The following is a 40,507-nucleotide window of genomic DNA, read 5'->3' on the forward strand; positions in this document are numbered from 1 at the left end:
CGCAGCGTTTGGAAGCCTCCAGGTCTTTAAACAGGCAGTCGCGCGGCTTAACGTTTTCGCCTGACGCGCAGCCGCCGGGTCGCGGTGGGGATAATGGGCTCCCATGGAACTACTCGCCCAGCTCATTGATTTCATCCTCCACGTCGACAAGCACCTCGAGCTGTTTGTTCAGGCCTACGGCATGTGGGTCTATGCCCTGCTGTTTGCAATTATTTTTGTAGAAACCGGTCTGGTGGTGATGCCGCTTCTGCCCGGTGACTCGCTGTTGTTTGTAGTGGGTGCCATGTGTGGCGCGGGGCTGCTGAGCTTTCCGCTGGCGGCGGGCCTGATGCTGGTGGCCGCGGTGCTGGGCGACCAATGCAACTACTCGGTCGGGCGGTACTTCGGGCCCCGCGTCTTTCAGTGGGAAAACAGCCGCTTCTTTAACAAGGCGGCGTTTGATCGAGCCCACGCGTTTTACGAGACCTACGGCGGTTTCACCATCATTGCCGCGCGGTTTATGCCGTTCTTGCGCACCTTCGTGCCCTTTGTGGGCGGCGTGGCACACATGAACCGCGCCAGATTCACCCTGTACAACGTGGTGGGCGGCTGCCTGTGGGTGCTGGGGGTGTGCGCAGCGGGCTACTTTCTGGGCAGCTTCCCCTGGGTGAAGGCGAATCTGGACAAGATCATCTGGGCCATGATTCTGGTGCCGGGCCTGGTGGTCGTGGCCGGGGCACTGCGCGCTCGGGGCGCAAAGCCCGCATAAGCCGCGTGGGGCCGCCGCCTAGCTGGTGGTGCGCTTGCGGGCCAGCGGAGGGTTCTTGGCGAAGTACGCCTGAATGCCGCGCATCAGCGCATCGGCCAGCTTGTTCTGGTAGTCGTCGCTATTGAGGCGCGCCTCTTCAACCGGGTTGCTGATGAACGCAGCCTCCACCAGTACGCTCGGAATATCGGGTGCCTTCAGCACCGCAAACGAGGCCTGCTCCACCCGCGGCTTGTGCAGCTTGCCGACCCGTTTGATCTCGCCCAGCAGGTTGCCGCCTAGCTTGAGGCTGTCGTTGATCTGGGCGGTGGTGCTCATGTCCAGCAGGGCGCGCTGCACGGTGGCGTCTTTGGCCTGGACGTTGAGCCCGCCCACGGTGTCGGCCTTGTTTTCCTGGTTTGCCATCCAGCGCGCGGCGCTGCTGGAGGCGCCGCCCTGGCTGAGGGCGAACACGCTGGCGCCCTGCGGGTCGGGCGTAAAAAAGGCATCGGCGTGGATGCTGATGAACAGGTCCGCCTGCACCCGCCGCGCCTTCTGCACCCGGGTGCCGAGGGGCACAAAGAAGTCTCCGTCGCGGGTCAGGAAGGCGCGCATCGCGTTGCCGTTCACGCTGCCGGCGTTGATGCGCTCACGCAGCAAATGCGCCAGCTTCAGCACCACATCTTTCTCGCGGGTGCCGCCAGGGCCGATGGCGCCGGGGTCCTCGCCGCCGTGGCCGGGGTCCAGTGCGATGACGATGAGGCGGTCTGTGCTGCCCTCAGCGCCCGCCGTATCTGCGCGCGCAGCTCCACTTTTTGTAGCATCCGTCGCGCGGCCCACTGCGCTGCCGGGGGCCTGCGTAGCCGCCACCGCGCCCGGCTTCAGGATGTGCTGCGCAATCAGGGCGTCCAGCGGGTCTTGGGTGGCGGACCCGGCGCCCGGGGTTGCAGGGTTCGCCCGGGCGTCAGCCACGCGTTCGTTGATCAGCGCATCCAGGGGGTCCACCTCGGCCACCGGGTAGAGGTCCAGCACCAGCCGGTGCCGGTAGGCCGCCACCGGCGCCAGGCTGAACACCTGCGGGCGGATCGGGTGCTTCAAGTCCACCACCAGACGCACGATATCGGGCGCGAACTGCCCCACGCGGATGCCCGCAATGTTGGGGTCGTCGGCCTTTACCTTGGCAACCAGCTCTTTGAGCGCGGGGTTGAGGGTGATGCCCTGAATATCCACCGCCAGCCGCGGCGGGCTGGGCACAAACAATTGCTTGGTGCTCAGCGAGGCGTCCGACTCAATCGTCACCCGCGAATACTCCGGCGCCGGCCAGACCCGCACCGTCATGATGGACGCGCCCCGGGCCAGCTCGGCAGCGCCCAGCGTCAGCACCATGCCCCCGGCCTGCAGCAGGGTGCGGCGCTTCACCGGCGGGCCTCCTCGGCGGCATGAAAGAGCGCCGACTGCACCAGTGCCGTACCCCGCGCGGTGCCGGGGCGCAGCCAGACCTCGCGGCTCGCGTCGTCCTGCGCGCGGATTTGCACCACCACGTCGGCCACCGGCAACATACCCGCAGCCTTGTCCGGCCATTCGGCAATCTTGAGGCCGGGGCTGGCGAACAGGTCGCGAAAGCCGGCCTCTTCCCATTCGCGCGGGTCGCTGAAGCGGTAGAAGTCGAAATGCCAGATGGACAGGCCGGGCAGCTCGTAGGGCTCCACCACCGCGTAGGTCGGGCTCTTGATGCGCCCGGCCACGCCCAGCGCCTGAAGCAGGTGGCGCACCAAGGTGGTTTTGCCGACCCCCAGGTCGCCTTGCAGGGCGATGAATGCGTCGCGGATTTCGGGCCGCGTGGCCCAGTGCGCAGCAAAGGCGGCCGTGTCTTCCTCCCCCGCCCACTGCAGCGAGGGGCTGCCGATGGCGCTTTCTACAATGGGGCGGTGACGATCAACAGCACTCAAAACTTGGCTCAATGTGGCGGTGACGGCGACAGCGCTCAGCTGCTCGCCTTGTTGCAGGGCTGGGCCCGGGAACTGGGATTCTCCCAAATTGGCGTTGCCGGTGTGGATTTGTCCAGCGCGGAGGCCGGATTATCGGCCTGGTTGTCGCAGGGTTTCCACGGTGGCATGGCGTACATGGCCCAGCACGGCCTGAAGCGCGCTCGTCCTGCCGAGCTGGTGCCCGGCACGGTGAGCGTGATTACCGCGCGCATGGACTATTTGCCGCGCGACACCCCGCCGGATTGGGCCGGGGCAGAGCTGGCCCGCCTGCAGCGCCCGCACGAGGGCATTGTCTCGGTCTACGCCCGCGGGCGGGACTACCACAAGGTCATGCGCAGCCGGCTGCAAAAGCTGGCTGAGCGGCTGGCGGGCCATGTGGGGCCATTGGGCTACCGCGTGTTTACCGATAGCGCCCCGGTGCTAGAGGCTGAACTGGCCCAGCGCAGCGGGCAGGGCTGGCGCGGCAAACACACGCTGCTGCTGCACCGCGAGGCGGGCTCCATGTTTTTTTTGGGTGAGATTTACATCGACCTCGCACTGCCCGCCACCGCGCCGCTGGACGCCCACTGCGGCAGCTGCAGCGCCTGCATCAGCGCCTGCCCCACCGGCGCCATCGTCGCCCCGCACCGGCTGGACGCGCGGCGCTGCATCTCCTACCTCACCATCGAGCACGACGGCCCCATTCCGCTGCAGCTGCGCCCGCTGATTGGCAACCGCATCTACGGCTGCGACGATTGCCAGCTGGTCTGCCCCTGGAACAAGTTCGCCCAACGCAGCACCTTGCCCGACTTTGATGCGCGCCACAGCCTGTCGGCCCCGCAGCTCGCTACCCTGCTGGACTGGACGGAAGACACCTTTCTGGCCCAGACCGAAGGCAGCCCCATCCGCCGCATCGGACACACCCGCTGGCTGCGCAACGTGGCAGTGGCCATCGGCAACGCCTTGCGCGCCGACGCGCTGCAAGCCCTGCCCGAAGCCGAAGCCCGCACCGCCCGTAGTGCCATGCTGCAAGCTCTGCAACGCCGGACCACGCACCCGGACGCGGTGGTGCGGGAGCATGTCGAGTGGGCGATGGCCGCGGCCACCGCCCCGGCTTAAAGCCCCTGTAAAACCCCCAAAGCAAAAGGCAGGCTCACCACGCCCAAGATGGTGGACAGCGTGACCAGCGCCGCCACATAGGCTCCGTCGTAGCCCATGCGGGCTGCCAGCACATAGCAGGTGGAGGCGGTGGGCAGGGCAGAGAAGGCCAGCAGGATGGTGGTCTGCAGGGTATCCAGACTAAAGAGCCGCGCAATCCACCACGCAACCACCGGCGACAACAGATGCCGGATGGACAGCACCGCGACTGCCAGCGTCTTGGCGCGCGCCAGGGCGCCAATCTGCATGCCCGCACCCGCGGCCATCAGCCCCATCGCCAGCGACGCCGCGCCGAGGCGTGTCACCGTTGGCTCCAGCCAGTCGGGCATCCGAAAGCCGGCCAGGTTGCAGACGAGCCCGCCGACGGTGGCAAGGATGAGCGGGTTGCGGATGAGCTCTGCAGCAAAACCGCGCTGCGCATGGCGCGCCATAGGCCACACCGCCGCCACATTGAACAAGGGCACGCACACCCCGATCAGCACCGCAATCAGCTGCAGGCCCTGCGGCCCCGCCAGTCGCTCGGCAATGGCCAGGCCGATAAAGGAGTTAAAACGAAACGCAATCTGCGCGCTGGCGGCGTGGTCGCGCCCGGGCATGTAATGCCGCAGCACCGGCAGGTGCGGCAGCAGGTAGGCCAGCGCGATGCCGACCAGCCCGAGCGTCCAACCGGCCGCCATCAGCTTGGAGGCCAGCCCCAGATCCAGCGGGCTTTTCACAATCGAGTGAAACAGCAGCACCGGAAAGAGCAGGTAATACACCAGCGACTCCACCTTCTCCCACAAGGCGCGGTTGAGCTGGGTGTAGCGGCATACGAGGTAGCCCAGCAGGATGAGAGAAAAGTCCGGAAACAGGAGCTGCGCGTAATTCACCGGCGCGAGGATACCAGCCCACCCCGGGCGGGTACCCACTAGTGGTTCCACCGTATAGACCCGCATGAAGCAAGCCCCTTACCATGGGGGCTCAGCGCTGACCAGCGCAACCCGGCAATCGAAAGGAACCCGCAATGAACCGTCACATCTTATTGTCCATGGCGCTGCTGGCCTCATCCGGCCTGGCTTCGGCGCAAAACTACCCGAACAGACCCATCAAGCTGCAGGTGCCCTTTGCGCCCGGCGGCACGACCGACATCATCGCCCGTGTGATTGCCGACCCGCTGGGCAAGGTGCTGGGGCAGAGCGTGGTGGTGGAAAACAAAGCCGGCGGCGGCGGCGTGGTGGGCGCCAATGAAACGGCCAAGGCCGCGCCCGATGGCTACTCGCTAGGCATTGCCACGGTGTCTACCGTGGCCTCCAACCCTGCCATCAACCCCAAGAACCCCTACAACCCTTTGACCGACTTCACCCCCATCATCAATGTGGCGGCCACTCCTAATGTGATAGCAGTGCACCCCAGCTTTCCTGCCCGGGACTACAAGGAATTCCTGGCCGAGCTAAAGAAGAGCCCGGGAAAACACTCTTACGCCTCTTCGGGCACCGGCGGCATCGGGCACATGCAGACCGAGCTCTTTAAGAGCCTGACCGGCACCTACATCACCCACATTCCCTACCGCGGCGCCGGCCCCGCGCTCAACGACACCGTGGGCGGCCAAGTCCCCATGATTTTTGACAACCTGCCGTCGGCCTTGCCATTTATTACCTCGAACAAGCTCGTCGCCATCGTGGTGGCAGCGCCGCAGCGCCTGAGCCAGATGCCCAACGTGCCAACCTTCAAGGAGGTGGGGCTGGAGCCGGTCAACCGCATGGCGTTTTATGGCATCTACGGCCCCAAGGGCCTGCCGAAGGACGTGGTCGACAAGGTGAATGCCGGCGTGCGCAAGGTGCTGGAAGATCCGGCCATTCGTAAGCGCATTGAAGACACCGGCTCGCTGGTGGTGGGTAACTCACCCGAGCAGTTCGCGGCGCAAATCAAGGCCGAATTCGAGACTTACCAGAAGGTGGTGGACTCGGCCAAGCTCAAGCTGGATTGACGCCACGGTATGGCAGCGCGCAAGGCCGCAGGGGATGAGGGCGCGAGCGCCTTAGACCCGTCGATTGACGGCTTCGTCGACGCTCTCTGGCTCGAAGAAGGACTCTCGAAAAATACCCTGCAGGCCTACCGGCGCGATCTGGCGATGTTCGCGCAGTTTTTGAAGGGCAAGCCCCTGCTGCACGCGCAAGAGGCCGACTTGCAGGCCTATTTTTCCTTCCGCCACAGCGAGAGCAAGGCCACTACCGCCAACCGGCGCTTAACGGTGTTCAAGCGGTTTTTCCGCTGGGCCTTGCGGGAAGGACGCATCAGCGCGGACCCCACCCTGAAGATGCAGGCCGCTAAGCAGGCCCTGCGGGTGCCCAAGGTGTTGAGCGAGGCGCAGGTGGAGGCGCTCTTGAATGCGCCCGATATCGACACTGCGCTGGGCCTTCGGGACAAGGCCATGCTGGAGCTGATGTATGCCAGCGGCCTGCGGGTCAGTGAGCTGGTGGGCCTGCGCATGGTGCAGCTCGGCCTCAATGAGGGCGTGTTGCGCGTGACCGGCAAGGGCTCCAAAGAGCGGCTGGTGCCTTTTGGCGAGGTGGCCGCGCTCTGGCTGCAGCGCTATCTGGCGGGCCCGAGGGCGGAGCTGCTGGCGGGCCGCCAGAGTGCCGATGTGTTTGTGACCGCGCGGGGCATGAAGGCAGGCAGCGCGATGAGCCGGGTGATGTTCTGGGGGCTAGTCAAGCGCTATGCCCTGCGGGCGGACGTCCGGGTGCCCCTTTCTCCGCATACCTTGCGCCATGCGTTTGCCACGCATCTGCTCAACCACGGCGCGGACTTGCGCTCGGTGCAGATGCTGCTGGGGCATGCAGATATTTCCACCACCACGATCTACACCCATATCGCGCGGGACCGGCTGGCCTCGCTGCACGCCCGGCATCACCCCAGGGGCTGACAGGCCGATGCGGGGCGGGTTGGGCCGTCTATTCCTGCCCGAGGGTTTCGGCCCAGGCCAGCGCTTGCAGGTGGGCCCAGTTGATTTGTCGGTCGGTCAGTTGCAGCGTCCGGGCGCTGTCGGCGAAGGCCAGGTCGTCGCCACTTTCACAGGCCAATGCGAGCTTCAAATACTCGGACATGGGCCCGCTGCGGTGCAGCAGCGCGTCGCTCACGACCTGCGGAAGGGGTAAGTTGGCCAGGGCGGCTTCCATGGACATGCCCAGCAGACTGTCAAGCAGTGAAAAAACGCCAATCACAAAGGCGTGGTCGCAGTCTTCAGGGGGCAGGGTTTCGGCTGCCAGCAATTCCATCAGCCGCCCGCGCACCACGGCAGTGGTGCCGACCGCAGGTGCCACGCCGCTGTTGGCGGAGGTGGTCATCAGCAGGGCAGCCCACTTAAAGAGTTTCTTCAGCCCCAGCAGCATGACCGCGTGCTTGAACGAAGTGACCTCGGTCTGCAAGCCAAATCCAGCCGAGTTGATGAAGCGCAGCAGGTTGAACGACAGTGTGGGGTCGCGCTTGAGGACTTCTTCGATGTCGGCCGTGCTGGCCTGCTTGCGCACCAGATCAATCAGCTGAAGTATGGCCGCCTGCGAGGGCCGCAGGGACTGGCCCTCAATCAGGGTGGGCTTGGCAAACCAGTAGCCCTGAAAAAGCGTCACACCCAGTGCCTTGAGCCGGGTGAATTGCTCTTCGGTTTCCACCTTCTCTGCTATCAGTTGTGCCGTAGTTTTGCTGCGCGCCATCTGAACCAATGAGGCCAGTGCGGGCCCGGTCAAGAAGCTCACATCGAGCTTGATGTAGGCGGCCAGGGGCAACCACGACTCGTACGACGGAGCCATTACGGTGTGGTCAAACGCCAGCTTGAAGCCGCGGGCCTGCGTACTTTGCAGCGCAGGCAGGCGTAGATCAATCTGGTCAAACTGCGCATGCGAGAGGGGCGGAATCTCCAACACCACATGCTCAGGCGCGACCAGGTCCAGGTGGCCGCCGGACAGGCTGTCGTGGGTGCAGTTGATGAACAGCAAGGTCTTGCCAACTTGCGTTTCGCCGTCACTCAGGGTGAGCAAATTAAAGAGCGCCTGGGCGTCGGTCGAGGCGGTGTGGGCGTGCTCGGAGACGCTGCGGTTAAACAGCTCGTACGCGACGATTTCCTTCGCATCGTTCACGATGGCTTGCCGCGCTACGGAGGTGGTCATGGGGCAGCTTTCAGGGAGATCATCAGAGCAGCTCAATAGGGGAGCCGCATTCTAGGTCGGCAGTTGTGACACATCAGGCGTGGCGGTGCCGCATTCCGCGTGGAGCCTGGCCATCTCTTGAGCGGTAAAGCCGGCTGCCATGCGGGCTGCGGTGTTCAACGGCGGCTTGGGCCGCGGGGCGCCGTGCCGCAGGGCGGCCTGGGCGTAAAAAGCGTCGGCATCGCGCTGGTGCATGTGGCACAGCCAGCGGTACCAGCGGTTGCCGGTCGCTACATGGCCGATTTCGTCGTCAAGGATGACCTGCAAAATGCCTTGCGCCTCCAGCGCCTGTGGCGTTCCTACTTTGGCGAGCTTGGCCTGAATGAGCGGCGTGGCGTCCAGCCCCCGCGCCTCCAGGGTGCGGGGCACCAGTGCCATGCGTGCCACCACATCCTGTGCCGTGTTGTCGCACATGGTCCAAAGGCCCGTATGCGCTGCAAAGTCGCCATAAAGGTGGCCCAGCGTTTGAAGGTGCGTCTCGAGCATCATGAAATGCTTAGCCTCCTCGCTGGCAACATGCGCCCAGTCGCGGTAAAAGGATTCCGGCAGCCCGGCAAAGCGCCAGATGCAATCCAGCGCCAGGTCGATGGCGTTGAACTCGATGTGCGCAATCGAATGCATCAAGGCCGCATGCCCCGTGGCGGTAAAGGGCGAGCGCCGGGGCACGGCGGTGTGCTCCACCAGTGCGGGGCGTTCGGGCCGGCCGGGGCCCGATGCGTGCTTTATGAGCAGCTCGGTATCCACAGTCGCCGTTTCCACCAGCGCCCCCAGCGACAAGGCCGCATGCGCTTTGGCGTGGGGGGATGCGGTCGTGTAGGCGGCAAGGGCAAGGGCTCGGAGTTCCATCTTTACAATTCTAGTTTTCCAGGCCGGAGGGGCAGCAATGGCAATTTATCAACTCGATGGTGTGGCGCCAGTGCTCGCGCCCGGCGCTTGGGTGGCTGACAGCGCCACGGTGATTGGCAATGTGGAGCTGGGTGAGGATTCCAACGTCTGGTTCGGGGCGGTGTTGCGTGGAGACACTGCGGCCATTCGTATTGGCGCAGGCACCAACATTCAAGACGCCAGCGTGCTGCATGTCGACAAAGACAAGCCGCTGACCATTGGCGATAACGTCACCGTGGGGCATCAGGTGGTGCTGCACGGTTGCACCGTGGGCGATGGCTCGCTGATCGGCATCGGCGCGGTGGTGTTGAACGGCGCGCGCATCGGCAAGAGCTGCCTGGTCGGAGCCGGCTCGCTGGTGACCGAGGGCAAGGAATTCCCCGACGGCAGCCTGATCATGGGCCGGCCTGCGACGGTTGTGCGTGATTTGACCGACGAGCAAAAGCAAAACTTGTTTGCCAGCGCGCGCCACTATGTGGCCAACGCCCAGCGTTACAACGCAGGCCTGAAAAAGATCGCCTAGTTGCCGGCCCGCATGGGGCCTCATTTTTTGGGAGTAGGTGCATGTCTGAGCTGCACAAGTTTTTGTTTGATGGCTTGCCCGTGCGCGGCGCCATCGTCCGCCTGACGGATGCGTGGCAGGAAATTTTGCGCCGCCGCGCCTCGAACTCCGAGCACGGCGCTTACCCCGCAGAGGTGCAAGCGCTGTTGGGTGAGATCACGGCGGCTGCCGCCCTGATGCAGGCCAATATCAAGTTTGACGGCGCATTGGTGCTGCAGATTTTTGGCGACGGGCCCCTCAAGCTGGTGGTATCGGAGATGCAGCCGGACTTCAGTTTTCGCTCCACCGCCACGGTGGTGGGCGAGGTGGCTGCGGGCTTGTCGTTGAGCGGCATGGTCAACCGCACCAGCCAGGGCCGTTGCGCCATCACCCTGGATCCGAAAGCCAAGTTTCCCGGGCAGCAGCCTTACCAGGGCGTGGTGCCTTTGTTTGACGACGCGGGCCAGCCGCTGGAGCGTATCAGCGAGGTGTTGGAGCATTACATGCTGCAAAGCGAGCAGCTCGACACCACGCTGGTGCTGGCGGCCGATGGCAATGTGGCGGCCGGTTTGCTGATTCAGCGACTGCCGATGGCTGGCGCGGGCAATCTGGCGGGCAGCATGGTCTCGCGCGACAACGAAGACCAGATCGGGCTCAACGAACACTACAACCGCATCGCCATTCTGGCCCGCAGCCTGAAGGCCGAGGAGCTGCTGCAGCTGGATGTGGATACGGTCTTGCACCGCCTGTTCTGGGAAGAGCCGCTGACCCGGTTTGAGCCGCTGATAGGTCCGAGCGCGCCGCGTTTTGCTTGCAGTTGCAGTCGCGAACGGGTGGCAAAAATGATTGTCAGCCTCGGGCGCGAAGAGGCGCAGAGCATCTTGTCAGAGCGCGAAGACATTGAGGTGGGCTGCGAGTTTTGCGGCGTGCAGTACCGCTTTGACGCGGTGGACGCGGCGCAGTTGTTTACCGACGCGGCGCAGTTGCTCCAGGGCAATGCGGGCCCGCATTAAGGCCGGATAAGACGCTCACGCGCCTGTGGTGAGACCCTGAAAAAGCTTATGTTCGCAGGCGGAGTCTGAGCATTTTTCACAGCCCGACATCCAGCGCTGGTAGGTTCGCGACTCCGCATCTGCACCTTCGGTCTGCGGCATGACGGCCGCCCACGCCGCCCGCAGGCGCTGCTCGCCCCGGCCGTACACCATGGCGTGCGCGATGTTGTTCTGCTCGAGCACCGCCTTCAGGCGCTCGTGAATGGCCGACTGCCCCGCGGGGCCGTCCCGCAGATAGCCATCGGCCACCCAGGGTAAGTCCAGCGCAGTGACCAACACATGGGTGAAGCTTGCCAAATGGGCCAGGGCCATCGGGTAAAGGCTGCCATCGGCAAACAGAACATCGCTGTAAACCGCGGTCATCAGGGGCGTAGTGTCTGCCACAACAATGCCGGTTGCGGTATCGACACGGCGTGCCTGTTCATAGGCAATTGCGGCTTGCTCTGCCGCGCGCGGCGTGCGCTTGTGGGCAAGGCACCATTCGCGCAGGTATTCATCCACCGCGGTGGCGGCTGAACCGGCCTCGGTGAGCGCTTGCGCCAGTCCGTCGCTCAGGGTGCTTTTGCCGGTGGACTCCGCGCCGAGGATGGCGATTTTCACGGCATGCGCGTAGCGTTAGCGGGCAATCTGAACGTAAATTTCGTTCGCCTTGACCATACCCAATTCCGAGCGCGCCTTTTCTTCCACGATCTCCAGCCCCTCTTTGAGGTCGTGGATTTCGGCTTCCAGCCGCTCGTTGGCCTGCAGCGCCTGCGTGTTGCGCTGCTTCTGGTCGTCCAGCTGTTGCGAGAGCATCGCGACATTGGGAAGGCTCCCTCGACCGAACCACAACTGCCCCTGAATGATCAGCAGCAAGGCGATCAAAACGGCAGGGACCCAGCGGTTTCCCATGGCAGTGGTTCGGTCTCGGGTCGTGCTTAACGCAGGTTGTAGAAGGCAGCGCGGCCAGGGTACACAGCCACTTCGCCGAGGTCTTCTTCGATGCGCAGCAGCTGGTTGTATTTGGCCATGCGGTCGGAGCGGCTGAGCGAGCCGGTCTTGATTTGGCCGGCGTTGGTACCCACCGCGATGTCGGCGATGGTGGAGTCCTCGGTTTCGCCCGAGCGGTGGCTGATGACGGCGGTGTAGCCGGCGCGCTTGGCCATCTCAATCGCAGCGAAGGTCTCGGACAGGGTGCCGATCTGGTTGATCTTGATCAGGATGGAGTTGGCGATGCCCTTCTCGATGCCTTCTTTCAGGATCTTGGTGTTGGTGACGAACAGGTCGTCTCCGACGATTTGCACCTTCTTGCCCAGGCGGTCGGTAAGGACTTTCCAGCCATCCCAGTCGCCTTCGGCCATGCCGTCTTCGATGCTGATGATGGGGTACTTGTCGACCCAGGTGGCAAGCATGTCGGTCCATTCCTGGGCGGTCAGGCTCAGGCCTTCGCCTTCGAGCTCGTACTTCCCGCCTTTGTAAAACTCGGACGCGGCGCAGTCCAGGCCCAGCGCGATTTGCTCGCCCGCTGTGTAGCCGGCCTTGTCAATCGCTTGGAGGATCATTTGGATCGCGGCTTCATGGTTGGCCACATTAGGGGCAAAGCCGCCTTCGTCGCCCACGGCGGTGCTGATGCCCTGGTCGTGCAGGATTTTCTTGAGCGCGTGGAAGACTTCGGCGCCCCAGCGCAGGGCTTCGCGGAAGCTGGGCGCTCCCACGGGGATGATCATCAGCTCTTGGAGGTCTAGGTTGTTGTTGGCGTGCTCGCCGCCGTTCATGACGTTCATCATGGGTACCGGCATTTGCACGCTGCCCATGCCGCCGAAGTAGCGGTAGAGGGGCAGGCCGGCTTCTTCGGCAGCAGCGCGGGCCACGGCCATCGACACCGCCAGCATGGCATTGGCGCCCAGGCGTGACTTGTTTTCGGTACCGTCGAGGTCAATCAGGGTCTTGTCCAGAAAGGCTTGTTCCGAGGCGTCGAGGCCCAGCACGGCTTCTGAGATTTCAGTGTTGATGTGTTCAACCGCCTTGAGCACGCCCTTGCCGAGGTAGCGGCTTTTGTCACCATCGCGCAGTTCGATGGCTTCGCGCGAGCCGGTGGATGCGCCGGAGGGCACGGCCGCGCGGCCCATGGTGCCCGATTCCAGCAGCACATCACATTCAACGGTGGGATTACCGCGGGAGTCCAGGATTTCGCGGCCGACGATGTCAACAATTGCGCTCATTAGTTTCTTTCAAGTTCAAAAACACACAAACAAAAAACGTCACGGTTCATCATGCATCCGTTCACTGGAAGTTGTTTTCCAGGAGCGGGGTTGTTTTGGTGACGGAATCCAGCGCCACCAGGGTTTCGAGCAGGGCCTTCATGTGGTGCAGTGGCACAGCGTTCGGGCCGTCAGACCAGGCTTCGGAGGGGTGGGGATGGGTCTCCATAAAGAGGCCTGCCACACCTGCCGCCACGCCGGCTCTGGCCAACACAGGCACCATGTCGCGCGCGCCGCCGCTGCTGGAGCCAAGACCGCCTGGCTTCTGAACGGAGTGGGTCACATCGAACACCACCGGCGCGCCGGACTTGCGCATCTCGGCCAGGCTGGTCATGTCGGCCACCAGGTTGTTGTAGCCAAAGCTCACGCCGCGTTCGCAGGCCAGAAAGCGGTCGGGGGGCAAGCCGACTTCTTCGGCTGCGGCGCGCGCCTTGTCGATGACATTTTTCATGTCCCATGGGGCGAGAAACTGGCCTTTTTTGATGTTCACCGGCTTGCCCGATTGGGCGACAGCGCGGATGAAATCCGTTTGCCGACACAAGAAGGCGGGTGTCTGCATCACATCCACCACACTGGCAACAGCCGCGACATGGGACTCATCGTGCACGTCCGTCAGGATGGGTAGCTGGAGCTGGCGGCGGACCTCGTCCAGGATTTTTAAGCCCGCGTCCAGGCCAACGCCGCGCCTGCTGGTGCCGGAGGAGCGGTTGGCCTTATCGAAGGAGCCCTTGTAAATCAGCGGAATGCCCAGCGGTGCGCAAATTTCTTTGAGCCGGCCGGCCACATCAATGGACATTTCCAGCCCCTCGATGGAGCAGGTGCCGGCAATCAGGAAGAAGCGTTGATCCAAGCCAACGTCGAAGCCGCAAAGTTTCATCACGCAACCGCCTTTAAATTTTTACCGCCGCCCTGGTAGTCGACTGCTGCCTTGATGAAGGCATTGAACAGGGGATGGCCGTCCCATGGGGTGGACTTGAATTCGGGGTGGAATTGCACGCCCACGTACCAAGGGTGCGCGTCCTGCGGGAGCTCCACGATTTCCGTGAGCTGCTCGCGCTGGGTCAGGGCCGAAATTATCAATCCCGATGCGCGCAGGGTGTCGAGGTAATTCACGTTGGCCTCATACCGGTGGCGGTGGCGCTCGGTAACCACATCGCCGTAGATGCGGTGGGCCAGAGTGTTCTTGGCGACGTCAGAACTCTGCGCACCCAGGCGCATGGTGCCACCGAGGTCGGAATTCGCATCGCGGGTTTTGATGGTTCCGTCGGCGTCTCTCCATTCGGTGATCAGGGCAATCACCGGGTTGGGACTGTCGGGCTCGAATTCGGTGCTGTTGGCTTCCTTCAAGCCTGCCACGTGGCGGGCAAATTCGATGGTGGCCACTTGCATTCCCAGGCAGATGCCGAGGTAGGGCACTTTGTTTTCGCGGGCAAAGCGCGCGGTGCTGATCTTGCCTTCGATGCCGCGCTTGCCGAATCCGCCGGGCACCAGAATCGCGTCGTACTTTGCGAGCTGACTCACGCTGTTGCTGTCGATGGTTTCCGAATCCACGTGCTCAATTTTGACCCGCACATGGTTTTTCATGCCGGCGTGGCGCAGGGCCTCGTTGACCGACTTGTAGCTGTCGGTGAGGTCGACATATTTGCCCACCATGGCAATGGTGACTTCGCCGCGGGGGTGCTCGGTCTCGTAGACCAGATCGTCCCAGCGCTTGAGGTTGGCGGGCGGCGTGTTCAGGCGCAGCTTATCGCAAATCAGGCCATCCAATCCCTGCTCGTGCAGCATGCGGGGCACTTTGTAGATGGTGTCTACGTCCCACATCGAGATCACGCCCCATTCGGGCACGTTGGAGAACAACGAAATCTTGGAGCGTTCTTCATCCGGAATCGGACGGTCAGCCCGACAGAGCAGGGCGTCGGCCTGGATGCCGATTTCACGCAGTTGCTTGGCGGTGTGCTGGGTGGGTTTGGTCTTGAGTTCGCCTGCCGCGGCAATCCAGGGCACATAGCTCAAGTGCACAAACGCGCTGTTGTTGGCGCCGAGCTTGAGGCTCATCTGGCGCACCGCCTCCAGAAACGGCAGGGACTCGATGTCGCCCACTGTGCCGCCGATTTCAACAATGGCTACGTCCACTGCGTCAGGCTCACCAAAGCGGGCGCCGCGTTTGACGAATTCCTGGATTTCGTTGGTGACGTGCGGAATGACCTGCACCGTTTTACCCAGGTAGTCGCCACGCCGCTCTTTGTCGAGCACGCTTTTGTAAATTTGCCCGGTGGTGAAGTTGTTGGTCTTGCGCATGCGCGTTTCAATGAAACGCTCGTAATGGCCGAGGTCGAGGTCGGTTTCGGCGCCGTCGTCGGTTACAAAAACCTCGCCGTGCTGCAGCGGGGACATGGTGCCGGGGTCGACGTTGAGGTAGGGATCGAGCTTGATGAGGGTGACTGTCAAGCCCCGCGATTCGAGGATCGCAGCGAGGGAGGCTGAGGCGATTCCCTTGCCGAGGGAGGACACCACACCGCCGGTGACGAAGACAAATTTGGTCATGTCAGGGGCGAACCTTGCGGTTCGATGAGGTGGTAAAGCCAAATTATAGGCGTCTGCTACATTGCGGCGGACTGGGGCGACGCCATCCATCAGGCGGCCTCCACATTGCGAGCATGACATGGATCTTCACGGTAAGCACATAGTTCTGGGGTTGACGGGCGGCATTGCCTGCTACAAGGCGGCGGAGGTGTGCCGCGCGCTGGTCAAGCAGGGCGCCACCGTGCAGGTGGTGATGACCGAGGCGGCCGCCCAGTTCATCACGCCGGTGACCATGCAGGCCCTGAGCACCCGGCCGGTGTATGACTCGCAGTGGGACGCGCGGGAGCGGAACAACATGCCCCACATCAACCTCAGTCGGGAAGCTGACGCTATCTTGATTGCGCCTTGCAGCGCCGACTTCATGGCCAAACTGCTGCACGGGCGGGCGGATGATTTGTTGAGCCTGATGTGCCTGGCCCGCCCGATCGACAAGGTGCCTTTGATCATCGCTCCGGCCATGAACCGTGAAATGTGGTCGCATCCCGCAACCCAACGAAATCTCGCGCAACTGCGCGCGGACGGCACGCACGTGCTCGGGGTCGGCAATGGCGACCAAGCCTGCGGCGAGACCGGCGACGGGCGCATGCTGGAGCCTGATGAATTGCTCGAAGAGTTGTCGGCTTTTTTTCAGCCCAAGCTGCTGTCCGGGCACAAGGTCGTTATCACCGCGGGGCCGACTTTTGAAGCCATAGACCCGGTACGCGGCATCAGCAATCTCTCGAGCGGCAAGATGGGCTTTGCCATCGCGCGTGCCGCGCACGAAGCCGGCGCCGAGGTGAGTCTGATCGCCGGCCCGGTGGCTCTGCCGACTCCGCGGGGAGTGCGTCGTTTCGATGTGAAATCAGCGCTCAATATGCATGCAGCCGCCGTGGAATATGCGCAGACAGCTAGCATTTTTATAGCAACGGCGGCGGTGGCCGACTGGCGGCCTGCCGCTGAGTCACCGCACAAAATCAAAAAAGATGGTAGCGGTCCGGCTCCGGAGCTTGTGTTTGTAGAAAACCCCGACATCCTGGCCGAGGTGGCTGCATCGCCCCGCGCGGCCGAGGGGGCCTTGTTTTGTGTGGGCTTTGCCGCGGAAAGCCACGATCTGCTGATGCACGCTACCGCCAAGCGGCTGCGCAAAAGCGTGCCGCTGCTGGTGGGCAACCTGGGGCCAGCCACTTTTGGCCAAGATGACAATGCCCTGCTGCTGGTAGACGCAAACGGCGCGACCGAGCTGCCCCGCAACAGCAAACTCCACCTGGCCCGGCAGTTGGTCGCTGAAATTGCCAGGCGTCTGAATTCCCACTGAAAAATCCCCATGAAAATCGACGTCAAAATTATCGATCCCCGCCTGCAGGACAACCTTCCCGCCTACGCCACGCCCGGCAGCGCGGGGCTGGACTTGCGGGCTTGCCTGGACGCACCGCTGGTGTTGGCTCCCAACGCATGGCAGCTGGTGCCCACCGGGCTTGCCATGTATTTGCAAGACCCGGCCTACGCCGCCCTCATCCTGCCGCGCTCAGGGCTGGGTCACAAACACGGCATCGTGCTGGGAAATCTGGTGGGATTGATTGATAGCGACTACCAGGGGCAGCTCATGGTGAGCGCCTGGAACCGCAGCGAGGTGCCGTTCACCATCGAGCCGATGGAGCGCATTGCCCAACTGGTTATCGTGCCGGTGGTGCAGGCGCAGTTTCATGTGGTGAGCGAGTTTCCCGCGTCACAGCGCGGCGAAGGGGGCTACGGCTCTACCGGAAAGGCCTGAGCCGGCTTTCGGGCACGGGCCCGGTGCGAGTCCGGCGCCCCAAGCCTCAGCCCCTGTAGCTCCGGATTGCGGTTAGTGCAGGTGGTCGTTGCCAGGCGCGTGTTTGTGCGGGGCCTGGACTCGAAAGAAGCCCGTGCCCAAGGTGCCGGCGTTTACTTCTTCGTCAGTGGCTTCGCGCACCGACTCAATCTTCATCTGCAGCCGGATGGCAATGCCGGCCAGGGGGTGGTTGCCATCCAGCACCACATGCTCAGGGTAAATGTCGGTCACAGCGTAGAGCGCGTCTTTGGGCGCGTCGGGGTTGCAGCCCTCGGGCAACGCATAGCCTTCCATGGTCAGGCCCTCCTGCAAGTCGGCGGGAAACAATGCGCGCGGCTCCAGAAAAATCAGCTGGTCGTTGAAGTCCCCAAAGGCCTGGTCCGGCTCGATTTGCAGTTGCACTTTGTCACCGGCGAAGTGACCTTGTAGCGCGGTTTCGATAGATGGCAGCAGGTCATTGCCGCCCAGTAAAAATTCAACCGGCTCGTCCAAAACGTCCAGTTCCTCGCCCAGTGTGTCTTTCAGCGTCCAGGTAAGGGCAACGACGCAAGGTGTGGTGATTTCCATAGGCGAGAATTGTCCCATGAACATCCAAGATCCACTCCAGCTGCTCGGCGGCATCAGCCCGCACACTTTCATGCAACGCTATTGGCAAAAAAAGCCATTGCTCATCCGGCAAGCCATTCCCGGCTTTGCGCCCATCCTCGAGCGTATTGAGCTGATGGACCTCGCCGCCCAGGAAGATGTGGAGTCGCGTTTGGTCGTGCAAGACCTCAGCGGCAAAGGCTCTGGCTGGAAGTTCAAACAAGGCCCCTTCGGCCGTAAAGCGATTCCGCCATTCAAGCAAGCCGGCTGGACCCTGCTGGTGCAAGGCGTGGACCTGCATGACGAACGCATGCATGGGCTGATCAACCAATTCCGCTTTGTTCCCGACGCGCGGCTGGACGATGTGATGATCAGCTACGCCACCGACCAGGGCGGCGTAGGGCCCCACTTCGACAGTTACGACGTGTTCCTCTTGCAGGCCCACGGCCGTCGCCGCTGGCGCATCGGGCGACAAAAAGATTTGTCTCTGCGGGAAGATTTGCCACTCAAAATATTGGCGAATTTCGAGCCCGAGGAAGAGTTCGTTCTCGAACCCGGCGACATGCTTTATTTGCCGCCCAAATATGCCCATGACGGCATTGCCGAGGGCGACTGCATGACCTATTCCATTGGATTCCGCGCGCCCTCGCAGGCCGAGCTGGCGCAGGAATTGCTGCAGCGGCTCTCCGAGCAGGCCGCCGAAGACCTGCCCGCCACGCTCTACTCCGACCCCAAGCAGCCGGCGGTGGAAGGCAGTGGTTCCATGCCAGCGGCGATGCTTGAGTTTGCGCAAGCCGCCGTGCATGCCGCGCTAAAGGATCCCAAATCCGTTGCCCGCGCTTTGGGTGAGTACCTGAGCGAGCCCAAAGCGCAGGTTTGGTTTGATGGGGAAGGTCGCGCCGCGGATGGCGCCATCCGTTTAGACCGGCGCAGCCGCATGCTCTATGACGAGCACCATGTTTTCATCAATGGCGAGAGTTTTCTTGCGGCCGGGCGGGATGCCCGGCTGATGCGGCGACTGGCCGATCAGCGTAGCTTGAGTGCTCTAGAGGTGCGCCGTTTGAGTGCCGGCGCCTTGGAGTTGGTGCAGGACTGGTGCGATGCCGGATGGTTGCATGTCGAGGACTGACTGGGCACTGCAGTGGTGCGTTGACGGCCATAAAGGGTTAACCCTTAAGTGTCCATTTGTGCCTTGTATACTTCATCGCGCTGGCGGAAAGAGATCGAATGCTTTCTGCCAGGGCTGGGCAGCTTGCTACCCAGACAATTTCCGGAAATTGTTTCGTTAACTCACTACATAAAGTATTTACAAATGAACAAGTCTCTCGTTTTGGCAGCTCTGATCGCTGCTGCTGCTTTGGCTGCTTGCGGTAAAAAAGAAGAAGCCGCTGCTCCTGCCCCTGCACCCGCTCCTGCGGCTGTTGAAGCGCCTGCTGCTCCCGCAGCCGCCGCCCCAGCTCCCGCTGCTGAAGCTCCTGCTGCAGCCGCTGCCCCCGCTGCCCCCGCAGCAGCAGCTCCCGCTGAGCCTGCCAAGAAGTAATTTCTTGCAGACGAAAAAAAACCACCGCGAGGTGGTTTTTTTTCCCCTGTCAGCCGCGCGGGACCCTGCCCGCACCCTTACCGGATGTCGTCGGCCAAGATTTTCACAATCCGCTGCGCGGTGTCAGACCCGACTGGCGTGCCGTTGGTGTCCAGAACGCTGACGGTCGATTTGTCGCCAGCACTTTTCACCGCGATCTGGAACTTCGTAGCTTCGGTGGCCTTGTTTGAGCCGCTAAATAGCTTGCTGAAGAATCCAGGCTCGGTGTCGTCGGATGTAAGGGCCTGATAGCGCACAAAGTACACCCCCTGCTTGCGATCGCGGTCTTCCACAGTGAATCCGGTGCGGTCCAGCGCCAGGCCGGTGCGACGCCAGGCCCTGTCAAAACCCTCGTCGAGCTGGACGACGGGATGACCATTGACGGTGGCAACCAATGCGACTTGCTTGGGCGTGCTGTTGGCGACCAGCGCCTTGGATTGCTCCTGGGAAACACCCAGCTTGACCATCAGGCGGCGCAGGAATTCGGCCTCCAGCTCGGGGTCTGCCGCGCGGGGCTGCCAGACTGTCTGGCCCACGCGGTCTGTGGTGTATACCTCGACCATGCCACGGTGGCTGATGAAGATTTCGGTGTTGCCGCTCGCATCGCGCTCCAGACGCGTTCGGAATTTATCGCGCTCGGGGGTGGAATAGAAGGTGTCCAGCAACCTGCCCAGAGAGGCGCGGATGAAGTCCTGCGGGATCTTGGCGCGGTTCTCAGCCCAATCGGTTTCCATGATGCCCAGCTTGTCCTGGTCCAAGGCCAGCAGAAAGCCGTTTTCCTGCCAGAACTCTTTCACCGGCTCCCACAACTTGTCGGCCGGGCGGTTGACCACCAGCCACCGCTGGTTGCCGGTGCGCTCGATGCGCACGTCGCCCACCGATGTCGCGGCAATCGCGGTTTTCGAGGTTTCAGCCGTGCCGGCCTTGGATGCGTTGACCGAAACCGCGCCACCCACCACGCTGTAAGGCGTGTCTTTGCTCAATTGGGTGAGGTCAGGGGGTACGTCCAGTTTGGGCGCTTTGGCCGTAGCCCGGTAATCCACCTTGTCAGTCTCAAGCGCAGCGCATGCGCCCAGGGCCAGGGTCACACCGAGCAGAACAACTTTGGAAATGGAATTCACGGATATCCTCAAAAAAATGCGGCGGTCGCTCAGATCAGTCCGGCGGACTGCATGGCGCGCTCGAGTGCGGGTTGGCTGGCTTCGGTCAATGGGGTCAGGGGCAGGCGAAGGGCAGGGTGGCACAAGCCCATGCGCGACACAGCCCATTTCACCGGAATAGGGTTGGACTCGATAAACAAGGTCTTGTGAACCGGCAGCAGCTTCATTTGGATGGCCATCGCCCGCGGGACATCGCCCGACATGGCGGCCACGCAGAGCTCATGCATCAGCCGGGGGGCTACGTTGGCCGTCACGCTCACATTGCCATGCCCGCCGCACAACATGAGTGCGACCGCGGTCGGGTCATCGCCGCTGTAAATCGAAAAGCCTTCGGGCGCGTCTTTGATCAGCCACTGGGCGCGTTCAATATTGCCGGTGGCTTCTTTGATGCCGACGATACCCGGCACCTGGCTCAGGCGCAGTACGGTGTCATGGGCCATATCGGCCACCGAGCGGCCCGGCACGTTGTACAAGACGACCGGCAGGTCCACCGCCTCTGCGATCGCCTTGAAATGCTGGAACTGGCCTTCTTGTGTGGGCTTGTTGTAGTAGGGAACGACCTGCAATTGGCAGTCTGCTCCCACGCCTTTGGCGAACTTGGCCAGTGCGATGGCTTCGCGGGTGGAGTTGCCGCCGCAGCCTGCCATGATGGGTACCCGGCCGGCGGATTGTTCGACTGACACGCGGATGATTTCGCAGTGCTCTTCCACACTCACGGTGGGGGATTCGCCGGTGGTGCCCACCACGCCGATGCAGTCCGTACCCTCCGCAATGTGCCAATCAATAAGCTTGCGCAGTGCGGGGTAGTCCACCGAGCCGTCATCCAGCATCGGGGTAATAAGAGCGACGATGCTGCCCCGGATCGGGCCTTTAGAAGCGTTCATGGCGGGAGTTGATTCAATAAAAATTCATTTTACCTAGAGTGCATAACGCGCCACGGGGCTGTCGGGTGCACCGCTGTGGGGGGTGTTGATGGCAACCACCCGCTGCACAAAGCGCTCAGGTGGAGCCACAAAGCCGTTCTCAAAGGCCACGATGTGCAGCTGTTTGCACACATCCAGCAGCTCGCCATGCCGCAACAGGAAGTCCGGACGTGCCGGTCTACCCACCGTTTCATTGCCGGCGGCAAAGGTCTCGTAAATCAGCACGCCACCTTCGGCCAGGCTGTCCAGAATGGTTGGCATGAGCGGGCGCCAGAGGTAGTTGGTCACCACCACCAGGTCAAACTTCTCTGGTCTGCCAGTGTTGTGGTCCATCAAGGGCCAAGGCCCATTCTCGATATCTGCCGTCAGCAGCCGCGCGCTGGGCATTACGCCCCGTGCTTGCGTGGTGTCAATGTCCACGCCGGTGACCTGACAGCCGCGCTGCGCAAACCACAACAGATGCCTGCCGCTGCCGCAGGCAAGGTCCAGCATGCGGGCGCCTGGCATGACCAGATGGCTCCAGCGCTGAACCCAGGCGGAGGCGGTTGGCGGGGGAGAGTTCGTGTGGCCGTGGGTATGCATAGTGTTGCTGGTGCCGACTAGAAACAGGCCCAGACCTGGTTTGCCATTTGAACCATGAAGTCCGGGCGGGCGTACAGCATGAACACCGCCCCTAACAGGACACACATCCCCAGGGCCAAGGCGCATTTTTTCAGCATATCGTTTCCTCAGGCGGGACGCGGCGCACGCTCGATGGGCTGCTCACGCACGGGAAGGTTCACCAGACCCGCAAGCACCCCAAGCGCAATGGCGATGTACCAGACGATGTCGTAGCTGCCGGTGAGGTCGTACAAATAGCCGCCCAGCCACACGCCCATGAAGGAGCCGAGCTGGTGGCTAAAGAACACAAAGCCGCCGAGCATCGAGAGGTGGGCGACCCCGAAAATCTGCGCGATCGTAGCGTTGGTAGGCGGAACAGTGGAGAGCCACAGCACGCCCATCACCGCCGAGAACAAGTACACGCTCGCCGGAGACAGTGGCACCAGCAAAAACACACTGATAGCCACCGCCCGCGCGAAATAAATAAAGGACAAGATAAACCGCCTGGGCATCTTCTGACCCAGCGCACCGGCCGCGTAGGTGCCAAACACGTTGAACAACCCGATCAGCGCCAGCGCGTAGCTCGCCACCTGCGGCGAGAGTCCTTGGTCTTTCAGGTAGCTGGGCATGTGGACCCCAATAAACACCACCTGGAAGCCGCATACAAAATACCCTGCCATGAGCAGCTGAAAACTGGGGTAACGCAAAGCTTCCCGCAGCGCCTCCGCAATGCTCTGCTGCCGCACGGGTGGCGCGCTGGCGGTGAACGAGGACTCCCGCAGGCCCAGCGCAAGCGGCAGCATCAGCAGGCAGGCCGCTGCCAGAACCATCAGGGCTTCCATCCAGCCGAACTCGGTGATGAGAAAGCCCTCAGTCGGCACCATCAAGAACTGCCCGAAAGAGCCCGCTGCCGCTGCCACGCCCATGGCCCAGGAGCGCTTCTCGGCAGGAACGTTACGGCCGATAACGCCGTAGATCACCGCATAGGTGGTGCCCGCCTGTGCCATACCGATGAGCACACCGGTGGTCAGCATGAAGGTCAGCGGTGTAGTCGCCAGTGCCATGCCGCAAAGGCCCACCGCGTAGAACAAAGCGCCAATCACGATGACGCGGAACGCACCAAACCGGTCCGCCGCCATGCCGGCAAAAATACCGCTCAGGCCCCATGTCAGGTTCTGGAGGGCGAGGGCAAATCCAAAGGTTTCCCGCGTCCAGTCCTGGGCCTGCGTCACCGGCTGAAGCCACAAGCCAAAGCCGTGCCGAATGCCCATGGACAGGGTGACGATGGCGGCGCCGCAGACCAGCACCTGCGTCATGGAGAGATTTTTGGAGGATGTGCTCATCCTTGGACTGTAGCCAGTTTCAGGCCTCCGCATAGCGTTTGCGGGGACAGCAGCCATGTGATGCCGGAGCAGGAGCCTTGCTGTGGCTATGTATGCATATACAGTGGATTGCGCGCTTTCCCCCTACAATCCGCCGCTATGGCAGTGAAACCAAACCCTGAATATTCCGAGTCCTCAATCCGCGTGCTGAAGGGCCTGGAGCCCGTCAAACAGCGTCCGGGCATGTACACCCGCACTGACAACCCGCTGCACATCATTCAAGAGGTGCTGGACAACGCCGCCGATGAGGCGCTGGCGGGTTACGGCAAAAAGATCAAAGTCATCCTGCATGCCGATGGCTCGGTCAGCGTGGAAGATGACGGCCGAGGCATCCCCTTTGGTATGCACCCCGAAGAAAACGCGCCGGTGATTGAGCTGGTGTTCACCCGCTTGCATGCGGGGGGCAAGTTCGACAAGGGCAAGGGCGGTGCTTACAGCTTCTCCGGCGGCTTGCACGGCGTGGGCGTGTCGGTGACCAATGCGCTGGGCAAGCGCCTGGAAGCCACCAGCTACCGCGAAGGCTCGGTGGCCTATTTGGTATTTCAGGGCGGCGACGTCACCGAGCCGCTGCAGGTGCGCAGGGCCGGCGAGGGCGACCGCAAACAGGGCACCACGGTGCGGGTCTGGCCGGATGCCAAATACTTCGAGTCTGCCGCCCTGCCCATGGGCGAGCTGACGCACTTGCTGCGCAGCAAGGCGGTGCTGATGCCCGGCGTGAGCGTCACGCTGTTGAACGAGAAGACCAAAGAATGCCAGAACTGGCTCTTCAAAGGTGGTCTCAAAGACTATCTGGGCCAGACCCTGAGCGCCGAGCCCTTGATTCCCATGTTTGGCGGAGAAGGCTTTGCCGACGGCAACAGCGACACATTTGCCGAAGGCGAGGGTGCCAGCTGGTGCGTCGCTTTTTCCGAAGACGGTGCTCCGGTGCGCGAGAGTTATGTGAATCTGATTCCTACCAGCGCCGGCGGCACCCACGAGAGCGGCCTGCGCGACGGCTTGTTTCAGGCGGTCAAGAGCTTTATCGAGTTTCACAGCCTGCTGCCCAAGGGCGTCAAGCTCATGCCGGAAGACGTGTTCGCCCGCGCGAGTTATGTGTTGTCGGCCAAGGTGCTGGATCCGCAGTTTCAGGGCCAGATCAAAGAGCGGCTCAATTCGCGCGATGCGGTGCGTTTGGTCAGCAGTTTTGTGCGCCCCGCGCTGGAGCTGTGGTTGAACCAACACGTGGAATGGGGGAAGAAGCTGGCCGAGCTGGCCATCAAGGCCGCCCAGACCCGCCAGAAAGCCGGCCAGAAGGTGGAAAAGCGCAAGAGCAGCGGCGTGGCGGTGTTGCCCGGCAAGCTTACCGATTGCGAGAGCCGCGATATTGCGTACAACGAGGTGTTTCTGGTCGAGGGCGACTCGGCCGGCGGCAGCGCCAAGATGGGCCGTGACAAGGAAAATCAGGCCATCCTGCCCTTGCGCGGCAAGGTGCTCAACACCTGGGAGGTAGACCGCGACCGGCTATTTGCCAACACCGAAATCCACGACATCTCGGTCGCCATCGGTGTGGACCCGCACGGCCCCAACGACACGCCCGATCTAAGCGGCCTGCGCTACGGCAAGGTCTGCATCTTGAGCGATGCGGACGTGGACGGCTCGCACATCCAGGTGCTGCTGCTGACCCTGTTTTTCCGGCACTTCCCCAAGCTCATTGAGACAGGCCATGTGTTTGTCGCCCGCCCGCCGCTGTTTCGCGTGGACGCGCCAGCCCGCGGCAAGAAGCCCGCCAGTAAGGCCTATGCGCTGGACGAGGGTGAGCTCACTGCCATTCTCGACAAGCTGCGCAAAGAGGGCGTGCGCGAGGGCGCCTGGTCCATCAGCCGATTCAAGGGCCTGGGCGAGATGAACGCCGAACAGCTCTGGGACACCACCCTCAACCCTGACACCCGCCGCTTGTTGCCGGTTGCCTTGGGCGCCGTGAACTTTTTCGAGACCGAAGCGCTCATCACCAAACTCATGGGCAAAGGCGAGGCCGCCTCCCGCCGCGAACTCATGGAGCTGCACGGGGACTCGGTGGACATTGACGTTTGACACCCGGCTTGTGACGAGCCTCGCAAAGCCCGAACTGCAGTGAATAGAACCAAGAAATGACTGACCAAATCACGCTTGACCTCTTGCCGGAGCCAGCTTCTCCCGGCGACGACGCTGAACTCAACCTTGCCACTTACGCGCAACGTGCTTATCTGGAGTACGCGCTCTCGGTGGTGAAAGGCCGCGCCTTGCCGGATGTGTGCGACGGGTTGAAGCCGGTGCAGCGGCGCATTTTGTACAGCATGAGTCGCATGGGGCTGGGGTTTGGCGGGGCGAACGGAAACGCGGGCGCCAAGCCGGTGAAAAGCGCCCGGGTGGTGGGGGATGTGCTGGGACGCTTTCATCCGCATGGCGACCAGTCGGCCTACGACGCGCTGGTGCGTATGGCGCAGGACTTTTCGCAGCGCTACCCGCTGGTGGACGGCCAGGGCAACTTCGGCTCTCGCGATGGCGATGGCGCGGCCGCCATGCGTTACACCGAGGCGCGCCTGGCCAAAATCACCACGCTTCTTCTGGATGAAATCGACCAGGGAACGGTCGATTTCCAGCCCAATTACGACGGCTCCACCGAAGAACCCCGGCAGCTTCCCGCGCGGTTGCCCTTCAGCCTGCTCAATGGCGCCAGCGGCATCGCTGTGGGGCTGGCCACTGAAATCCCCAGCCACAACCTGCGCGAGTTGGCAGACGCCTGCATCGCGCTGGTCAAAAACGACAAGCTCAGCGACGAAGAAATTTTCAGCTTGGTCCCGGGCCCCGACTACCCCGGGGGCGGCCAGATCATCAGCAGCGCCTCCGACATTGCCGACGCTTACCGCACCGGCCGCGGCAGCCTCAAGGTGCGCGCCCGCTGGAAAATTGAAGATCTTGCCCGCGGCCAGTGGCAGCTGGTGGTCACCGAACTTCCGCCCGGGGTGAGCAGTCAGCGGGTGCTCGAAGAGATTGAAGAACTCACCAACCCGAAGGTCAAGGCCGGCAAAAAAGCGCTCAGCCAAGACCAAACGCAACTCAAGGCCAGCATCCTGAGCGTGCTCGATGTGGTGCGGGATGAGTCGAACAAAGATGCGATGGTGCGGCTGGTGTTCGAACCCAAGAGCCGCACCATTGAGCAGCAGGAGCTGATCACTGCGCTCTTGGCCCACACCAGCCTGGAGACCTCGTCGCCCATCAACCTCACCATGGTGGGGCTGGACGGCAAGCCGGTGCAGAAGTCCCTGCGGCAGATGCTGGTGGAGTGGGTGGCCTTTCGCGCCGGCACCATCGAGCGGCGCAGCCGCCACCGGCTGGGCAAGGTGCTGGACCGTATCCATATTCTGGAAGGCCGCCAGACGGTGTTGCTCAATATCGACGAGGTGATTGCCATCATCCGCCAGAGCGATGAGCCTAAGGCGGCGCTGATTGCGCGCTTCAATTTGAGCGACCGGCAGGCCGAAGACATCCTCGAAATCCGCCTGCGCCAACTCGCGCGGCTGGAGGCTATCAAGATCGAGCAAGAGCTGGTGGAGCTGCGCGCTGAGCAGGGCAAGCTGGAAGAAATTCTGGGCAGCCCGGCCGCCCTGCGTCGCCTCATGGTCAAAGAGATTGAGGGCGACGCCAAGCAGTTTGCCGACGCGCGCCGCACGCTGATTCAGGCCGAGAAAAAGGCGGTGGCGGAGGTCAAGGTGCTGGATGAGCCGGTCACCGTGGTGGTCTCCGAAAAAGGCTGGGTTAGGGCTCGCGGCGGGCAGGGGCATGAGGCATCGAGTTTTGCCTTCAAGGCGGGCGATGGTTTGTACGACACCTTTGAGTGCCGTACGGTGGACACGCTGCTGGTGTTTGGCTCCAACGGTCGCGTCTACACCGTGCCAGTGTCTGCGCTGCCTGGCGGCCGGGGCGACGGCCAGCCGGTGACCACCCTGCTGGAGCTCGAGAGCGGCACGCAAATCCTGTATTACTTTGCCGGCCCTGCCAGTGCGCAATTGCTGCTCTCCAGCAGCGGCGGCTATGGCTTTATTGCGAGTGTGGAGAACATGACATCCCGCCAGAAGGGTGGCAAGGCGTTCATGACGCTGGGCGAGGGCGAGGCCCTGTGCGCGCCGTCGGTGGTGTCTGGTGCGCAAGGCAGGGTCATGGTGGCAGGTACACCGTCTGCTGTGGTGGCGCCGGCAACCCACGTGGCCTGCGCCTCGGTGGGCGGGCGCATTCTGACCTTTGAGATCGCCGAGCTCAAAACCATGGCCAATGGCGGGCGGGGGCTGATGCTGATTGACCTTGAGGACAAAGACACGCTGGCCGGCGCTGCCGCCTACACCCGCAGCATTCGCCTGGAGGGCACTGGCCGCGGTGGCAAGGAGCGCGACGAGACACTGGAAATCCGCAGCCTCAACAATGCCCGCGCGGCGCGGGCCCGCAAGGGGAAGGCAGCTGATCTGGGCTTCAAGCCCGGCCGCATCAGCCGGGTGGAGTGAGCGGCACGCGGTTTCAGCATTCTGAAAAATGGGGGGTGTATAACCTTTTTTAGTGAGCGAAAGCTTTGGTTGTTCCCCTTCAGGAGTTGGATATGAATCTCTCGAACCTTCGGCTTGGCATCAAGCTCGGTGGCGTGTTCTTGGTGATGGTGCTGATGACGGTGCTGTTGGGGACTATCTCCTTGTTGCAGATGAGCCGCATCCATGACGACACCAACGAAATGGCCATGCAAGTGATGCCCAGTGCGGGCTCGGTGAACAAGATTCAGAACCTGCTCAATGACTCCCGCCGCGGGGAGCTGCAGATCCTGATCGATCCAAGCGCAGAGGGCAGGAAGAAGGAGGCTGATCGCATTGCCTCGAACCTGCCCAAGCTTGAGGCCGAAGGCAAGAAGCTGGAGGCCCTGCTGACCAGCCCCGAGGAAAAAAAGGCCTGGAATAACTATTCGCAAGCGCTCAAGACCTACCAGGACACCACTACCAAGTTGTTGGCCTTGAGCAGCGCCGGCGAGTCACAACGTGATGCCCTCTTCGCTTACATGCGCGGGGATTCGCGCACCGCGTTTCGCGGCCTGTTCAAAACCACCGAAGACATGGCTGCCCTGAATCTCGAGGCCTCCGACGCCTCAGTGGCGCGTTCGTCGCAAACCTATTCCAGCGCCAAGCTCACCACGGTGGTGATTGCGCTGTTGGCGGCTGTGTTGGGCGCGGTGCTGGGTTTGTGGATCACCCGCATGGTGACTACCCCGGTTGCGAGCGCTGTGGAGGCCGCGAAGGTGTTTGCTGATGGCGACCTGACACGCCCCATCCACTCGCAGGGCAATGATGAGCTCGCCCAGCTGCTGCAAGGCATGGAGCGCATGCGTTCCAACCTGGCCGCGGTGGTAACCAACGTGCGCCGCGGCTCCGAGGGCGTGGCCACTGCGAGTGCTGAAATCGCCGAAGGCAATCACGACCTGTCGGCCCGCACCGAACACCAGGCCAGCGCGCTGGAGCAGACCGCGGCCTCCATGGAGGAGCTGGGCTCCACCGTGCGCCAGAACGCCGACAGCGCCCGCACCGCCAACCAATTGGCCATGAACGCATCGACTGTTGCCATGCAGGGCGGCGAAGTGGTGGGCCAGGTGGTCGAGACGATGAAGGGCATTAACGAGTCGAGCCGCAAGATTGCCGACATCATCAGCGTGATTGACGGTATTGCCTTCCAGACCAACATCCTGGCCCTGAACGCGGCGGTGGAAGCCGCCCGTGCCGGCGAACAAGGCCGCGGCTTTGCGGTGGTGGCCTCTGAAGTGCGCTCGCTGGCCGGCCGCTCGGCCGAAGCCGCGAAAGAAATCAAGAGCCTGATCAACGCCAGCGTGGAGCGGGTGGAGCACGGCACTACGCTCGTGGACCGCGCGGGTGAGACCATGACCGAAGTGGTGACCTCGATCAAGCGCGTGACCGACATCATGGGTGAGATCAGCGCTGCCAGCAGCCAGCAGTCCAGCGGTGTGGCGCAGGTGGGCCAAGCCGTGACGCAAATGGACCAGGCTACCCAGCAGAACGCCGCGCTGGTCGAAGAAATGGCCGCTGCCGCTTCCAGCCTCAAGTCGCAGGCCGACGATCTGGTCACGGTGGTTGCGGCTTTCAAGGTCACTGGCAACGAGCATCAGGCATCCCATCGTTCGGCAGCCCAGCGGCCGACACCCCAACGTGCAGCAGCCCGCAGTGCCGCTCCTGCTGCCTCGCAAAGCAAGCCCAAGCCCGCCGTGAGCCGCCCTGTAGCGCTGCAAGCGAAGCCGTTTGGCGGTTCATTGCCCAAGGCACTGCAAAGCCCGGCGGCCGCAAAATCGCAAGCCAAGCCGCAATCGCAGGCACAAGCACAAGCACCTTCAGGTAACGATGACGATTGGGCCAGCTTCTGATCGTCGGGGAGAGAATGTTTGCGTCGATAGTGCTCCTTTTTTAGGAGCTTTCCGCGCAATAAGAATGGGCGCTAGCGGCCTTTTTTGATCTCAAGCGGGTTACCGGGTGCTTTGCACCCACAGGCTGTAGGCGATCTGGCCCATCATCGCAGCCACCAGCAAATCAAGTACCCGCCAGGCCAGCGGGCGGGCAAACATGGGGCTGAGTAGCCTGGCCCCGAAGCCCAGCGTGGCGAACCACAGCGCGCTGGCGCCACCCGCACCCAGCAGAAACCATCCCTGCATGCCGTCAGGCTGGCGCGCGCCGACGGCGCCTACCAAAATCACCGTATCCAGATACACATGCGGGTTCAACAGGCTGATGCCTAAGGCCTGCCAGACAGTTCTGCCCAGCGGCTGGGGCGCGCCGTCCCACTGGGCGCGAAGCGACTGCGGGGACAGGGCTCTGCGCAAGGCCATCGCCCCATACCAGCCCACCACGGCCGCGCCGGCCAGTCCGATGGCATTCAAGGCCCCGGGGTACTGGCCCAGCGAGGCCGCCAGGCCGCTCACCCCGAGCGTCATGAGGGCTATGTCCAGCAGCGCGCACACCGCGACCACCGCCGCCACATGCTCGCGCCGCAGGCCCTGCCGCAGCACGAAGGTGTTTTGCGCGCCGATGGCCACTATGAGTGACAAACTCAGCGTCAACCCGGTCGCGATACTGGGGAGCGCCGCATACCAGGCCAGCAGAAAATGGTGCGACGCCGAGAGTGTGTCTTGCATGGTGCGGAGTATGCCGCCGCCGCAGATTGCAACTGTCATGCGCAAGCTGCCAGAATGGGGTTATCCGCCTTTGAGGAGTTCGTTATGACGAATGCATTTGCCAATACCCTCCAGCCTTTTGAGACTGCTGCCGGCAAGTCCGGGCAGTTGTATTCCTTGCCGCAACTCGCGCGCAAGTACGCCAACGTCAACCGGTTGCCTTTGTCCTTGCGCATCGTGCTTGAGAGCGTGCTGCGCAACTGCGATGGCAAGAAGGTGCTGCCCGCCCATGTCACGCAGCTGGCCAACTGGAAGCCCCAGGCCGAGCGAACCGATGAAATCCCGTTTGTGGTGAGCCGCGTGGTGCTGCAAGACTTCACCGGCGTGCCGCTGCTTGCCGATCTGGCTGCCATGCGCACCAAGGCCGTGGAGCTGGGCGCCGACCCGGCCCGCATCGAGCCGCTGGTGCCGGTGGATCTGGTGGTGGATCACTCGGTGATGGTGGACGATTACGGCCACAAGAACTCGCTGGATATCAACATGAAGCTCGAGTTCCAGCGCAACCGCGAGCGTTACGAGTTCATGAAATGGGGCATGCAGGCCTTTGACACCTTCGGTGTCGTGCCGCCGGGATTCGGTATCGTGCACCAGGTGAATCTGGAGTTTCTTGCCCGCGGCGTGCACAAAGCAAAGCAGCCCCGCGCGGAAGACGGCACCAAGGTCGCCCCGATTTACTACCCCGACACCCTGGTCGGCACCGACAGCCACACCACCATGATCAACGGCATCGGCGTGGTCGGCTGGGGCGTGGGCGGCATTGAGGCGGAGGCCGCCATGTTGGGCCAGCCGGTGTATTTTCTGACCCCCGACGTGGTGGGCTTCGAACTCACCGGCGCCCTGTGCGAGGGCGTGACCGCCACCGATCTGGTGCTGCGCGTGACCGAAATGCTGCGCCGCGAAAAGGTGGTGGGCAGCTTTGTGGAATTTTTTGGCCCCGGCACCGAAAACCTGGCCCTGCCCGACCGCGCCACCATCGCCAACATGGCCCCCGAATACGGTGCCACTATGGGCTTTTTCCCGGTGGACGATCGCACCCTTGACTACTTCAAGGGCACCGGCCGCACCAAGGCCGAGATGGCAGCCTTTGAGGCCTATTTCAGGGCCCAGGGGCTTTTTGGGGTGCCCGGCGGCAAAAGCGCCTCGCCCGAGATGTTGGACATTGTCTACACCCGTGTCGTCAAGCTCGACCTGCGCGACGTGACCCCCAGCCTGGCCGGCCCGAAGCGGCCGCAGGACCGCATCGAGTTGGGCCATGTCGCCGATAAGTTCACCGAGCTGTTCAGCATGCCCGGCAGCGCCAACGGTTTCAATAAAGACGCCTCCACACTGGACACTCTCTACCCCGCACCTCGGGTGGCTGACTCGCATGCCGAAGACAAGAAATCCGGCAATGCGTCGGGCAAGAGGGCTGATTCAAAAGCCGCAATAAATGCAGCCGCAAAGGCTTCCGTAAAGGCCGTCAGGGCAGAAGACACCCCGCTGCTGGTGCAAAACGGCGATGTGCTGATTGCCGCCATCACCAGCTGCACCAACACCAGCAACCCCAGTGTGCTGCTGGCGGCCGGCTTGCTGGCCAAAAAGGCGGTCAAGGCGGGCTTGAGCGTGGCGCCGCACATCAAGACCAGTCTGGCTCCCGGCTCCCGCATCGTGACCGAATACCTCAGCGACACCGGCCTGCTGCGTTACCTCGAGAAACTAGGCTTCTCGGTGGCCGGCTATGGCTGCACCACCTGCATCGGCAACGCCGGCGATCTGGCACCTGAGTTGAACGCGGTTATCACCGAGAACGACCTGGTCTGCGCGGCAGTGCTCTCGGGCAACCGCAACTTCGAGGCGCGCATTCACCCCAACCTTAAAGCTAACTTTCTGGCCAGCCCGCCGCTGGTGGTGGCTTACGCCATAGCGGGCAACGTCACCAAAGACCTGATGACCCAGCCGGTCGGTCAAGGCAAGGGCGGACGGGACGTGTTTTTGGGCGACATCTGGCCCACCAGCGATGAAATCTTCAAGCTGCTGCGCTACGCGATGAACGGCAAGGCCTTCCGCGCCAACTACGCCAAGGTCAAAAAGGAGCCCGGCGAGCTGTGGAGCAAGATCAAGGGCGTGAGCGGCCAAAACTACACCTGGCCGCAGAGCACGTACATCGCCCAGCCTCCGTTTTTTGAGGGCTTTGCCATCGAGGCCGGCGCTGATTCTGCTATCGATTCAGGAGCTGTCAGCGCAATATCCAAGGGGCCAAAGGGCAGAAAGAAGGCTCAAAAGCCGGCCGCAGACATGCCGCCGGTGATGAGTCCGGCGGAAAGCCCTGCGGTCACTGCGGCAGCGGTCTTGGGCGCGCGCATCATGGCCCTGTTCGGCGACTCCATCACCACCGACCACATCTCTCCGGCGGGCAACATTCAGGAAAGTTCGCCCGCCGGCCAATGGCTGCTTGCGCATGGTGTGAGCAAGGCGGATTTCAATTCCTACGGTGCGCGCCGCGGCAACCACGAGGTGATGGTGCGCGGCACCTTTGCCAATGTCCGCATCAAGAACCTCATGCTGCCGGCGCTGGCAGGCGGCAGCCGCGAAGAGGGCGGGCTGACGCTGTACCAGGGCAGCGAGGCAGGCGCGCAGGCAGGTCACAAGCTCTCCATCTTTGACGCCGCCACCCGCTACCTGGCCGCCGGTACGCCCACCGTGGTGTTTGCCGGCGAGGAATACGGCACCGGCTCCAGCCGCGACTGGGCTGCCAAGGGCACGCAGTTGCTGGGCATCAAGGCTGTGGTGGCGCAGAGCTTTGAGCGCATTCACCGCTCCAACCTGGTGGGCATGGGTGTGCTGCCCCTGCAGTTCAAGGCCGGCGAGAGCTGGCAGTCCCTGGGCCTGAATGGCACCGAGACCATCGACATCCTGCCCGACGCGGCCCTCACACCGCAGAGCGATGCCCGGATGGTCATCACCCGCGCCGACGGCAGCCAGACCCGCCACAGCCTGTTGCTGCGCATAGACACCCCCATCGAGGTGGACTACTACCGCGCCGGCGGCATCCTGCCCTTTGTGCTGCGGCAGCTGCTGACTGCGTGAGCGCCGGACACGAGCCGAAGTCGCGGTCTATGTCCCGGCCCACGCCGCAAACCATGCTGCTGGTGGGCGGCGGCATCGGCGGGCTGGCGGCGGCGCTGGCGTGCGGGCGCAGCGGCAGGTTTGCATCCGGGGGGCAGGGTGTGCATCTGCTGGAGCAGGCCGCCGCCTTCGGCGAGGTGGGCGCCGGTGTACAGCTTGGCCCCAATGTCACCCGCCTGTTGCACGGTTGGGGCTTGCAGCAAGGCCTGGCGCAGCATGCGGCCTTTCCAGAACGGCTGGAGGTGCGCGGCGCCATCAGCAGCCGCCTGTTGGCGAGCTTGCCACTGGGCGCTTCGTTGCAGGCCCGCTACGGTGCACCCTATGCAACCATCGCCCGGCGAGACCTGCACGCTCTTCTCCGCCAAGGGGTAGAGGCGCTGGGCGGCGTGCGGATGGAGCTCGGCACCCGAGTTGCCAGTGCTGCTCCCGCAGGCGAGCAGATGCTGGTGCACACCCTGGATGGGCGCGACCTGCAGGCCGACTGCGTGGTTGGCGCAGACGGGGTCTGGAGCCCTCTGCGTCGCCAGATGGTGGGCGACGGCGCGCCGCGCGTGACCGGTCACCTGGCCTACCGCGCCATGGTGCCCCAGTCTGCGCTGCCGCAGGCCTTGCGCTCGCAGGTGGTTACCGCCTGGCTGGGGCCGCAGTTTCATGCGGTGCAATATCCGGTTCGGGGGGGCGATTGGCTCAATCTGGTGGTCATCGTGCGGGGCAGTGTGGCGGGCGACCCCAGTGCCTGGGACCACAGCGCCAATGCCGGCGAACTGCGCGCGCGGCTGGCCAACGCCGGCAGCGGTTTGCTCGATGTGGTCCATGCGGTGGACGACTGGCGCTTGTGGGCCCTGTGCGACCGCGCGCCGGTTCGCGGCCCGCAAGAGATGGCTGTGGGCCGCATGGCCCTTGTAGGCGATGCCGCGCACCCGATGCGCCCGTATCTGGCCCAGGGCGCGGGCATGGCCTTGGAAGATGCGCACCAACTGAGCCAGTCACTCTTGGCGCACGGAGCGAATACGGTGGCTGGTCTGGCCGACTACGCCGCCGCGCGCTGGCAGCGGTGCGCCCGGGTACAAAAGCGCGCCATGCGCAACGGCGATGTTTTTCACCTGCAGGGCCCCCTGCGTGTGGCCCGCGATGCATCGCTAGGGCTGCTTGGCAGCAGGTTGCTGGACATGCCGTGGCTGTATGGCTACCGGGCTTCAACCGACGCTTCGGTCAAGCAAGGAATTGAATAGCCAGCCATGCGCATCGGTGAGCGCCGGCTCCGGTCAGGTGCTTGAAGCGCCGCTTCAGGTCACCGCATGCTGACGGTGGAACTCAGGCCGCTGCCATTCGCCGCTTTCCAGCACCTCGCGCAGCTGCTCCACCGCGTTCCACACATCCTCAAAGCCAATGTAGAGCGGTGTCAGGCCAAAGCGCAGGATGTCGGGCTGCGCCGCACCGTCGCCGGCGCGGAAGTCGCCCACCACGCCGCGCGCAATCAGCGCCTGCACGATGGCAAAGGCGCCGGTGGGCCGGGTCAGGCACACCTGCGAGCCGCGCTGTGCGTGGGGCAGGGGTGTTGCCAGGCCCACACCGTGGCCGGCGCAGCGCTCCCCGACCAGGCGGATGAACAGGTCGCTCAAAGCCAGCGATTTGGCCCGCAGTGCCGCCATGCCGCCCAGCGCCTGCGCCGCCTCGAAGGCTTCCAGCCCGCAGCCCAGCAGCGATAGGCTCACCACCGGCTGCGTACCGCACAAATAGCGGGCAATGCCGGCTGCGGGTTGGTAGTCGGGTGTGAACGCAAAGGGCGCGGCGTGCCCCCACCAGCCTGCCAGCGGTTGGCGGAACCGGTCGGTGTGCCGCGGGTGCACCCACAGAAAAGCCGGCGCACCGGGGCCGCCATTGAGGTATTTGTAGCCACAGCCCACGGCGTAGTCGGCGTCCGAGTCTTTGAGTGCCACCGGCACCGCGCCCGCGCTGTGCGCCAAGTCCCACACCACCAAGGCGCCGGCGGCGTGGGCGGCGGCGTTCACGGCGGCCATATCGTGCATGGCGCCGGTGCGGTAGTTCACATGGGTGAGCAGCAACACTGCGACTTCGGCGTTCAGCGAGCTGGCGATGTTTTCAGGCTCCACCAGCGTCAGGGTGAAACCGCGCTCGCGGCACAGGCCCTCTGCGATGTAGAGGTCGGTGGGAAAGTTGCTGCGCTCGCTCAGCACCTGCCGGCGCGCGGGCGCATCCTGCGCGGCATTGCCGGACGAAGCATTGTCCAAGGCGGCTGACAGCACCTTGTAAAGGTTGATGGAGGTGCTGTCGGTGGCGAGCACCTCGTCGGTCCCCGCACCAATCAGTGGGGCAATTCGCGCGCCAAGCCGCTGCGGCAGGCTGAACCAGCCGGCCGCGTTCCAAGAGCCAATCAGGCCTTGGCCCCACTCCTGCGTCACCACCCGGGCGGCGCAGGCTGCCGCGCTCTTGGGCATGACGCCCAGCGAATTGCCGTCGAGGTAGATGAGGCCCGCAGGGATATCAAAGGCGTCCCGCAGCGCGCGCAAGGGGTCGGCGGCGTCCAGCACCTGGCAGTCTTGCCGGGTGATGGGGGTTAAAGGAGTGGTGGGGGGTATGTTCATGGCGATGGCTCCAGCGGTGGCAGGCCGCGCTTGCTGCGTGCGCGGTGGCAGGCGTCGCTGCCTTCTTCAAACTCCCTGCAAGGCGAGGGGCGCCACTCGTAAATGCCGCAACCCACTTGGGTGCCCACCGTGCCGGTAAGCGCAGCGCAGCGGATGGGCACATAGTCGGTGCCGCGCATGCGCCAGGTGTTGCCATTGACCTCGTTGGCCAGGCCCGATGGCACGGTGCCGCCCTCCAAGTCCATCTCGTAGACCGAAAAGTCCACCCGGAAACACGCGCAGCAGGCGCCGCAGGAGGTGCAGGCAGACACGGTCAGCGATTCTGTGAGCCTTAGAGCCGGCCCAGCAGCAGGTATTCCATCAGCGCTTTTTGCACATGCATGCGGTTCTCTGCCTCGTCCCAGACCACACTTTGCGGGCCGTCAATCACCTCGGCCTCCACTTCTTCGCCGCGGTGGGCGGGCAGGCAGTGCATGAAGATGGCGTCGGGCGCCGCCACCGCCATCATGGCCCGGTCCACGCACCAGGCGGCAAAGGCCTGGCGGCGGACTTCGTTCTCGGCCTCAAAGCCCATGCTGGTCCACACATCGGTGGTGATCAGGTCTGCGCCGCGGCAGGCTTCCATCGGATCGCTATAGGTTTGATAGCTGCCAGCGCCCATACCACCTGCGCTGGCGGCCAATTTCTCGTTCAATTCGTAGCCGCTGGGGGTCGATACGCGCAAGTGAAAGCCCAGCTTGGCAGCCGCCTGCAGCCAGGTGTTTGCCATATTGTTGCCGTCGCCCACCCAGGTCACGGTCTTGCCCTGAATCGGGCCGCGGTGTTCGATGTAGGTGAAGATGTCCGCCAGAATCTGGCAGGGGTGGAACTCGTTGGTCAGGCCGTTGATGACCGGCACCCGTGAGTTGGCGGCAAAGGCATGCAGCTTGCTCTGTTCGTAGGTGCGGATCATCACGATGTCAGTCATGCGGCTGATGACCTTGGCGCTGTCTTCGATTGGCTCCGAGCGACCCAGCTGGCTGTCGCCGGTGGTGAGGTGCACCACGCTGCCGCCGAGCTGGTACATGCCGGCCTCAAAGCTCACCCGGGTGCGGGTGGAGGCCTTCTCGAAAATCATGGCCAGCGTGCGGTCCACCAAGGTGTGGTGGCGCTCGAAGGTCTTGAACTTGCGTTTGATGAAGGCGGCGCGCTCCAGCAGGTAGGCGTACTCGCCGGCGCTGAAATCGTCAAACTGCAGGTAGTGCCGCACCGGCGGCGCGCCCAGGGGCAGGGTGCTGGGCACGACGTGGTCGGGCAGGCTCATGCGGCTTCTTTCAGGAAGCTGGCAATCAGCGGCGCGATGATGGCCACAATCTGGTCGGCCTCCGCTTCACTCAGAATCAGCGGCGGCACCAATCGCACCACGCTGTCGGCGGTCACGCTGATCAGCAGGCCGGCATCGGCTGCGCGCTGCACCAGCGCCCCGCAGGGCTTAGAGAGGTCGACCCCGACCATCAGGCCCTCGCCGCGCACTTCCTTGACCGCCCCACTGGCAATCTCGTCTTTCAGGGCGGCTTGGAGTCCGGCTTTCAGGCGGGCGCCCACCGTGTCGGCATTGGCCAGCAGGCCGTCTTCTTCGATGATGCGAATGGTCTCCACGCCCGCGCGCATGGACAGGGGGTTGCCGCCGAAGGTGGTGCCGTGGTTGCCGGGCTGGAACAGCTCGGCCGCCTTGGGGCCGGCCACCACCGCGCCCACCGGCACGCCCGAGCCCAGACCCTTGGCCAGCGGCATCACATCGGGCTGGATGCCCGCCCACTGGTGCGCAAACCACTTGCCGGTGCGGCCCATGCCGCATTGCACTTCGTCAATCATCAGGAGCCAGTCGCGCTCATCGCACATTTTGCGCACTTCGCGCAGGTAGTCCATGTGCATGGGGTTCACGCCGCCTTCACCCTGAATCGCCTCAAAAAATACCGCCACCACATTCGGGTTGTTGGTGGTGGCCGCCTTGAGGGCGTCGATGTTGTTTGCCGGCACGCGGATGAAGCCTTCCACCAGCGGGCCGAAACCGGCCTGTACCTTGGGGTTGCCGGTGGCGCTCAGGGTGGCAATGCTGCGGCCGTGGAAGGCTTTCTCGTACACCACCACTTCGGGCCGCTCGATGCCCTTGTTGTGGCCGAACTTGCGGGCCAGCTTGAGCGCGGCCTCATTGGCCTCCAGCCCGGTGGAGCAGAAAAACACATTCGTCATGCCCGAGCGCTCCACCAGCAGCCGCGCCAGCTCTTCCTGCAAGGGGATGTGGTAGTAGTTAGAGGTGTGAATCAGCTTGGTGAGTTGATCCTGCAGCGCGGGCACCAGCTTGGGGTGGTTGTGGCCCAGCGTGTTGACCGCAATACCGCCCAGAGCGTCCAGGTACTCGCGGCCGTTCACGTCCCACACGCGGCAGCCCTGGCCATGGCTCAGGGCGATGGGCAGGCGACCGTAGGTATTCATCACGTGAGGTGAAGACGGCGTGGATGCGGTGGCGGCGGTCATGGCGTAACTCCGGTTAAACAACAAAACAGAAGAACAGGAAAACAGATCGGCCCGACTGGTGCAAAGGCCAGCCGGGCCGTTGAAGTGCGATTTTAGGGCCATGTCCAATGGCTGTTCCGTGACAAACCGGCGCCGGACTCCGGTGTCCGGCGAAGGCTGTTTTGTCATCTCTACGACAGCCGAGCAGGTAGAATTCTTGTGCAGCGCAGCACTCGCTTACCGGCGGACTTGCCAGCACCCCGAGCACCACCTCACGCACCGATGGCAACCACTCCTTCAAAAGAACTCTACATCCTGGGAATCACGCGGCAAGGCAGAACCTTTCGCCCCAGCGATTGGGCAGAGCGGCTGGCGGGAGTGATGAGTCAGTTCCGCCCGGGCGGCGCCACCCGCGGCAGCCATCTGGGCTACTCGCCCTGGTGTGTTCCCACTTCGATAGGTCCGGTGAAATGCGTCATCGTGCACTCTGATTTGCGTGACTTTGATGTGATGGCCTGGGACTTCTGCCTCAACTTTGCGCGGGACAACGATTTGCAGGTCAGCGAAACCCGCCCTGAGCCACCAGCCGCGTCAGCGGAGCGTGCTGCGCGACCGGCGGCGGAGTAGGCCGAGCCAACCGAATAAACCGGGCGAGATTTAAATCCCAAACATTCGCCCAAAAGCAAAAAAGCCGTTCAGTTGAACGGCTTTTTTGCTTTTGCTGACAGCGCACCCTTACAAACGGCGGACACCGCGTGCGGCGTCCGTGCGATTGCCTAAAAAATTAGGCGGCGAGTGCCAAGGCTTTCACCTTGGTAGCCAAACGGCTTTTGTCGCGGGCAGCTTTGTTCTTGTGAAAGATGCCCTTGTCAGCCACGGAGTCCACCACGGCTTGCATCTTGGCAAAGAATTCTGCGGCTTTGGTCTTGTCACCAGAGATGACAGCCTTTTCCACATTCTTCACCGCGGTGCGGTATTTGGAGCGCAGCGAGGTGTTCGCGGCGTTGATTTTGACGTCCTGACGGACGCGCTTACGGCCCGACGCAAGGCGCGGGTTCTTTTTCTTGGGTTTACCAGATGCCATGATGAATATTCCTTGTGTTGGAGGATGTTGTCAGCAAAGCCGAAGATTATAGCGTCCCGGGCTCGGGCGGCCTCTCTGTTTGCTGACACGTACAAGGTGGGTTGGCAATCGGGGGACGAAAAGTCCTCCGATTGCTGCGGGTTCGTGTGCCCTACATAAGGTACGCGTATCCCAGTAACGCCAGGATGATGACGGCGGCAATGCCGCCTATGATTTGGATGGCGAGCCACCAGTCAACATCACCTTCTTCGCTGGGTTTGCCGGCAGGCGCGCTTGGCGCCGGGCGCTTTGGCTGTGTCGATCCGCACAGGTCGCAGCGCGCGCTGTCGTCACGGATATCACTTCTGCAGTTGATGCATTTCATTTTTTCTACTCCCTGTAGATGTGCAAATAACTCTTTGGATAAACGGAAAAGAAAATTTCGGATCTGCTGGTTCTGTGGGGGGCCTTTCAGTAGTTGCTGGGTTGAGGAAAAGTGTCTCTGCGTCCAATAAGCGCGGGCATTATCGAACACTGAGACGCACATTTATAGCGCACTACACTTACTGTTGTGAGTCTCATCAAATCTGTTTCGACCGTGTCCCTGTGGACCTTGGCCTCCCGCATTACCGGCCTGGCGCGGGAGCTTCTGATGGCGGC

Annotated in this window: 38 protein-coding genes; 15 read left to right on the top strand and 23 right to left on the bottom strand. The window is 63.1% G+C overall.

Features of this window, described 5'->3' with window-relative positions; all coding sequences use genetic code 11:
• Nucleotides 1-103: 103 nt before the first annotated feature.
• The gene (locus tag Q0O05_RS02655; RefSeq protein WP_293660343.1) at nucleotides 104-748 is read left to right on the top strand and encodes a VTT domain-containing protein; all 645 of its coding nucleotides are present in this window, start codon (nucleotides 104-106) and stop codon (nucleotides 746-748) included.
• Nucleotides 749-766: 18 nt separating this feature from the next.
• Here Q0O05_RS02655 and Q0O05_RS02660 read toward each other — a convergent pair whose 3' ends face one another.
• Both Q0O05_RS02660 and tsaE read right to left on the bottom strand, forming a co-directional pair.
• Complete coding sequence (locus Q0O05_RS02660) at nucleotides 767-2,110, bottom strand: N-acetylmuramoyl-L-alanine amidase (protein ID WP_293660377.1); 1,344 nt, start codon at nucleotides 2,108-2,110, stop codon at nucleotides 767-769.
• A gap of 29 nt (nucleotides 2,111-2,139) precedes the next feature.
• Complete coding sequence (tsaE, locus tag Q0O05_RS02665; protein WP_293660378.1) at nucleotides 2,140-2,646, bottom strand: tRNA (adenosine(37)-N6)-threonylcarbamoyltransferase complex ATPase subunit type 1 TsaE; 507 nt, start codon at nucleotides 2,644-2,646, stop codon at nucleotides 2,140-2,142.
• Between the two features lie 78 nt (nucleotides 2,647-2,724).
• Between tsaE and queG the strand changes: the two genes are divergently transcribed.
• Nucleotides 2,725-3,810: a tRNA epoxyqueuosine(34) reductase QueG gene (gene queG, locus Q0O05_RS02670; protein ID WP_293660379.1), complete on the top strand. Its 1,086-nt coding sequence runs from the start codon at nucleotides 2,725-2,727 to the stop codon at nucleotides 3,808-3,810.
• On the opposite strand, the gene Q0O05_RS02675 is transcribed toward queG, so the two are convergent.
• A complete protein-coding gene (locus Q0O05_RS02675; RefSeq protein ID WP_293660380.1) occupies nucleotides 3,807-4,718 on the bottom strand; it encodes an AEC family transporter in 912 nt (303 codons plus the stop codon). The genes queG and Q0O05_RS02675 overlap by 4 nt on opposite strands.
• Nucleotides 4,719-4,852: 134 nt before the next feature.
• Between Q0O05_RS02675 and Q0O05_RS02680 the strand changes: the two genes are divergently transcribed.
• Both Q0O05_RS02680 and xerD read left to right on the top strand, forming a co-directional pair.
• Entirely contained in the window at nucleotides 4,853-5,815 is a 963-nt protein-coding gene (locus tag Q0O05_RS02680) for a tripartite tricarboxylate transporter substrate binding protein BugE (protein WP_293660344.1), read from the top strand.
• A gap of 9 nt (nucleotides 5,816-5,824) precedes the next feature.
• Entirely contained in the window at nucleotides 5,825-6,754 is a 930-nt protein-coding gene (gene xerD / locus Q0O05_RS02685) for a site-specific tyrosine recombinase XerD (protein WP_293660345.1), read from the top strand.
• Between the two features lie 28 nt (nucleotides 6,755-6,782).
• Here xerD and Q0O05_RS02690 read toward each other — a convergent pair whose 3' ends face one another.
• On the bottom strand, nucleotides 6,783-7,994 hold the full coding sequence (locus Q0O05_RS02690; RefSeq protein ID WP_293660346.1) for an HDOD domain-containing protein: 1,212 nt from the start codon (nucleotides 7,992-7,994) through the stop codon (nucleotides 6,783-6,785).
• A gap of 51 nt (nucleotides 7,995-8,045) precedes the next feature.
• Complete coding sequence (locus tag Q0O05_RS02695) at nucleotides 8,046-8,879, bottom strand: ferritin-like domain-containing protein (RefSeq protein WP_293660347.1); 834 nt, start codon at nucleotides 8,877-8,879, stop codon at nucleotides 8,046-8,048.
• A gap of 37 nt (nucleotides 8,880-8,916) precedes the next feature.
• On the opposite strand from Q0O05_RS02695, the gene Q0O05_RS02700 reads away from it, so the two are divergent.
• Nucleotides 8,917-9,441 (top strand): gamma carbonic anhydrase family protein, encoded by a 525-nt coding sequence (locus Q0O05_RS02700; protein ID WP_293660348.1) that lies wholly within the window; start codon nucleotides 8,917-8,919, stop codon nucleotides 9,439-9,441.
• Between the two features lie 41 nt (nucleotides 9,442-9,482).
• Nucleotides 9,483-10,472, top strand: coding sequence for an Hsp33 family molecular chaperone HslO (locus Q0O05_RS02705; RefSeq protein WP_293660349.1), 990 nt, complete (start codon nucleotides 9,483-9,485; stop codon nucleotides 10,470-10,472).
• Nucleotides 10,473-10,487: 15 nt separating this feature from the next.
• On the opposite strand, the gene Q0O05_RS02710 is transcribed toward Q0O05_RS02705, so the two are convergent.
• From Q0O05_RS02710 to Q0O05_RS02730, 5 genes are all read right to left on the bottom strand, one after another.
• Nucleotides 10,488-11,111, bottom strand: coding sequence for an AAA family ATPase (locus tag Q0O05_RS02710; RefSeq protein ID WP_293660350.1), 624 nt, complete (start codon nucleotides 11,109-11,111; stop codon nucleotides 10,488-10,490).
• A 15-nt stretch (nucleotides 11,112-11,126) separates the two neighbouring features.
• Nucleotides 11,127-11,402 carry a septum formation initiator family protein gene (locus Q0O05_RS02715; RefSeq protein ID WP_293660351.1) on the bottom strand — a complete coding sequence of 92 codons (276 nt, stop codon included), beginning with the start codon at nucleotides 11,400-11,402 and terminating at the stop codon, nucleotides 11,127-11,129.
• Nucleotides 11,403-11,428: 26 nt separating this feature from the next.
• Nucleotides 11,429-12,712: a phosphopyruvate hydratase gene (eno, locus tag Q0O05_RS02720; protein WP_293660352.1), complete on the bottom strand. Its 1,284-nt coding sequence runs from the start codon at nucleotides 12,710-12,712 to the stop codon at nucleotides 11,429-11,431.
• Nucleotides 12,713-12,773: 61 nt separating this feature from the next.
• The gene (gene kdsA / locus Q0O05_RS02725; protein ID WP_293660353.1) at nucleotides 12,774-13,628 is read right to left on the bottom strand and encodes a 3-deoxy-8-phosphooctulonate synthase; all 855 of its coding nucleotides are present in this window, start codon (nucleotides 13,626-13,628) and stop codon (nucleotides 12,774-12,776) included.
• Nucleotides 13,628-15,295, bottom strand: a complete 1,668-nt coding sequence (locus Q0O05_RS02730) for a CTP synthase (protein WP_293660354.1) — start codon at nucleotides 15,293-15,295, stop codon at nucleotides 13,628-13,630. Before Q0O05_RS02730 ends, kdsA begins: the two co-directional genes overlap by 1 nt.
• Before the next feature lie 118 nt (nucleotides 15,296-15,413).
• Here Q0O05_RS02730 and coaBC point away from each other — a divergent pair, with 118 nt between their 5' ends.
• Together coaBC and dut are read left to right on the top strand one after the other, a co-directional pair.
• Nucleotides 15,414-16,628, top strand: coding sequence for a bifunctional phosphopantothenoylcysteine decarboxylase/phosphopantothenate--cysteine ligase CoaBC (gene coaBC / locus Q0O05_RS02735; RefSeq protein ID WP_293660355.1), 1,215 nt, complete (start codon nucleotides 15,414-15,416; stop codon nucleotides 16,626-16,628).
• 9 nt (nucleotides 16,629-16,637) lie between these two features.
• A complete protein-coding gene (gene dut / locus Q0O05_RS02740) occupies nucleotides 16,638-17,084 on the top strand; it encodes a dUTP diphosphatase (protein ID WP_293660356.1) in 447 nt (148 codons plus the stop codon).
• A gap of 72 nt (nucleotides 17,085-17,156) precedes the next feature.
• On the opposite strand, the gene Q0O05_RS02745 is transcribed toward dut, so the two are convergent.
• Nucleotides 17,157-17,690 (bottom strand): FKBP-type peptidyl-prolyl cis-trans isomerase, encoded by a 534-nt coding sequence (locus Q0O05_RS02745; RefSeq protein ID WP_293660357.1) that lies wholly within the window; start codon nucleotides 17,688-17,690, stop codon nucleotides 17,157-17,159.
• 16 nt (nucleotides 17,691-17,706) lie between these two features.
• Here Q0O05_RS02745 and Q0O05_RS02750 point away from each other — a divergent pair, with 16 nt between their 5' ends.
• The gene (locus Q0O05_RS02750) at nucleotides 17,707-18,837 is read left to right on the top strand and encodes a cupin domain-containing protein (RefSeq protein ID WP_293660358.1); all 1,131 of its coding nucleotides are present in this window, start codon (nucleotides 17,707-17,709) and stop codon (nucleotides 18,835-18,837) included.
• Nucleotides 18,838-18,874: 37 nt separating this feature from the next.
• Here Q0O05_RS02750 and Q0O05_RS02755 read toward each other — a convergent pair whose 3' ends face one another.
• The 5 genes from Q0O05_RS02755 to Q0O05_RS02775 form a co-directional block, all read right to left on the bottom strand.
• Nucleotides 18,875-19,273, bottom strand: coding sequence for a hypothetical protein (locus tag Q0O05_RS02755; RefSeq protein WP_293660359.1), 399 nt, complete (start codon nucleotides 19,271-19,273; stop codon nucleotides 18,875-18,877).
• Nucleotides 19,274-19,325: 52 nt separating this feature from the next.
• On the bottom strand, nucleotides 19,326-20,408 hold the full coding sequence (gene bamC / locus Q0O05_RS02760) for an outer membrane protein assembly factor BamC (RefSeq protein ID WP_293660360.1): 1,083 nt from the start codon (nucleotides 20,406-20,408) through the stop codon (nucleotides 19,326-19,328).
• Between the two features lie 29 nt (nucleotides 20,409-20,437).
• The gene (dapA, locus tag Q0O05_RS02765) at nucleotides 20,438-21,331 is read right to left on the bottom strand and encodes a 4-hydroxy-tetrahydrodipicolinate synthase (protein ID WP_293660361.1); all 894 of its coding nucleotides are present in this window, start codon (nucleotides 21,329-21,331) and stop codon (nucleotides 20,438-20,440) included.
• A 33-nt stretch (nucleotides 21,332-21,364) separates the two neighbouring features.
• Nucleotides 21,365-21,952 (bottom strand): class I SAM-dependent methyltransferase, encoded by a 588-nt coding sequence (locus Q0O05_RS02770; protein WP_293660362.1) that lies wholly within the window; start codon nucleotides 21,950-21,952, stop codon nucleotides 21,365-21,367.
• A gap of 146 nt (nucleotides 21,953-22,098) precedes the next feature.
• Nucleotides 22,099-23,313, bottom strand: a complete 1,215-nt coding sequence (locus tag Q0O05_RS02775; RefSeq protein WP_293660363.1) for an MFS transporter — start codon at nucleotides 23,311-23,313, stop codon at nucleotides 22,099-22,101.
• A 138-nt stretch (nucleotides 23,314-23,451) separates the two neighbouring features.
• On the opposite strand from Q0O05_RS02775, the gene Q0O05_RS02780 reads away from it, so the two are divergent.
• From Q0O05_RS02780 to Q0O05_RS02790, 3 genes are all read left to right on the top strand, one after another.
• Entirely contained in the window at nucleotides 23,452-25,422 is a 1,971-nt protein-coding gene (locus Q0O05_RS02780) for a DNA topoisomerase IV subunit B (protein ID WP_293660364.1), read from the top strand.
• Nucleotides 25,423-25,478: 56 nt separating this feature from the next.
• A complete protein-coding gene (gene parC / locus Q0O05_RS02785; protein ID WP_293660365.1) occupies nucleotides 25,479-27,866 on the top strand; it encodes a DNA topoisomerase IV subunit A in 2,388 nt (795 codons plus the stop codon).
• A gap of 92 nt (nucleotides 27,867-27,958) precedes the next feature.
• Nucleotides 27,959-29,773, top strand: coding sequence for a methyl-accepting chemotaxis protein (locus Q0O05_RS02790; protein WP_293660366.1), 1,815 nt, complete (start codon nucleotides 27,959-27,961; stop codon nucleotides 29,771-29,773).
• A 99-nt stretch (nucleotides 29,774-29,872) separates the two neighbouring features.
• On the opposite strand, the gene Q0O05_RS02795 is transcribed toward Q0O05_RS02790, so the two are convergent.
• On the bottom strand, nucleotides 29,873-30,577 hold the full coding sequence (locus Q0O05_RS02795; protein ID WP_293660367.1) for a LysE/ArgO family amino acid transporter: 705 nt from the start codon (nucleotides 30,575-30,577) through the stop codon (nucleotides 29,873-29,875).
• A gap of 45 nt (nucleotides 30,578-30,622) precedes the next feature.
• Between Q0O05_RS02795 and Q0O05_RS02800 the strand changes: the two genes are divergently transcribed.
• Both Q0O05_RS02800 and Q0O05_RS02805 read left to right on the top strand, forming a co-directional pair.
• On the top strand, nucleotides 30,623-33,643 hold the full coding sequence (locus Q0O05_RS02800; RefSeq protein ID WP_293660368.1) for an aconitate hydratase: 3,021 nt from the start codon (nucleotides 30,623-30,625) through the stop codon (nucleotides 33,641-33,643).
• A gap of 29 nt (nucleotides 33,644-33,672) precedes the next feature.
• Entirely contained in the window at nucleotides 33,673-34,914 is a 1,242-nt protein-coding gene (locus Q0O05_RS02805) for an FAD-dependent monooxygenase (RefSeq protein ID WP_293660369.1), read from the top strand.
• A 54-nt stretch (nucleotides 34,915-34,968) separates the two neighbouring features.
• Here the strand turns inward: Q0O05_RS02805 and kynU are convergent, their stop codons facing one another.
• The 4 genes from kynU to Q0O05_RS02825 are packed head-to-tail and all read right to left on the bottom strand — an operon-like array spanning nucleotide 34,969 to nucleotide 38,805.
• Entirely contained in the window at nucleotides 34,969-36,288 is a 1,320-nt protein-coding gene (gene kynU / locus Q0O05_RS02810; RefSeq protein WP_293660370.1) for a kynureninase, read from the bottom strand.
• Nucleotides 36,285-36,599 (bottom strand): YkgJ family cysteine cluster protein, encoded by a 315-nt coding sequence (locus Q0O05_RS02815; protein WP_293660371.1) that lies wholly within the window; start codon nucleotides 36,597-36,599, stop codon nucleotides 36,285-36,287. Before Q0O05_RS02815 ends, kynU begins: the two co-directional genes overlap by 4 nt.
• Before the next feature lie 20 nt (nucleotides 36,600-36,619).
• Nucleotides 36,620-37,591: an ornithine carbamoyltransferase gene (argF, locus tag Q0O05_RS02820; RefSeq protein WP_293660372.1), complete on the bottom strand. Its 972-nt coding sequence runs from the start codon at nucleotides 37,589-37,591 to the stop codon at nucleotides 36,620-36,622.
• A complete protein-coding gene (locus tag Q0O05_RS02825; protein ID WP_293660373.1) occupies nucleotides 37,588-38,805 on the bottom strand; it encodes an aspartate aminotransferase family protein in 1,218 nt (405 codons plus the stop codon). The genes argF and Q0O05_RS02825 overlap by 4 nt, the downstream gene beginning before the upstream one ends.
• 261 nt (nucleotides 38,806-39,066) lie before the next feature.
• Here Q0O05_RS02825 and Q0O05_RS02830 point away from each other — a divergent pair, with 261 nt between their 5' ends.
• Nucleotides 39,067-39,411, top strand: coding sequence for a DUF3579 domain-containing protein (locus tag Q0O05_RS02830; RefSeq protein WP_293660374.1), 345 nt, complete (start codon nucleotides 39,067-39,069; stop codon nucleotides 39,409-39,411).
• 157 nt (nucleotides 39,412-39,568) lie between these two features.
• On the opposite strand, the gene rpsT is transcribed toward Q0O05_RS02830, so the two are convergent.
• Nucleotides 39,569-39,868 carry a 30S ribosomal protein S20 gene (rpsT, locus tag Q0O05_RS02835; RefSeq protein ID WP_293660375.1) on the bottom strand — a complete coding sequence of 100 codons (300 nt, stop codon included), beginning with the start codon at nucleotides 39,866-39,868 and terminating at the stop codon, nucleotides 39,569-39,571.
• Nucleotides 39,869-40,019: 151 nt separating this feature from the next.
• Nucleotides 40,020-40,232 carry a hypothetical protein gene (locus tag Q0O05_RS02840; RefSeq protein ID WP_293660376.1) on the bottom strand — a complete coding sequence of 71 codons (213 nt, stop codon included), beginning with the start codon at nucleotides 40,230-40,232 and terminating at the stop codon, nucleotides 40,020-40,022.
• Nucleotides 40,233-40,507 lie beyond the last annotated feature (275 nt).

Source organism: Rhodoferax sp. OV413 (genome assembly GCF_945881795.1).
In the GTDB taxonomy this organism is placed as follows: domain Bacteria; phylum Pseudomonadota; class Gammaproteobacteria; order Burkholderiales; family Burkholderiaceae_C; genus Allorhodoferax.

Excerpts from the sequence above, each read along its gene's own strand:
- Q0O05_RS02655 (WP_293660343.1), top strand. The coding sequence starts at position 104 with ATGGAACTACTCGCCCAGCTCATTGATTTCATCCTCCACGTCGACAAG.
- Q0O05_RS02660 (WP_293660377.1), bottom strand. The coding sequence starts at position 2,110 with ATGGTGCTGACGCTGGGCGCTGCCGAGCTGGCCCGGGGCGCGTCCATC.
- Q0O05_RS02680 (WP_293660344.1), top strand. The coding sequence starts at position 4,853 with ATGAACCGTCACATCTTATTGTCCATGGCGCTGCTGGCCTCATCCGGC.
- xerD (WP_293660345.1), top strand. The coding sequence starts at position 5,825 with ATGGCAGCGCGCAAGGCCGCAGGGGATGAGGGCGCGAGCGCCTTAGAC.
- Q0O05_RS02690 (WP_293660346.1), bottom strand. The coding sequence starts at position 7,994 with ATGACCACCTCCGTAGCGCGGCAAGCCATCGTGAACGATGCGAAGGAA.
- Q0O05_RS02695 (WP_293660347.1), bottom strand. The coding sequence starts at position 8,879 with ATGGAACTCCGAGCCCTTGCCCTTGCCGCCTACACGACCGCATCCCCC.
- Q0O05_RS02700 (WP_293660348.1), top strand. The coding sequence starts at position 8,917 with ATGGCAATTTATCAACTCGATGGTGTGGCGCCAGTGCTCGCGCCCGGC.
- Q0O05_RS02705 (WP_293660349.1), top strand. The coding sequence starts at position 9,483 with ATGTCTGAGCTGCACAAGTTTTTGTTTGATGGCTTGCCCGTGCGCGGC.
- Q0O05_RS02715 (WP_293660351.1), bottom strand. The coding sequence starts at position 11,402 with ATGGGAAACCGCTGGGTCCCTGCCGTTTTGATCGCCTTGCTGCTGATC.
- eno (WP_293660352.1), bottom strand. The coding sequence starts at position 12,712 with ATGAGCGCAATTGTTGACATCGTCGGCCGCGAAATCCTGGACTCCCGC.
- kdsA (WP_293660353.1), bottom strand. The coding sequence starts at position 13,628 with ATGAAACTTTGCGGCTTCGACGTTGGCTTGGATCAACGCTTCTTCCTG.
- Q0O05_RS02730 (WP_293660354.1), bottom strand. The coding sequence starts at position 15,295 with ATGACCAAATTTGTCTTCGTCACCGGCGGTGTGGTGTCCTCCCTCGGC.
- coaBC (WP_293660355.1), top strand. The coding sequence starts at position 15,414 with ATGGATCTTCACGGTAAGCACATAGTTCTGGGGTTGACGGGCGGCATT.
- dut (WP_293660356.1), top strand. The coding sequence starts at position 16,638 with ATGAAAATCGACGTCAAAATTATCGATCCCCGCCTGCAGGACAACCTT.
- Q0O05_RS02745 (WP_293660357.1), bottom strand. The coding sequence starts at position 17,690 with ATGGAAATCACCACACCTTGCGTCGTTGCCCTTACCTGGACGCTGAAA.
- Q0O05_RS02750 (WP_293660358.1), top strand. The coding sequence starts at position 17,707 with ATGAACATCCAAGATCCACTCCAGCTGCTCGGCGGCATCAGCCCGCAC.
- dapA (WP_293660361.1), bottom strand. The coding sequence starts at position 21,331 with ATGAACGCTTCTAAAGGCCCGATCCGGGGCAGCATCGTCGCTCTTATT.
- Q0O05_RS02770 (WP_293660362.1), bottom strand. The coding sequence starts at position 21,952 with ATGCATACCCACGGCCACACGAACTCTCCCCCGCCAACCGCCTCCGCC.
- Q0O05_RS02775 (WP_293660363.1), bottom strand. The coding sequence starts at position 23,313 with ATGAGCACATCCTCCAAAAATCTCTCCATGACGCAGGTGCTGGTCTGC.
- Q0O05_RS02780 (WP_293660364.1), top strand. The coding sequence starts at position 23,452 with ATGGCAGTGAAACCAAACCCTGAATATTCCGAGTCCTCAATCCGCGTG.
- parC (WP_293660365.1), top strand. The coding sequence starts at position 25,479 with ATGACTGACCAAATCACGCTTGACCTCTTGCCGGAGCCAGCTTCTCCC.
- Q0O05_RS02790 (WP_293660366.1), top strand. The coding sequence starts at position 27,959 with ATGAATCTCTCGAACCTTCGGCTTGGCATCAAGCTCGGTGGCGTGTTC.
- Q0O05_RS02795 (WP_293660367.1), bottom strand. The coding sequence starts at position 30,577 with ATGACAGTTGCAATCTGCGGCGGCGGCATACTCCGCACCATGCAAGAC.
- Q0O05_RS02800 (WP_293660368.1), top strand. The coding sequence starts at position 30,623 with ATGACGAATGCATTTGCCAATACCCTCCAGCCTTTTGAGACTGCTGCC.
- Q0O05_RS02805 (WP_293660369.1), top strand. The coding sequence starts at position 33,673 with ATGTCCCGGCCCACGCCGCAAACCATGCTGCTGGTGGGCGGCGGCATC.
- kynU (WP_293660370.1), bottom strand. The coding sequence starts at position 36,288 with ATGAACATACCCCCCACCACTCCTTTAACCCCCATCACCCGGCAAGAC.
- argF (WP_293660372.1), bottom strand. The coding sequence starts at position 37,591 with ATGAGCCTGCCCGACCACGTCGTGCCCAGCACCCTGCCCCTGGGCGCG.
- Q0O05_RS02825 (WP_293660373.1), bottom strand. The coding sequence starts at position 38,805 with ATGACCGCCGCCACCGCATCCACGCCGTCTTCACCTCACGTGATGAAT.
- Q0O05_RS02830 (WP_293660374.1), top strand. The coding sequence starts at position 39,067 with ATGGCAACCACTCCTTCAAAAGAACTCTACATCCTGGGAATCACGCGG.
- rpsT (WP_293660375.1), bottom strand. The coding sequence starts at position 39,868 with ATGGCATCTGGTAAACCCAAGAAAAAGAACCCGCGCCTTGCGTCGGGC.
- Q0O05_RS02840 (WP_293660376.1), bottom strand. The coding sequence starts at position 40,232 with ATGAAATGCATCAACTGCAGAAGTGATATCCGTGACGACAGCGCGCGC.